At 58.6% G+C, this 57,671-nt stretch carries 49 protein-coding genes and 6 pseudogenes (1 of these 55 running past the window's edge); 15 read left to right on the top strand and 40 right to left on the bottom strand.

Going from position 1 to position 57,671, the window contains the following annotated elements; translation table 11 throughout:
* From L6637_RS28205 to L6637_RS28105, 21 genes are all read right to left on the bottom strand, one after another.
* Positions 1–574, bottom strand: partial view of an acetyl-CoA carboxylase biotin carboxylase subunit gene (locus tag L6637_RS28205; protein WP_128929667.1) — the 5' end (the start) only. Its footprint begins 791 nt before the window's first position; only the first 574 of its 1,365 coding nucleotides appear in the window; its start codon is at positions 572–574; its stop codon lies off the left edge, out of view.
* Positions 574–1,341, bottom strand: coding sequence for a LamB/YcsF family protein (locus L6637_RS28200; protein ID WP_128929668.1), 768 nt, complete (start codon positions 1,339–1,341; stop codon positions 574–576). The genes L6637_RS28205 and L6637_RS28200 overlap by 1 nt, the downstream gene beginning before the upstream one ends.
* A gap of 28 nt (positions 1,342–1,369) precedes the next feature.
* Positions 1,370–1,783, bottom strand: coding sequence for an acetyl-CoA carboxylase biotin carboxyl carrier protein (locus tag L6637_RS28195; RefSeq protein WP_128929669.1), 414 nt, complete (start codon positions 1,781–1,783; stop codon positions 1,370–1,372).
* Positions 1,780–2,784, bottom strand: coding sequence for a 5-oxoprolinase subunit C family protein (locus tag L6637_RS28190; protein ID WP_128929670.1), 1,005 nt, complete (start codon positions 2,782–2,784; stop codon positions 1,780–1,782). Before L6637_RS28190 ends, L6637_RS28195 begins: the two co-directional genes overlap by 4 nt.
* Positions 2,781–3,485 (bottom strand): 5-oxoprolinase subunit B family protein, encoded by a 705-nt coding sequence (locus L6637_RS28185; protein ID WP_128929671.1) that lies wholly within the window; start codon positions 3,483–3,485, stop codon positions 2,781–2,783. Before L6637_RS28185 ends, L6637_RS28190 begins: the two co-directional genes overlap by 4 nt.
* Positions 3,482–3,958 carry an acetyl-CoA carboxylase biotin carboxyl carrier protein gene (locus L6637_RS28180; RefSeq protein WP_164933834.1) on the bottom strand — a complete coding sequence of 159 codons (477 nt, stop codon included), beginning with the start codon at positions 3,956–3,958 and terminating at the stop codon, positions 3,482–3,484. Before L6637_RS28180 ends, L6637_RS28185 begins: the two co-directional genes overlap by 4 nt.
* A gap of 257 nt (positions 3,959–4,215) precedes the next feature.
* Positions 4,216–5,016 carry an ABC transporter permease gene (locus L6637_RS28175; protein WP_128929673.1) on the bottom strand — a complete coding sequence of 267 codons (801 nt, stop codon included), beginning with the start codon at positions 5,014–5,016 and terminating at the stop codon, positions 4,216–4,218.
* 9 nt (positions 5,017–5,025) lie between these two features.
* Complete coding sequence (locus tag L6637_RS28170; RefSeq protein WP_206733165.1) at positions 5,026–5,922, bottom strand: ABC transporter permease; 897 nt, start codon at positions 5,920–5,922, stop codon at positions 5,026–5,028.
* Between the two features lie 26 nt (positions 5,923–5,948).
* On the bottom strand, positions 5,949–6,995 hold the full coding sequence (locus L6637_RS28165) for an extracellular solute-binding protein (RefSeq protein ID WP_164933833.1): 1,047 nt from the start codon (positions 6,993–6,995) through the stop codon (positions 5,949–5,951).
* Positions 6,992–8,149, bottom strand: a complete 1,158-nt coding sequence (locus L6637_RS28160; RefSeq protein WP_128929675.1) for an ABC transporter ATP-binding protein — start codon at positions 8,147–8,149, stop codon at positions 6,992–6,994. The genes L6637_RS28165 and L6637_RS28160 overlap by 4 nt, the downstream gene beginning before the upstream one ends.
* Entirely contained in the window at positions 8,142–8,903 is a 762-nt protein-coding gene (locus L6637_RS28155) for a maleate cis-trans isomerase family protein (RefSeq protein ID WP_128929676.1), read from the bottom strand. Before L6637_RS28155 ends, L6637_RS28160 begins: the two co-directional genes overlap by 8 nt.
* 317 nt (positions 8,904–9,220) lie before the next feature.
* Positions 9,221–10,456 carry a pyridoxal phosphate-dependent aminotransferase gene (locus L6637_RS28150; protein ID WP_128929677.1) on the bottom strand — a complete coding sequence of 412 codons (1,236 nt, stop codon included), beginning with the start codon at positions 10,454–10,456 and terminating at the stop codon, positions 9,221–9,223.
* A gap of 245 nt (positions 10,457–10,701) precedes the next feature.
* Positions 10,702–11,205, bottom strand: coding sequence for a hypothetical protein (locus L6637_RS42440; RefSeq protein ID WP_283814997.1), 504 nt, complete (start codon positions 11,203–11,205; stop codon positions 10,702–10,704).
* 292 nt (positions 11,206–11,497) lie between these two features.
* Positions 11,498–12,364 (bottom strand): urea carboxylase-associated family protein, encoded by an 867-nt coding sequence (locus L6637_RS28140; RefSeq protein WP_128929678.1) that lies wholly within the window; start codon positions 12,362–12,364, stop codon positions 11,498–11,500.
* Positions 12,365–12,408: 44 nt separating this feature from the next.
* On the bottom strand, positions 12,409–13,188 hold the full coding sequence (gene ehuA, locus L6637_RS28135; RefSeq protein ID WP_188637407.1) for an ectoine/hydroxyectoine ABC transporter ATP-binding protein EhuA: 780 nt from the start codon (positions 13,186–13,188) through the stop codon (positions 12,409–12,411).
* On the bottom strand, positions 13,188–13,847 hold the full coding sequence (gene ehuD, locus L6637_RS28130; RefSeq protein WP_128955088.1) for an ectoine/hydroxyectoine ABC transporter permease subunit EhuD: 660 nt from the start codon (positions 13,845–13,847) through the stop codon (positions 13,188–13,190). Before ehuD ends, ehuA begins: the two co-directional genes overlap by 1 nt.
* A complete protein-coding gene (locus L6637_RS28125) occupies positions 13,844–14,527 on the bottom strand; it encodes an amino acid ABC transporter permease (RefSeq protein ID WP_128929681.1) in 684 nt (227 codons plus the stop codon). Before L6637_RS28125 ends, ehuD begins: the two co-directional genes overlap by 4 nt.
* A gap of 28 nt (positions 14,528–14,555) precedes the next feature.
* Complete coding sequence (gene ehuB, locus L6637_RS28120; RefSeq protein WP_164933832.1) at positions 14,556–15,401, bottom strand: ectoine/hydroxyectoine ABC transporter substrate-binding protein EhuB; 846 nt, start codon at positions 15,399–15,401, stop codon at positions 14,556–14,558.
* 277 nt (positions 15,402–15,678) lie between these two features.
* On the bottom strand, positions 15,679–16,602 hold the full coding sequence (locus L6637_RS28115; RefSeq protein ID WP_128929683.1) for a LysR family transcriptional regulator: 924 nt from the start codon (positions 16,600–16,602) through the stop codon (positions 15,679–15,681).
* Positions 16,603–16,685: 83 nt separating this feature from the next.
* The gene (locus L6637_RS28110; protein WP_206733164.1) at positions 16,686–17,591 is read right to left on the bottom strand and encodes a TrmB family transcriptional regulator; all 906 of its coding nucleotides are present in this window, start codon (positions 17,589–17,591) and stop codon (positions 16,686–16,688) included.
* A gap of 782 nt (positions 17,592–18,373) precedes the next feature.
* Positions 18,374–19,258, bottom strand: a complete 885-nt coding sequence (locus L6637_RS28105; protein WP_232995588.1) for a LysR family transcriptional regulator — start codon at positions 19,256–19,258, stop codon at positions 18,374–18,376.
* 92 nt (positions 19,259–19,350) lie between these two features.
* On the opposite strand from L6637_RS28105, the gene L6637_RS28100 reads away from it, so the two are divergent.
* From L6637_RS28100 to L6637_RS28090, 3 genes are all read left to right on the top strand, one after another.
* Positions 19,351–20,409, top strand: coding sequence for a YeiH family protein (locus L6637_RS28100; RefSeq protein ID WP_128929685.1), 1,059 nt, complete (start codon positions 19,351–19,353; stop codon positions 20,407–20,409).
* 185 nt (positions 20,410–20,594) lie between these two features.
* On the top strand, positions 20,595–21,836 hold the full coding sequence (locus L6637_RS28095) for a CaiB/BaiF CoA transferase family protein (RefSeq protein WP_128929686.1): 1,242 nt from the start codon (positions 20,595–20,597) through the stop codon (positions 21,834–21,836).
* A gap of 24 nt (positions 21,837–21,860) precedes the next feature.
* Complete coding sequence (locus L6637_RS28090) at positions 21,861–22,730, top strand: HpcH/HpaI aldolase/citrate lyase family protein (protein ID WP_128929687.1); 870 nt, start codon at positions 21,861–21,863, stop codon at positions 22,728–22,730.
* A 54-nt stretch (positions 22,731–22,784) separates the two neighbouring features.
* Here L6637_RS28090 and L6637_RS28085 read toward each other — a convergent pair whose 3' ends face one another.
* The 5 genes from L6637_RS28085 to tcuA form a co-directional block, all read right to left on the bottom strand.
* Entirely contained in the window at positions 22,785–23,618 is an 834-nt protein-coding gene (locus L6637_RS28085; protein ID WP_128929688.1) for an ABC transporter ATP-binding protein, read from the bottom strand.
* Entirely contained in the window at positions 23,608–24,375 is a 768-nt protein-coding gene (locus L6637_RS28080) for an ABC transporter permease (protein ID WP_128929689.1), read from the bottom strand. Before L6637_RS28080 ends, L6637_RS28085 begins: the two co-directional genes overlap by 11 nt.
* A gap of 71 nt (positions 24,376–24,446) precedes the next feature.
* Positions 24,447–25,316 carry an ABC transporter permease gene (locus tag L6637_RS28075; RefSeq protein WP_128955089.1) on the bottom strand — a complete coding sequence of 290 codons (870 nt, stop codon included), beginning with the start codon at positions 25,314–25,316 and terminating at the stop codon, positions 24,447–24,449.
* A gap of 10 nt (positions 25,317–25,326) precedes the next feature.
* A complete protein-coding gene (locus L6637_RS28070) occupies positions 25,327–26,322 on the bottom strand; it encodes an ABC transporter substrate-binding protein (RefSeq protein ID WP_206733163.1) in 996 nt (331 codons plus the stop codon).
* A 54-nt stretch (positions 26,323–26,376) separates the two neighbouring features.
* A complete protein-coding gene (tcuA, locus tag L6637_RS28065) occupies positions 26,377–27,885 on the bottom strand; it encodes an FAD-dependent tricarballylate dehydrogenase TcuA (protein WP_128929691.1) in 1,509 nt (502 codons plus the stop codon).
* Positions 27,886–28,015: 130 nt separating this feature from the next.
* Between tcuA and L6637_RS28060 the strand changes: the two genes are divergently transcribed.
* The 5 genes and pseudogenes from L6637_RS28060 to L6637_RS28040 all read left to right on the top strand — a co-directional run.
* The gene (locus L6637_RS28060; protein ID WP_128929692.1) at positions 28,016–28,765 is read left to right on the top strand and encodes an electron transfer flavoprotein subunit beta/FixA family protein; all 750 of its coding nucleotides are present in this window, start codon (positions 28,016–28,018) and stop codon (positions 28,763–28,765) included.
* A complete protein-coding gene (locus L6637_RS28055; protein ID WP_128955090.1) occupies positions 28,765–29,703 on the top strand; it encodes an electron transfer flavoprotein subunit alpha/FixB family protein in 939 nt (312 codons plus the stop codon). Before L6637_RS28060 ends, L6637_RS28055 begins: the two co-directional genes overlap by 1 nt.
* Positions 29,704–29,999: 296 nt before the next feature.
* Positions 30,000–30,860 (top strand): tyrosine-type recombinase/integrase, encoded by an 861-nt coding sequence (locus tag L6637_RS28050; RefSeq protein ID WP_128929693.1) that lies wholly within the window; start codon positions 30,000–30,002, stop codon positions 30,858–30,860.
* A 9-nt stretch (positions 30,861–30,869) separates the two neighbouring features.
* On the top strand, positions 30,870–32,048 hold the full coding sequence (locus L6637_RS28045) for an IS91 family transposase (RefSeq protein ID WP_128955091.1): 1,179 nt from the start codon (positions 30,870–30,872) through the stop codon (positions 32,046–32,048).
* Between the two features lie 374 nt (positions 32,049–32,422).
* Positions 32,423–33,435, top strand: a pseudogene (locus L6637_RS28040) (IS701 family transposase); the annotation flags it as partial.
* Between the two features lie 50 nt (positions 33,436–33,485).
* Here L6637_RS28040 and L6637_RS28035 read toward each other — a convergent pair.
* Entirely contained in the window at positions 33,486–33,722 is a 237-nt protein-coding gene (locus tag L6637_RS28035) for a response regulator transcription factor (RefSeq protein WP_128929695.1), read from the bottom strand.
* A 2,008-nt stretch (positions 33,723–35,730) separates the two neighbouring features.
* Here L6637_RS28035 and L6637_RS28025 point away from each other — a divergent pair.
* A pseudogene (locus L6637_RS28025) lies at positions 35,731–36,845 on the top strand (IS630 family transposase).
* A gap of 411 nt (positions 36,846–37,256) precedes the next feature.
* Here the strand turns inward: L6637_RS28025 and L6637_RS28020 are convergent.
* The 4 genes from L6637_RS28020 to L6637_RS28005 form a co-directional block, all read right to left on the bottom strand.
* Entirely contained in the window at positions 37,257–38,051 is a 795-nt protein-coding gene (locus tag L6637_RS28020; protein ID WP_206733162.1) for a phosphosulfolactate synthase, read from the bottom strand.
* The gene (locus L6637_RS28015) at positions 38,051–39,328 is read right to left on the bottom strand and encodes a 2-methylaconitate cis-trans isomerase PrpF family protein (RefSeq protein ID WP_206733161.1); all 1,278 of its coding nucleotides are present in this window, start codon (positions 39,326–39,328) and stop codon (positions 38,051–38,053) included. Before L6637_RS28015 ends, L6637_RS28020 begins: the two co-directional genes overlap by 1 nt.
* Positions 39,273–40,685, bottom strand: a complete 1,413-nt coding sequence (locus tag L6637_RS28010; protein WP_128929697.1) for an MmgE/PrpD family protein — start codon at positions 40,683–40,685, stop codon at positions 39,273–39,275. The genes L6637_RS28015 and L6637_RS28010 overlap by 56 nt, the downstream gene beginning before the upstream one ends.
* A 574-nt stretch (positions 40,686–41,259) precedes the next feature.
* Positions 41,260–41,436 (bottom strand): hypothetical protein, encoded by a 177-nt coding sequence (locus L6637_RS28005; protein WP_164933831.1) that lies wholly within the window; start codon positions 41,434–41,436, stop codon positions 41,260–41,262.
* A 355-nt stretch (positions 41,437–41,791) separates the two neighbouring features.
* Here L6637_RS28005 and L6637_RS28000 point away from each other — a divergent pair, with 355 nt between their 5' ends.
* The 6 genes and pseudogenes from L6637_RS28000 to L6637_RS27975 all read left to right on the top strand — a co-directional run bounded on the left by L6637_RS28000 (position 41,792) and on the right by L6637_RS27975 (position 51,038).
* On the top strand, positions 41,792–42,718 hold the full coding sequence (locus L6637_RS28000) for a Bug family tripartite tricarboxylate transporter substrate binding protein (RefSeq protein ID WP_164933830.1): 927 nt from the start codon (positions 41,792–41,794) through the stop codon (positions 42,716–42,718).
* Positions 42,719–42,814: 96 nt separating this feature from the next.
* Positions 42,815–43,708, top strand: a complete 894-nt coding sequence (locus L6637_RS27995; protein ID WP_128929699.1) for an IclR family transcriptional regulator domain-containing protein — start codon at positions 42,815–42,817, stop codon at positions 43,706–43,708.
* Between the two features lie 25 nt (positions 43,709–43,733).
* Positions 43,734–47,489 (top strand): hydantoinase B/oxoprolinase family protein, encoded by a 3,756-nt coding sequence (locus tag L6637_RS27990; protein WP_128958244.1) that lies wholly within the window; start codon positions 43,734–43,736, stop codon positions 47,487–47,489.
* Between the two features lie 16 nt (positions 47,490–47,505).
* Positions 47,506–48,207: an RraA family protein gene (locus L6637_RS27985; protein WP_128929700.1), complete on the top strand. Its 702-nt coding sequence runs from the start codon at positions 47,506–47,508 to the stop codon at positions 48,205–48,207.
* A 46-nt stretch (positions 48,208–48,253) separates the two neighbouring features.
* Positions 48,254–49,455: pseudogene (locus L6637_RS27980) on the top strand (pyridoxal phosphate-dependent aminotransferase).
* A 236-nt stretch (positions 49,456–49,691) separates the two neighbouring features.
* A complete protein-coding gene (locus tag L6637_RS27975) occupies positions 49,692–51,038 on the top strand; it encodes an IS5 family transposase (protein WP_128929701.1) in 1,347 nt (448 codons plus the stop codon).
* A gap of 174 nt (positions 51,039–51,212) precedes the next feature.
* On the opposite strand, the gene L6637_RS27970 is transcribed toward L6637_RS27975, so the two are convergent.
* The 9 genes and pseudogenes from L6637_RS27970 to L6637_RS27940 all read right to left on the bottom strand — a co-directional run.
* Entirely contained in the window at positions 51,213–52,622 is a 1,410-nt protein-coding gene (locus tag L6637_RS27970; RefSeq protein ID WP_128929702.1) for a DUF2130 domain-containing protein, read from the bottom strand.
* A 595-nt stretch (positions 52,623–53,217) separates the two neighbouring features.
* Positions 53,218–53,397 carry an IS66 family insertion sequence element accessory protein TnpB gene (gene tnpB, locus L6637_RS42825; RefSeq protein WP_128929704.1) on the bottom strand — a complete coding sequence of 60 codons (180 nt, stop codon included), beginning with the start codon at positions 53,395–53,397 and terminating at the stop codon, positions 53,218–53,220.
* Entirely contained in the window at positions 53,375–53,563 is a 189-nt protein-coding gene (locus L6637_RS27965) for a hypothetical protein (protein ID WP_232995589.1), read from the bottom strand. The genes tnpB and L6637_RS27965 overlap by 23 nt, the downstream gene beginning before the upstream one ends.
* Positions 53,564–53,628: 65 nt before the next feature.
* Positions 53,629–53,727 (bottom strand): annotated as a pseudogene (locus tag L6637_RS27960) (hypothetical protein); the annotation flags it as partial.
* Positions 53,706–53,974: pseudogene (locus L6637_RS43030) on the bottom strand (IS110 family transposase); the annotation flags it as partial. The pseudogenes L6637_RS27960 and L6637_RS43030, both read right to left, overlap by 22 nt.
* An 873-nt stretch (positions 53,975–54,847) precedes the next feature.
* A complete protein-coding gene (locus L6637_RS27955; protein WP_128929705.1) occupies positions 54,848–55,288 on the bottom strand; it encodes a VirK family protein in 441 nt (146 codons plus the stop codon).
* Between the two features lie 197 nt (positions 55,289–55,485).
* Positions 55,486–56,481: an IS4 family transposase gene (locus L6637_RS27950; protein WP_237866325.1), complete on the bottom strand. Its 996-nt coding sequence runs from the start codon at positions 56,479–56,481 to the stop codon at positions 55,486–55,488.
* Positions 56,457–56,972: an IS4/Tn5 family transposase DNA-binding protein gene (locus L6637_RS27945; RefSeq protein ID WP_232995591.1), complete on the bottom strand. Its 516-nt coding sequence runs from the start codon at positions 56,970–56,972 to the stop codon at positions 56,457–56,459. Before L6637_RS27945 ends, L6637_RS27950 begins: the two co-directional genes overlap by 25 nt.
* Positions 56,973–57,162: 190 nt before the next feature.
* Positions 57,163–57,589, bottom strand: a pseudogene (locus L6637_RS27940) (IS66 family transposase); the annotation flags it as partial.
* Positions 57,590–57,671 lie beyond the last annotated feature (82 nt).

Genomic DNA, 57,671 nt, shown 5'->3' with positions numbered 1-57,671 from the left:
GCCTCGCCTCCTCCCGCGTGGCTCCGATCGCTTGGTGGAGACTTGCGCTGTCTCGTACGATCCGCATGCCGCGACCGCCGCCGCCGCCCGCCGCCTTAATGATAAGAGGGTACCCAACCTCGGTCGCACACGCTTGGCAGAGCTGCGGATCATCGGGAAGCGCGCCATGACTTCCCGCAACGCAAGGCACGCCGAGCTCGCGCATTTTCGCCTTCGCGGCGATCTTATCCCCCATTAGCCGGACAACATCGGAGGTCGGACCAATGAAGATGAGCCCAGCGCCTTCGACCGCTTCCGCGAAGTCTCCGTTCTCCGACAAGAACCCGTATCCGGGGTGAATTGCGTCGGCACCAACGGCGGCTGCTGCGAGCATCACCGCCCCAATATCCAGATAGCTCGTATCTGCCGCCGCGCCGCCGATGCAGACCGCTCGATCGGCAAGAGCAAGGTAAGCCGCCCCTCGATCTGCCTCGGAGCAGACAGCGATTGTTCGCAGCCCCAGCGTCCGACACGCGCGAATGATCCGGAGCGCTATCTCGCCTCGATTAGCGATCAATATGGACCGCACCGACATTACGCCGCAAGCTCCGTTAGCGGAACGATACGTCCTCCGCCGTCTTCGACCACCGTCCTTACGGCTCTCGCGATTTCCACAGCGCCCGGAGTATCGCTATGGACCAGGACACATTTTGCGTCGACCTTGATCCGCTTTCCCGACACGGACGTGATAGTCCCGTCATCGAGGAACTGGCTCATTCTCCTCGCAACCTCGGTCAGATCGGTGATAAGTGCGCCCGGATGTCGCCGATTAACCAAGCGAGCCTCGTCGTCGTATGCCCGGTCAGCAAAGATCTTGCCTACCACCCGCAATCCGAGCGACTTCGCGAATGTGCCTGCGTGACTCTTGACCGAAGCCGCGATGATCAGATCCCTGTCGAACGCCGCGAACACTTCGAGAATCTTCTCGATATATTCCTTGTTTTCCTGTGCCATCTGGCCCAGGGCGCCATGGGTCCCCGCGTGGGTAACCTTGTAGCCATTGACCTTCGCGATAGCAGAAAGCGCACCCAGTTGATAAAGCGCATGCTTCTGCATGTCACGCGGATCGATCTTCATCGGGATACGCCCGAAACCGAGTATGTCCGGCAGCCCGACATGTGCGCCGAGAGCTACGCCGTTCTCTTTCGCTGCCTCGACCATGCGCGTCATGATGACCGCATCGCCCGCGTGAAAGCCGCAAGCGACGTTCGCTGATGAGACCAGCTTCATCAGCGCCTCGTCGTCTCCCATCCTCCAACGGCCAAGGCCTTCGCCAAGATCAGAATTGAGATCAATCTCCATGGGTGCTCCTTTCGGCAGGACCTTCGTTTCAGCCCGATGCCATTATGCGGTATAGCGTCGTTCCGTATTCGACGTCGCTCTCACTGCGGCAGACCTGCTCGATCACACGACCGGCGACGGGCGCGATCACCGGCCTGAAGATTGGTCCGATAGCGATCACCCCGAGCAAGTCACCTTCTTGAACGTGATCTCCTACGGTCGTCGCCTCTCCCAACGGGTGTCTATTCGAGAACCTACCCACAGCAGGAGCCCGAACGAACGTGGCTGCGTCGGTCCGCTCGACGCCAGCCAGCTCTAGCGCTCTCGTCCCCACCATTTTGCGGTTGTGCCGGCCCAGAGAGAGGCGGATCGAACTCTCTCCGCGTTGCGCCTCCAACTCTTTCACGCCTGCCCGTTTCATTTGGGCGATCAACTCCGCTAATTCCCAAGACTCGATGCTCATGGGAGCTTCGCTCGCGGGGAACACCTACAAAACTTTGCCAACCGTCGGATCTCCTCGATGTAGCTGCGCGTCACCCTCTCGACATCGCGAGCTTCGGCGAAGCTGCACCGAACGAAGTGAAGACACTGGCCTGGCCTTGCTTGCCCAATCCGCCAAAGATCGGGCTCGATGACGACACCAATCTTCGGGTAACCGCCCGCAGAGTTACCGTCCGCCAGTTGTATCACCGGATCACCGGAAGGCGGCACCTGAATGACGCCAGGTACGATCGGGTGCGACCTCATTTCCACGTCATGCGTCCGGCACAGTGTCGCGCCCGTAAGATGATAGCCCATCCGGCTGCTTTTCGTGGAAATCGTCCAAGGTGTGGTCCAAAAGGCGGTTTTGGAGGATTCGTCGAACAGGTCGTACTCCGATGCCGTAATGACGCGGAGGATGACTCCCCCCGGGCTGCTGCCCGCCCACGTCGCCGACGGCAGCTCAGACAAGGCTGGACTGGCGCCATATCCTCCTAAATCCCGCAGAGTGACCGGAGCGGCGTGCCCTACCTCCAATTGGTCTCCGGCCTTAAGCGAGCGCCCTTCAAAGCCGCCGAAGCCATCGCGCAGCTGCGTACTGCGAGATCCGAGTATTACGGGAACTTCGACGCCACCGGCGATCGCCAAATACGTCCGCAAACCGTCCACCGGCTCGGACACCACAAGCTTTTGGCCGCCGCGAGCCGGCGTCACCCACCAAGGAAGTACCGCCACGCCATCGAGCTTTGCACGAGCTGTCGCGCCTGTAAGCACAAAAAGAGTGTCAGAATGAAACTTCACCGCGAACGGATACAATTGCAGTTCGATGGCGGCCGCGTTCTCCTCGTTTCCCAAAAGCGCATTGGCCGCCGCCAAGGCCACGTGATCCATCGCCCCGGATCGTCCAATCCCAAATCCTCGAAAGCCGACACGGCCGTCATCCTGCACGGAGTTGAGCGGCGGAGTCTGAACAACCTCAATCATCTCTCTATGCGCTCCACGCGGAAGCGAATTCGATCACCGACATCGAGAAGATTTGGCGGATTGCGACTTAGATCAAACGGCACCGGCGCCTCCGGTACGTGCCCGATGACGTACCAGCCGGTCGGAAACGTCGGTGGCCCACCGGCGCCGCGAGGATTTCCAAGATTTGATTGCCCGCCCCCGATCGTCACATTTCCCCCAAACGGACGCACCACGGGCACCTTTCTTCGAGGTGTGAAGAGACGTGGGTCTAAACCGAAGAGATAGCCGAATCCCGGCGTCGTGGAGGGCGCGAACACGACATATTCCGGAGTGGAATGCAGCTTTACGACGGTCTCCGGATCGATACCGTGATGAGCAGCCAGTTCACCAAGGTCCATGCCGCGATCGCCTCCATAAACGACACCAACCTCAAGAAGCTTCCCTTGTGGACCGCCCGGTTCAACTTTCCTCCAGCTCTCCAGAAGTCTCGATGCAAGTGCTTCCGGATCGGCCTTCGAAGAGTCGAACAGGACGAGAAGATTATTCATACCGACTTGAGTATCGACAACCACGTCCCATTGACCGACCTGCTTGCTAAGAGTCCAGATACGCTCCTGTGTGGGTAGACACATCGGCCCCTCCGCATCGAACAAGAGCGCCGCACTTCCGCACAAGCTCACCTGCGGGTTTGCAAACTCTATCGGCCTGGAAGGCTTCATGTCGCTTCGCCATCGCTACTGGTATTGCTATTGCACTTCACCTTGAACAATGGCCGTTCGGCCTGCACTTCCACTCCGTTTTCCACCAATATTTGCTCGATTACACCGGCTGTCGGAGCGAGCAGTGGAGTGAAGAGCTTCATCGCTTCGATGATGCCGACCTGCTGACCTGTGGAGATCCGGCTTCCAACTACTACGAAAGGTTCGGCACCCGGCGCGGGCGCGCGATGGAAAATGCCCTGCATTGAAGCGCAGACGAACGACGTCGTTTCGTCGACGGCTTCGTTCGACACGGTCGCATCAACTGGCGGATCGGAAGGCGCCGCCCCATGCATTTCCTGCCTACCCTGTGCGGCCGCAAACATCGTGATCTTTACGCGCAAGTCTCCGTCGGATGCTTCCAGCTCCTCGACCCCTGATCCATGCATCAAGCCAATGAGCTTTGAGATCATCTTGAAGTCTTCGCTTTTCATGGCTCCTTTTCGTCTCCAAGACTCATCTTCTTGCGTCGCAAACGTCGAAGCCATTCAGCCATCGATCCTCGATGGAGCTGCGTGCCAGCCATATGCTGGGCAACACTAAAAACAGTTCGCCAAAACAACGCCAATAACAAAAGTACCTACTTTCATGCATATGATGCATATAGCCCCGGCTGACGGCAGCTTCTTTTTTCCGCCGTCAAGCACCTCCTGTCGGAAGAGACCGGACGCCTTCTACACAGCAGCCGTTGCTATCGCCGGCCTGGCCCTCCCTCGGCCTCAGCAAACGCCTCCAAGCCAACCAACCTCTGCACAGCGATCAGTACAAAGACGGTTGCTCCGATCAACATCGTCGAAATTGCCGATATAATCGGACTTGCGTCCTCCTGTATCGCGGCAAAAATCTTGACTGGCAGAGTTGTGGCGTCGGGTCCGATTAGGAAGAGCGTCACGGTCGACTCGTCGAACGAAATGATAAAACTGAAGATGAGTGCCGTGACAATGCCCGGCCGCATCAGTGGAAGAATAACCTTGAAGAACATCACGACGGGCGTCGCGCCCAGATTCATCGCCGCCTCCTCGACATCCTTCTCAAGGCTCCGCATGTTGTTCAGGATCGGTCGATAAGCGAAGGGTAACGCTAGGATTGTATGGGCCAGCACAATGCCGCTATACGTTCCATTCCAGCCGAGCGATCCGATCACGGTCAGCATCACGACACCCATTGCGGCGTGCGGCAATACCAGCGGCACCAAAATCATGAACTCGAATGATGCGCGGCCCCAAAAATGGCGGCGCGCGGTCACCAATGCGGTTGTCAGCGCTAGGGCAGTGCTCGCCACCGCGACAACAAAAGCAATGACGACGCTGTCGGCCGCCGTTAAAATCCACTCGTCGCTACTGAAGAATTGACTGTACCACTTCAGTGAAGGCTGGCTGAGCGGAACTTCGATGAATCCCGACTCGAAGAATGAGGACAGCACCACGACCACAATCGGTGCGAGCAAAAAGGCGAGCACTAGGACGGCGACTATGCGGCAAGCGACTTTCATCCTACCTCCCTAAGAGGCCGCACTTTTCTTCGCACGAGCCTCGAGTAGCTGCAGAGGCAGCACGACCGCCAGGGCAGCGACGCAAAGAATCATCGCTAGCGCCGCGGCCTTCGGAAAATTGAAGAGTTGAAAGACATCTTGATAAATTTGCGCACCAAGCATCTTGTCACGCATGCTGCCGAGCAACAGAGGAGTGACCACCGATCCCATTGACATCAGAAACACGATGATGCTGCCCGTCACGATCCCAGGAAAGCTCAACGGCAACAGTACCCTGCGGAACGTTTCAAACGGTCCCGCGCCGAGACTGGCTGCCGCCTCCTCCAGTGATTTGTCCAGCCGGATCAGAACTGTCACTATCGCAAGGATCATGAAGGGTGAGAATACATGAACCAGCCCGATCACGATGGCGGTCGGACTGAACAGGATTTCTAATGGACCCGCGATCAGGCCTGATGACATCAACGCCTGGCTAATGACCCCTTTCTTGCCCAGGATCACTATCCAGCCGTACGTTCGCACGACGACGCTTACCAACCAGGGCATCATCAGAATGATGAGAAAGATGTCGCGCCTTCCCGGATATCGCGCGATCCAGTAGGCAGTGGGATAGCTTATCAGGAGCGAAATCGAGGTCGTGAGACCGGCCAACCAAATCGTTCGATAAAGAGTCTCAATGTAATCTTTACGCGCCAAGACTGCCTGGTATTGCGCGAAGCTCAATTCGTTGTTCGACGTGAACGAGCCGACCACGAGTGAGATGACACCGATCGCCAGAAGCATCAACGGTACGCTAGTTGGAACGAGAAGAAGAAATTGGGAGTCGACTTTTACCGGCCGCGCCTTGAACAACATTCCGCTGCCGCTGTGCCGCCGGGTCGTCCTCTCAGTTCCGACATCCGTCATTGACCCGCCGCTTTCCAATTTATTGCTTACTTGACCTGAGAGTAGATTTGTTCGACCAAATTGACCCGCTTCTCCTGGTTCGCGGCAAGCACCGAACAGTCTGGCTGGTAAAGTTTCGAACGCAACGATTGCGGCGAACCAACCTCCTTGAGCTGTTCCTGGCTAAGCGCGGCAGTTTGATTGAGCGGTAGGAAGCCAGACGCATCAAGCATGGCCAATTCTGGTGCTGGCCTTAAAGCATAGTTTATCCAGGCTTTCACGGCGTCCAGATTCTTCGCGCCTTTCGGCACGATCAAGAAATATGACAGCAGCAATCCTCCTTCGGAGGGTATTGTGATATCGACGTTCTTTACACCGGAAGCCCGCATGGTCCAGACGCGGCTCGAATAGTAGGCTCCCGCCGTGACCTCTCCGCGCGACAGCAGGGCATTCATCTGAGCAGTGGAGTTCGTGACAGTCAGAGCATTACGCGCGATCGACGTAAGCAGAGGAATGCCGGGCTGAATGTTGTTTTCGTCGCCCCCTCCGACTTTCGCAAAGAGAACCAAATCATTGGGAGCAGCATAGATCGGCCGGGCGATAGCGACTTTATCCTTGAATTTCGGGTCGGCCAATGCCCGCCAGGACTCGAAGTCTGACGCTTTTGCCTGATCGCTGTTGAATGCGGCCCCGTAATACTGAAAGTAGATGCCGAAAGCGTAAACTTCGCCGTTCTGGTCTATCAGATAGGACGACTTCTCGAAATTAGCCAGTTCGGGGAAGTCTTCCTTCTTAAAGCTTTCCAGCAATCCATCCTTTTGGAGATTTGCGGCGTTGTAGCAGGTGCCCAGTGCGACGTTGAACTGAGGTTTTCTCGCTTGGGCTCTTAACGTCGGCTCCGGATCCGACCAGTCGCGGATCTTGACCACGATACCGGACGACGCGGAGAACGGCTTGCCGACTTTCTCTCGCCACATCTCGCTGTTGCCTCCTCCCCAGGTGCCCATGACAACTTCTCCGTCGGCGGCGCACGCAACCGTCGTCGAAAGGCTGAACAAGCTCAGGGCCATCAATAGACCGGCAGCGTGCTTCACTTCCGCACCTCCTTGTTCGCGAAAACGATGGCGTCCTCCAAATCCCATGCCAACTTGACCTGAGTTCCCGGAAGCAGGCCTTGCTGCTGCACATGCCGGGCCGTCGTATCCACCACCACGACCTTGTCGTCGACCACAACGCTTTGACGGACGGTCGCGCCCATATAGATGTTCGCCACGATCTGGCCGACCATAAGACAACTGTTACCCCACACTTCGCGTCCCACACGTACGTTCTCGGGACGAATCGATATCGCGACTTCTGCGCCGATTTTCATCTCTGGAGTTGCCACTATCAGAGCGTCGGCCGAGACCTCGCTCAGGTGCAGACTCGCACCGTTTTTCTCGAGAGACTGCACGTGGCCGACGAAGATGTTGATATCCCCGAGGAAGCCTCCGACGAATGCATTCTTCGGGTTCTCGTAGACCTCACGCGCGCTGCCCAATTGTTCGAGCTTTCCATGATTGAAAACGGCTATCCGATCCGACAGGATCATCGCCTCTTCCTGATCATGAGTCACGAATACGAATGTTGTGCCGACTTGGTGCTGGATACGCTTCAATTCGATCTGCATCTGGCGGCGCAGCTTGAAGTCCAGTGCACCGAAGGGCTCATCCAGCAGGAGAACGGACGGGCCAGTGACCAGCGCGCGCGCCAGGGCCACGCGTTGACGTTGACCGCCCGATATCTGTTGTATCCGACGTCGTCCGAGCTCGCTCAGATCCACCAACGCGAGCGCCTCGCGTACTCTTGCTACGATTTCGTCGCGTTTGACCTTTTTCACCGCCAGCCCGAAGGCGATGTTCTCCTCGACAGTAAGGTGCGGAAATAGCGCCAAACCTTGGAAGACCAAGCCGACGGGACGCCGATAAGGCGCAACGCCCGTCATCACATGGCCGCCGATCTTGATTGATCCCGCGTCCGGCTGCTCGAACCCCGCGATCATGCGCAAGGTCGTTGATTTACCGCAGCCTGACGGTCCCAAAAATGTCAAAAATTCGCCCTGCTTGACCGTCAATGACAAGTTGTCGACGATCGAGTTATCTCCAAATCGTTTCGACACTTCGATGATTTCGAGCGCGGCCACTCTATCCGCGTCGGAATCGATCGAGCATGCTGGCGGTTCGACGATCCTGACGGCGCGGTTAGGCATTGCTCAACTCGAATACCGGTGCTTCTTGTGGCCGCCGCTCCTTGAACAGGCGGCCTACCCCCGTTGAGGTGACATCGATCTTCATCCTTCGGAGTGCCGCCCAAAGAGAGGCTTGGTTCGAGGTGACAACCGGCAGGTTCAATTCCCTTTCCAATCGGTCGATTTGATCCATCACCAGCAAATTGGTGCAACTGACAAACACGGCGTCACACCTTGAAATGACCTCACGGCTTGAGAGCACCTTGGAGGCAACGTCCGCCGACGAGATGGTCAGGATCTGTCGTCCATCTGCGCAAAAGAAGGAATCGACGGCCTCCACGCCGAAGCCATAGTGCTGCAGAAAGAGGGCCTCTTCCTTGTTGATTAGATCCGGATAGGGAGTGAGCATGAATACTCTGGTCGCCCGAACGGCCTTCAAGGCTTCGATGACGGCTGTTGAAGTGGTGACAGCGGGAATTCCGGTCAACATCGTGATGCGGTCGGCTAGCTTGGCTTCGTTGCCTAGCCCCTCTAGGAAGCTGGCACTCGTACATCCGTAAACTATCACCTCCGGATTCGCCTGTGCGAGATCCGAGGCCGCTCGATCCAACGAGTTGGCCATAGCGAGCTGCGCTTCCTTCGCTATAGCGGTGCCGGGTTTGGTGAGCCTGTTGTGATTGAGCTTGACATTGGGAGGAACGTAGGACGGTAGCTCGGTTTCCATAGCCACATTTATCGGCGGCGCGAGGATACCTATCCGTCGAATGGCGGCCATTACTTCCTCCCTTGTCGATCGCTTTGAGGCTAGCCATTTGGTAGTATTATTTCAAGCTACCAAATACCTCGACTTTCGTGGAGGCGGTTTTGCAAGACCAGCTCAGCGGCCAGCTCGATGAGTTGATCTTGGCGGTTCGCCCGTTTGGCCGCGATACAGAACGCTGGTTAGAGAGCTCATGCGGCCCTGGAGCAATGATGACATCATGTCGCAGATCTCCATTTCGCATCACGGACCCGATGAACCGCAAAACGATATGAGCTGCTCGAATGTGGTCCGACATCGCTCCACACGTATTGTCAGGGCAGCGAGCTGCATCAACTCAGTCGACTGCATGCCCGGGCTATGCGGACACAGGCCTCCTTTAAGGTTTCGTCCGCAGTAGCATATGAGATTCTGAAGTGGGGCGATAAGCCATAGGCCGCTCCGTGCACCACCGCCACCCCTTCGGCATCGAGGAGATACTTGCAAAAGTCCTTGTCATCGGCAAGGACGGTTCCGTCCGGGGTCCGCTTTCCGATCAGGTCGCGGCAGGAGGGGAAGACGTAAAAGGCGCCGGACGGCTTGTCGCAAGCCAACCCGGGCACGGACGCGAGTCCTTCCAGAACCAGATTGCGCCGTCGTTGATATTTCTCTGCTCGCTCTCGAAGCCCCTCTTGCGGCCCGTTCAAAGCCTCGACGGCCGCAGCTTGGCTGATGGACGATGGATTGGCCGTGGCCTGAGATTGCAATTTCGCCATTTGGGATATCAACTTCGCCGGACCCGCGGCATAACCGATGCGCCAACCCGTCATACAATAGGCCTTCGAGACGCCATTGACGACCAGGGTTCGCTCCGCGACGGACTGATCGATCGCCGCCGGCGTACAATATTCGAGCCCGTCATAGACAAGATGCTCGTATATGTCGTCGCTAAGGAGCCAGACGTGCGGATTTCTTCGCAATACATCGATGATTGGCTCCAGCTCCCTGCGCGTGTATACGGCCCCCGTGGGATTAGAAGGCGAGTTCAAGAGGAGCCACCGAGTCCTCGACGTGATCGCACGTTCCAAATCGATCGGATCGAGCTTGAAGTTCCTCGCCGCCGGGCAAGCGACGATTTTGGGTACCCCACCGAAGAACGACACCATTTCCGGGTACGACACCCAGTACGGAGCCGGGATGATGACCTCGTCTCCGTGATCCAACGTCGCCGCCAACGCATTGAATAAGATTTGTTTGGCGCCGTTGGCGACCGAAATTTGACTGACCTTGTAGGAGAGGCCGTTCTCACGCGCGAATTTCTTCGCAATTGTCTCTTTCAGGACTGCCGTACCATCCGTGTTGGTATACTTCGTCTCGCCCCTCTTCATGGCGGCGAGCGCAGCCTGCACGACATTATCGGGTGTGTCGAAGTCGGGTTCACCCTGGGTCAGATTGAGAATTGTTCGCCCCTGAGCCTGCAATTCCCGCACTCGCTGGGCCGCAGCACCACTCTGCGACGGTTGAATTCGATTCACGCGTGCGGCAAACTCGGAGCGGTTGGACGCAGACGCGGCGTCGAAGACTGTCATTGGTAGTTCCTCTCGTCGTTGTCATCTGCCGGATGTGCAGCAGGCCATTCGCGAGCCGATTTCGATTTCAAACCTATCGGCGCAGGAGCGGCCCCCTCATCGATATCGTCCGGATGCACAGGTAATCGCGTCCGTAAAACGGTCCGCACACGCTGGATCAGATTTGCCGGTCTCTCGATCTCGTATGTGCAGAACACCGTTCGCAATCTCGAAATACGATCCATGCAACGTGAGCTGCTTGCGACCTACGCGATCGCACACCACGGAAAACTCATTAGATTGAGCAAGGACTGATCGATCGCAGCCAGCTCCAAGTCGGTGTGATCGTCGTCCAGGCCGCCGCAACACGGCCAGCTCTGTGCGCCACCGGGACCAGACGTTGCATCCATGGAGTCGTGAAGCTTTCTGGTGAGGCCGATACCTTGCCTTTGGCATAAGCGGGGACGCCCCACACCGGGCGTGACCGAGCACAACCAGAGCAGCCCCGGCGGCGTGGAATTCTCCCTCGACACCGAAGGGCGGTACGCGCTGCAACGTTTCTGATGACGAAGATTTCCTCGGGTCTCGCATTGAATATCAATTCGGGTGAAACGCGGCTGTCGCAACATCCGATCACCAGGGCTTCCGGTGACTGCCCCGCGCGCGGCCAATGAATCGAACCTTTGTCGTTCCTGAGGAAAGCGGTCCAACATGAAAGCGGCGTAGCCCTGCATCAATTGTGCGGGAAAGCTCGACACGTCACTGGACATTCCGGATCCTACCACCGATGAGCAATTGCTGTCGGCCTGGCCACAGCGGACAGGATTGACCGATCGCTTATGGGGCCAAATTATCAATCACGCCTCGCCACGACGCCAATTACTAAAGCGCCTGCAACCATGCATGACGAGAATAATCTCGAAATTCGCTGTCGCGGTTGCACTTCAAACCCAAACGCGGCGTCAACTTGGCACGGCTGACGCCATTCCGGTCGGCGCCTAGCTGCCGACGGTATTTCCGAGCGCCTTGATGTTAATCGGCTCTTACAATGCGCTCCGCAAATCAGCTCATCCCGTGCTTGCCTTTGTAGGGCGAGGGTTCAGGCGACTTCCAACCATTCAGCGCGCCCTTCGCGGGACGAAGGATTTCCACCTTCAGGGGATAGCACTTGGGGGTCTGCCCTGGGACCCGCGGCCCACAGTCGCCGCCGGGACAGGCGGATAGCGCACCAAGGAGATTGATCTCCGCGAAGAATTCGATGAAGTCGCCTGGACGAACCGGGCTTGCCTTTTTGATATACTCGTGACTTTCGACATCGAAGCCTGTGCACATAAAGACGTTCATGACGTCGTGCACGTAGCCCTCGGCTTCCTTCGCCGAAATCTTTCTGAAGGCAGATAGGGCTCGAACGAGATTGGAATGGCAACAGTGATCGTAATCTTCACCGGTTATCATTCTTCTCGTGTAAGGGTCGCAGCGTGTTCCGATCACATCGTGAATTCCACAACCATCGGAATCCCACCCATACCATCCCAGACTGTCGTAAGTGATAGTCGCCATCGGCCTCAGGTATGGCATGCTGCTCCACAGGCGATCACCAGTAGAAATGTGCGTCGCATGAATCGCCCGCGTCTTACCGCTGTAGAAGTGTTCAGAAAGATTGTCGCTATTCCAAAGATTAAAATCACCAACCTGCGATCCCTCCACGCTCACGATCCGAAAGAGGTGCCCGGCAGGCACTTCGAACGCGCCGCCATCCCGAGCAGGGATCGTCAACTCCGACACTTTCTCAGCACCGGACCCAACGTTCTGGTAGAATTCCATATCGAGCGCCGGAATTTGTCCGACGGCGTAGACCGTTTCTTTGCGCGCCGACCGGCGAGTCTGAGCATTCTCCGGCTCGGGCATCGAAATGGATCTGGAAGTCATTTGAGTGTCTCCTAAGAGGAATTCGACTGCTGAGACTAAGATCGTCAGGCGTCCAGGACCGACTTTAGAAACGCCTGGGTTCTCGCGCTTTTCGGTTGAGAAAAGAACTGGTACGGCTCTCCTTCCTCGACAATTCGGCCGTGATCGAAGAAGCAAACCCTGTCGGCGATCTCTCGCGCGAAGGACATCTGATGCGTTACCATGATAACCGTCAGTTCCTTTTGGTGAGTCAGCTCCCGAATGACCGCTAGCACCTCGCCAACGAGTTCAGGATCGAGCGCCGAGGTCACCTCGTCGAATAGGAGTATTTTCGGTCTCATCGCCATTGCTCTCGCGATCGCAACCCTTTGTTGCTGACCGCCTGACATCCTCGCAGGGTAGTAGTCGCACCGATCTTCCAGTCCCACCCTTCGAAGCAGCTCCTTTCCGAGGCTCACGGCTTTCTCCTTCGGCATCTTGAGGACGCGAATCGGTCCCTCGGTCACGTTTTCAAGCGCCGTAAGGTGAGGAAAAAGATTAAAGCTCTGAAAGACCATGCCGACATCGCTCCGAATCGTACGTGTTTGCCGGGCCGATGCTTGGCGTGCTGCGCCGGTCGAATCGCACGACCACAACTCACGGCCGCAGATAGAGACACTGCCTCTGTCGATTCCCTCCAATGTCATGAGAACCCTGAGGAGAGTTGATTTTCCCGATCCACTCGGACCGATGACCACAAGCTTTTCACCCTGTCCGACTTCGAGATTTAGGTCATTTAGGACCGTGGACGCCCCAAAACGTTTTGTAACGTTCCTTAGCTGTACTGAGAACGGTCCGGCCGACATTACCGCCATCCCTTCTGGGACAGTCGCTCGAGCCTGTTGATGAGAAACGCGCCGGCAATGCTGAGGACGAGAAACATTATCCCAACCATCGTTATGGGTTCAAAGTACTGAAACCGCCTGGCTCCTTCCGCCTGAGCAACGGCCATGAGTTCCCAAACGGATATGGATGCGAGCAGCGGCGTGTCCTTCAGCATGTAGACGAAGTAACTTCCGGCATTTGGAATGATGAATGGGATCATCTGTGGAACAATGATCCGCCGATATGTGTCGAACGTTGAGAGATTTATGGATGTTGATGCCTCCCATTGCCCGGCCGGAACACCGATCATTGCGGCACGGTAGACCTCGGCCATATACGCACTGTAGTGCAAGCCGAGAGCAATGACGCCGGTCACCAGCGGGCTGATCACGACGCCTGCCGAAGGCCCCACGAAGTACAGAAAATAGATCAGGACCAGGAGCGGCACCCCTCTTGCGAATTCGACGTAGCCGCGAACTAAGATTTTGGTCAGACGGTGCTTAGCGCTGTACAGCGCAAAGAGAAGGAGGCCGCCAAGCAGGGAGGCGATAAAACCGAGGACGGCGGCGAGCAATGTGGTTTGCGCCGCGACCACGAGTTGCGGAAGCAACTCCCAGGCATATTGGAAATCGACCTTCATGCCGACCAGCCCCTGGTTGCGCCGTGCGTTGGCTTACCCTGCCATAACCCGAGACGTCGCTCTGCGTACGCGATTGCCGCTCCTATCAATTGCGCCGCAGCCACATAGAAGATCATGACAACGAGATAGATCGGCACGGTCTGAAAGGTTCTGATATTGAGAGAGTAGGCTTCAAAAGTCAGTTCCGGAACGGTCGCCAAGGCGGCAACCGAGGTGGCTTTCAATACCAGGATGCTGAGGTTACCGAGAGGTGGTATCATCGACAGCATTGCTTGAGGAAGAATGATCCGGCGCATCATCATTGATGGCACCATATTGATCGCCAAGGCGGCGTCATACTGGCCCCGCGGGATAGCGCCGATCGCCGTCCTGACGACCTCAGCTCCATAAGCCCCGAAGCACATGCCTATGGCGAGTGTGGCCGCCCAAAAGGCGGAAATCGCAACCCCGAAGAACGGCAAAACAAAGTAGAGCCAGAACAGGACGACCACCAGAGATATGCCCCTGAAGATCTCGACATAGAGCAAACTGATGGTTCGGATCCACCAGCTCTTGGATGTCCTGGCGATACCGAAAACGAGCGCGCAAGCGAACATCAATACTGTCGAGAGCGCGTAAAGGGCCATCGTCGTTACCGCACCAGAAAGGAGCAGCCATCTACCCTCGTAGAGCGCCGACATCTGTCACCGTCCGCTTCGGGCACGAGTCCTACTGCTTACAAAGAGTATCGAGCTTGACGTCGGCCGCCGGCACTTCGTTCTGCGTCATGCCGTACTTTTTCAGGATCTCAACATATTCCGAAGAATGCACGATCTTGAGCATCTCGGCATTAAATGCGTCCCGAAGCTCCGAATCCTCCTTACGGAAGGCAAATGCGCCGTAGTCTTGCTTCGGCTTGCCATCTATGAGCAGGCCCGTGTATGGTTCGGCGACTTCCAGGGTCGGATCGTTCTTTGCGTTCCAGCGTGCAGTTACCGATATAAGCAATGCCCCGTCGATCCTGCCCGCTTTCAGGCTCGCGACATTGGAGGGGATGTCCGGAAAACGCGTGATTTGGCTATCCTTCACGCCGGCCTTGACTGCATTCTGTGTCGGCTGGCCACTTATGTTGCCACCAACCTTGATGTCCTCGTGTTTGACGATGTCGTCAAGACTATGGATTTGCTTGGGATTGCCTTTGCGAACGAGAAGACCTTCCTGAACGGTGAAGTTGGGCTCGGTGAAGAGAACCTGAAGGCAGCGCGCGGGAAGGATATAGAGTCCGGTCGCGATAAAATCGAAACGTTTGGCTTGAAGTCCCGGGATGAGCGATCCGAACGCAACCACCGTTCCTTCGATCCGCTCTACTCCAAGGCGGTTGAATGCGAGCTTTGCGAGATCGTAGTCTGACCCGGCCAATGATCCATCGGCCTGCTTGAACGCGAAGGGCGGCTCGTTGCTGAAGCCGAGGGTAAGGCCGCTCTTCTTTGCGTCGTCCAGCCTGGCACCGGCAAAACTCGATGACGAGAAAGTCAGGAAAGCGAGTGCTAGAAAAATATGCAAAGTTCGTAGCATGTGTTTCCTCATCTGTCTCGAATGCGTCGCCATTGACACACCGGCATCTCTTTTGGCTTCTGCTCAGTTTGGATTGAGCCAGACTCGCATCCTACATATCTGAAGGGTTATTCGGAACCGCAGCAATTCAATTAGCGTAATGGATGCATTACTTGCTGTAATATCGAGGACGCGCGACTTGCCGGATCCTCCCGATTCCTCAGGAAAACGTGGTCAAGTTGGCTGTGCGTACCGCCGCGACCCGCGCGTCTACAGCACTGCACGGAAGAAGTGCAATTTATCGAATTGTTTGCCCTTGCACGAATTCGAACCGCCCCATCAAATTCTCCAGAGTGCTCCTCACGATTTCGGAAAACCGGACCGCCTGCGCCGTCTTCTTCGAATGGCGCGGATAGACGAAAGCATAGTTGAGCCTTGCCGACGTCTTGCAAGGGCGAACCACGACATCTCGCTCTGCTAGCAGCGCTGCGCTGAATGGATCCGATATCGACACACCCATTCCGGCTCCCACCATTTGGCACGCGATGAACGCCGACGACACTTCAACCCAAATGTTCGCGGCAAGGCCAGCTTGTACGTACATTCCATCAACGATCTGCCGCAACAACGTCGTCCGGTCCAGCGCAATAAAACGGTCCTCGATCAGATCACTGGGGAGAATCGTCTTATTCGCCGCAAGTGGATGATCGGGATGAAGCACCGCAACGGGAACCAATTCGGCGAAGGAATGCGACGTCAACATTTCAAATTGAGTCGGGAGCATTACTATCCCAACGTCGAACCTAAGTCCCGAAGCCCAACGTTCGACTTCGCGTCTTTCCCTGACTTCCAAAGAAATCGAAACACTCGGAAACTCCTTCGAAAATTGGGCCAGTGCCGGCACGAGTAGACTTCGGGCGAGTTGTGGCATTGCCACGATCCGAAGGCGACCGCCTCGATTGGCGCGGATTTCTTTGCCGATGCGGGTAAGATCGTCGATATCCAGCAGGATACGCTCGCATTCCCGCGAGAAGGCTTCTCCTTGAGGAGTCGGAACCAGGCGCCCACCAAGCCGGTTGAAGAGCTTGAATCCCAGCTCCGCTTCAAGGGCAGACAGCGAACGGCTTACCGCTGGTTGGGTCAAATGAAGTCGAGTTGCGGCCCCGGTGACCGAACCGGTCACGATTACACTATGCAGCGCGCGCAACTTTTGAAGGTTCAAAGCCAACTCCCCCTTAAGATTGCTGCTCCTTGCAGGCGCGCGAAACACGCCGGCGAAGCGTGCCAATCGCCGCGACAGACGCGTTAGATCTTTTCTTCTTTCAGCTTGGATTTTTTCTCAACTCGACTCGCGGTAAGCCCTAGAAGGCTTTCCAGCGCCGCAACTTGCGGTGCGGGAAGATACTTCCTTCGAAGCTCGATAATAGCGGGGCCGAACGTCTTCTGGATCGGTTGCCCGAACATTTCGAATATTTCCGCGAAGTAGATCTCGTGCCGCAATAGGGAGTCAGCAAGATTAACTATCGGCTTATTTCGCGTGTAGGAGCCGCCTTGCGCACGAATCTCCGCCACCAGAGCTTCTTCGAAATCCACTGTAAGGGTTACAAGATGCGGTGCGATTCCCACGGGAATGCCGTTTCCCTCGTGGAGATAAGTTCGCGACTTCGCACCGAATTGAAACTTCTCGACTTGAGTCCCGAAAAGGATGATGAGAATCGCAACCCCGCGGTCTGCAGCACGTCGAAGCGCGTCGCGGTGCGGCAGCAGTATTTTCTCTTCTGTTTTTACCCAAATGTGTGATTTCGCTCCGTCGATCATAGCCTCCATCTTGGCGGCGATCGCGTCCTCGCCGTTAATGGTCCATACGTAGCCACCGTCGTTGGACTGTGAAACAGCCGGAATCGTTCGGATCAACTTTGCGCAGCGCTTGCTCGTCGCTGTCGCAATTCGCTCAAACAGAACCTTGGGCGCTACCGCCACATACCGCAGTGGAGTTTCGGAGATCGGTTGAGCCGCCTCCTTCTTTGCCAGACTCTCGAGGACAGAATATGCGTTCGCCTTGGGTAAGCCTGCAAGTTTGGCTACTTCGTAGGCAGTCGCCTGCGAAAGCTCATAGAGCGCGAGGTAGGCACGCGCTTCGTACTCGCTAAAACCCAGAGCGAGCAAGTCTGGCATCAACTCACTTAGATTAGCTTGCTTATCGCCGCTCACCCGATTTTTCCTGATTTGAGCCAAGCAGCGCCCCCACCCGTCGACAAGAAGTGCTTTGCCTCAGTTGATCAATTCGCCTTCGAAGCTTGATTGTCACGCCCTAGCTGACCATTCCGACGTAGCTCCTTGCCGCTCGACGCCGTCGGCGCTCAATTTTGATAGAAGCGCAAGTCTTTGATATCCAGCGGGCAAAGCGAAACTAACATGGGTAGCAGCCTTTATGACTATGGCTTTCGTGTCAAGTGCATGACTTGATCGCGATGGCGCGTTCGACCAGATCGCGACCAGCCGATCGCAAAGCCAGCCAAAGCGAGCGCTCGAGATGAGATGGCCACAATCATCGACCTAATCAGGCCCACCCGACTCGCCAGATTTTCCGGAGAGCGGACTGGGGGCACAGTCTCAGCCTCCAAGCAACAGAGGACCCTGCCCAAAATATCCTGTCGGGGCGCCCCCTCGGAGAACATATTCCCATTACGGCCGCTCAAAACGAGACCTCGCTACCATTGCATCCAACGGCCAACCACCAATAATTTGCGCGTCGGCACAAGAACCGCGATGGGATGTCCTGACTACGGACCCCTCGGACGTTGATCGGATTGCAGTGCAGCAGACATCTGGCGAACTGTCTCGCTATCTATGGTGGATCGGATAAGTTGCTCTCTGGATGTTGCTGACGCAAACTGGGTTTATCTCGCGCCGCTCGCCTTTTTTGATCCGCCGTCACGTCCAGCAAAGCCTTCCGAATGACGAGACGATCCCGCGACTCCATCATATTGATGTCATGGGGCGACACCTATGATTCGCTCAAAGGCAATCGCGGCAGGAATTTTGGTTCGTCCCCGTACTTCCACGTGCCAAAGCGTGCGCGATATCTGCAGATCCTTCATTTTTATCGCCTTGAGCCGGCCAAGCTTGATCTGATCGCCAATGGTTGATGTTGAGACGATCGAGACACCAAGACCGCATGCGACAACTTGCTTGATCGCTTCCGTGCTGCCGATTTCGAGGGTTTTGCGCGGCCGCACGCCATGGTTCAACAGCGCCTGCGCGACGATCTCCCGTGAGCCGGAGCCTGGTTCCCGAACGATCAGGATTTCATCTTCGAGGGCCGCCGCATACACGTGATTTTCCGATAATGCGAAGGCGTGAGTCGGACCTGCTATCAGGCTCATCATGTCCGTCCGCCAGGCCGTACTGACGAGATCATCGTCTTCGACCGGTCCTTCCACGAGGGCGATCTCTATTTCATGCGCGCGCATCATTCCGGCAATATCCCGCGTGTTGGCGCTTACCAGATGCACATCGATGCTCGGATACCTGCGCCGGAAGCTGCCTATGTACTCAGCGATCATGTAGGTCGCGATCGTGGTGCTTGCCCCGATGTGAAGCGATCCGCTCGCGAGGTTGCGCAGCGACGACAGTTCCTCTTCGGCGGCCCGCTCGGCAGCGAACAGATTTTCTGCGTGCCTGAGAAGTGCCCGCCCCTCGCGGGTCGTACGTACTCCTTTCGATGTACGATCCAGCAAGCGACAGCCCACTTGCAGTTCGAAATCGCGTACTCCTTTCGAGACCGCGGGCTGGCTAACGCGCAAGATGTCCGCTGCTCGCGAAAAGCTTCCAGCCTCAGCGACGGTGGTAAAGAAGCGGAGGAAATGCAAATTCATTGGCATAACGCCTGCTTATCGGCCTAGATCAAAATTCTACTGTTATGAGCCCTTGGTTCTCGGGCATAGCCTTGTCGGCTGGCGAGGGACTCATGGCTCCATGCAAAGATCTTCCCAAATCGAGCAAGGTAGACGCGCCTGCCGGTCGTTTGGTTGCATTGCTTCCCGGCATCCTCTTATGCGTGCTCCTGACGCTGCTGTCGATTGGAATCCAGGAGGCCGAGGAGCACATCTTCCAACATCCCTATGTTGAAGCCTTGGTCATCGCCATCCTGCTCGGGATGATGATCCGCAGCGTCTCAACTACTTCCGAGCGCTGGAAGGTCGGAATCGCCTTCAGCGCGAAACAACTTCTCGAAGTGGCCGTGATGCTGCTCGGGGCCTCGATCAGCTTTGGGGCAATCCTGCCTTCCGGATTATTTCTGATTGCCGCGATCGTCGGAACGGTTGCGGTCACGCTTGCCGTGAGTTTCGGCCTCAGCCGCATGCTCGGCCTACCCACTAAGCTTTCGCTCCTGATCGCCTCCGGAAATTCCATTTGCGGCAATTCCGCGATCGCCGCGGTCGCCCCCGTTATAGGGGCAGATGGCGATGATATCGCGTCATCGATTTCCTTCACCGCGGTCCTTGGCGTGCTGATGGTGCTCGGGCTTCCACTGCTCATTCCACTCTTGGAGCTCTCGGCTACTCAGTACGGGATTCTCGCCGGCCTCACCGTGTACGCCGTTCCCCAGGTGCTTGCCGCGACCGTTCCGGCAGGAATCGTCAGCACTCAAATTGGCACCGTGGTGAAGCTCGTTCGGGTCCTCATGCTAGGGCCGTTGGTGGTCGGCTTGTCGCTTGTCGCACCACGCCTGCGTGGCGAAGTCGCGCCCGGCAAGCGCATTAACCTCATCAAATTGGTACCTTGGTTCATCATCGGCTTCTTGGTACTGGCCGGCCTTCGTTCGTTGCAGATCATACCCAGCAGCGTTGCCGCCCCCGTTGCGAAGCTCGCCAGCGTGCTAACCGTAGTCTCCATGTCCGCACTCGGGCTGGGTGTCGATATCCGGGTGCTTTCGAAGGCCGGCGGGAAAGTCACGATTGCGGTGACCTTGTCTCTGATACTTCTGCTCGCGATGAGCCTCGGCCTGGTTCAACTCTTCAAGTGAGGGCACTCTCTGCTTAACTTCGGGTTGCCAGCTGCGGTGAACATCGGGTTCACCGAAAGGATGTTGCAGGATGTGGTCGTATCACTTAATACTACCCCATACAAGTCAGCTTGTTGAGGATCGATGGGGACCTCCGCGGGTACTGTACAGGCACTACTTCCGCCTTGCATCGTTAAGTCGGCGCAATGAAGGCCGTACCTAAGCAGTTCGAGCCAGAGGCTGCTGGCGCGCTTAACGGCGTCCGTGTCGTGGACCTTTCGCGTCTGGTCGCCGGGAATATGCTCACCCTGCAGCTCGCCGACTTCGGAGCCGAAGTCATCAAGATTGAGGACATCGTCTCGGGCGACCCTCTGCGCGCTTGGCGGGTCAACGATGTCAGCATCCATTGGAAGACCTACGCCCGGAACAAGAAGAGTGTCGCGCTAGACCTTCGCGACGAGAGAGGTCGGACGATCCTATCGGATCTGCTCGCGACGGCGGACGTGCTGGTCGAGAACTTCAGACCCGGAGGTCTGGAAAAGCTGGGTTTGTTGCCCGAGGTCCTTCGAGCACAGAATGCAGGACTGATCATCGTGAGAATCTCGGGATGGGGGCAGACCGGTCCCTATCGGGACAGGCCCGGCTTCGGCACTCTGGTCGAAGGCATGTCAGGCTTCGCTTCCCGCAACGGATTCCCTGATCGACCTCCGCTGCTGCCACCCGCCACGCTCGCCGATATGGTCGCGGGCATTTACGGATTTGGGGCAACCATGGTTGCGCTCAGGCATCGAGAAGTGAGCGGGGGTAACGGCCAGGTTATCGACTTGCCCTTGTTAGATCCGCTTTTTTCCCTCCTCGGTCCCGAAGCCGGAATCTATCAACTAACACAGCAGGTACGCCCGCGGACCGGCAGTCGATCGCTTACCGGAGCGCCGCGCAACACATTCCGTACCAGCGACTCTCGCTGGATCGCAATCTCCGCCTCGATGCAAGTTGTGGCCGAGAGGTTGTTCCGGACTATCGGTCGCCCTGACATGATCGTGGATCCCCGATTTTTGACGAACTCTGATCGCATCAAAAACGCCGATGCTTGCGAGGAGCCTATCGCGGAATTCATTGCCGCGCGGACGCTTGAAGATAACATGAGTATATTCGAGCGGGCAGACGTAACTGCTGCACCAATCTACGACATCGATCAATTCTTGGATGACCCCCATGTTCAAGCTCGCGAAATCGTCGTTGGGTTACCGGACTCCGAACTCGGAACGGTTTTAATGCACAACGTGGTCCCGAGGCTCGAAACTACGCCCGGAAGGATTCGGATGCCCGCTCCGGATCTCGGTCAACACACGTTTGCGATTCTGCGCTCCCTCGGCATCACGCAGGCCCGGTTGGAAGAACTGCGCGAGGCTGGCGTCATCGTGCAGGCTAAGCCATCATCCCAATGACCCGTAGGCGACCGGAAGACACCAGTGTACCGATCTCTGCTTTATGTCCCCGCCTCATCTGAGCGCTTCATTGCAAAGTCGGCGCTTTGTGGCGCCGATGCCATAATCCTGGATCTTGAAGACAGCGTCGCGCCCGCACAGAAGGAGGGGGCACGCAATAGGCTTGCGTCGTCGATAAAACGATGCGCTGCCGCAGGAGCTGACATTTGGGTGCGTATTAATCGACCTCTGTCGGCTGCCGTCCGAGATATCGAGGCTTCGGTGCTCGGTGGTGCCAAGGGCATTCTGATTACAAAAGTCGAGGGCGCCGAGCACGTGCGGTTGCTTCTAGAGGTTGCTGAGCGAACCGAACGGGATCATGACCGTCGCGAGCCACTCCAAGCGATCGCAGTCATCGAGTCCGTCAAGATTTTGGCCAAAGCGGACGACATCGCACGCGCCCACGAGCGGGTGATAGGCCTGATGGGCGGTAGTGAGGACTTAGCGCTATCGATGGGAGCTAATCCCACTCATGAGGCACTTAAGATACCCAAGATGCTGGTTCACATGGCCGCTGCCGGAGCCGGAAAATACTCGTTCGGATTGTTCGGCTCCGTTGCGGACTACAAGGATGTCCGACTAATGCGCGAGCTAGCGGAGGAGGCATTCGGTCACGGAGTTACGGGTGCGACCTGTGTCCATCCTTCAGTGGTACCGATCCTAAACAATGCCTTTGCACCGTCCGACGCTGATGTCGCAAGGGCGCAATTGATCATCGAGACCGCCCGTCAGCAAACCGAACGTGGCGTCGGCGCCTATTCGCTGGAAGGCAGGATGGTCGACGAGCCCGTCGTCGAACGTGCCCGGCAACTCTTGGAGCGGGCGCGGCGCCACCGGCGTGCCGACGCAAGCTGATCAGAGCGTTAGAGTGTCGGCCTGCGGTAATCTGGGCTATTGATTCACAGCGCTCTATGAGCGGCCAGCAAACGTCTGGCGTTCGCGCTTCATCGCCTTGTCGACTTCCGCCGACAGAAGAGCCGTAACCTCGTCTTCGTATCGCCGGACCTGCGGGTCCCTTAAGTCCCGAGGGTGGGGTAGCTTGATCGCCACGTCCGCAATTATTCGCGAGGGCCGTGAGCTCAGAATAAGCACTCGATCGGCAAGCTGAACGGCCTCTGATACACTATGAGTTATCATCACGATAGTTCGATTGGCCTCGACCCAGAGGTTTTGTAGATCCTGGATCATGTAGTTCTTTGTTTGCACGTCGAGTGCGCCGAACGGCTCATCGAGTAGCAGCACCTCCGGATCGTAACTAAGTGCCCGAGCGATGGCGACGCGCTGTTTCATGCCGCCCGACAGAGACGATGGATAGGCATTCTCGAACCCCGAAAGGCCTGTCAGACGAAGCCACTTCCTCGCCCGCTCCTCAGCTTCCTGCCGTGGCACACCTTTGATGTCCAGGCCCAGCGTCGCATTACGCAACACCGTAAGCCAGGGGAACAGCACGAACTCCTGAAAGACCACGCCACGGTCGGGTCCTGGCCCCACCACGAGTTCGTTGTTGATTAGCAGTTCCCCCTGGCTTGCCTTCTCGAATCCAGCGATCAGGTACAGAAACGTCGACTTGCCGCAACCGCTTGGACCGATGATAGCCACGAATTCCCGTTCGTTGATCGTGCAAGAAATGTCCTCCATCGCCAGCACGTTTCCGAAATACTTCTGGACATTCTTGGCGACAATCTTGGGCTTGGTACCGGCACCGTCGCGCAGCGGGAGTATTTTTGCCGTTTCAACGCTCATTGAGTACTCCCCATTTCTCGATGGTAGCAGCTTCGATCTTGCCAACCAGAACGTTCTCAAGAAGATAGCCGAGCGCCGCAATCATCATCACGCCACCATAGATGACGCCAATGTTCATGTATTCGGAGGCGTCATAGATCATGAAACCCAGGCCATAGCTGCTGGCGGCCAGCATCTCGGCGGCGATCAGAGCGCGCCAGGCGTAACCTGTACCGAGCCGTGTGCCGGTGATCAGGCAAGGAAAAATGCCGGGAATAATGACGCGCCAAAATACCTGCCGTCGGCTCGCGCCCATCGACCAAGCCACCCAAAGCATTTTGACGTTCAGCATTTCGATGCCGCTCGCGACGATGTATATCATTTCGAAAACCGCTGCGAGAAATACGACTAGGATGGTCGTGCGGTTATCGATACCCATGACCAACAGCAGGACGGGGGTCCATGCTAGCGTCGGCACAGGCATCAAGATGCTAATGATTGGCTGAAACACCAGCCGCGCCCGCTGACTCATGCCAAGTCCAACCCCGAGCAGGGTACCTATGATTACCGCAAGTGATAATCCCGAGAGCAAGCGCAGCATGCTGTCTGCCACGTGCCACAGAATTGCATATGGCGGGTTTCCGTTTGGGCCGGATTGCACCCAAAGCTTGTTGAGGATCGCGGACGGCGCCGGAAACAAGAAGCCGTTTATCAACCCTAACCGCGAGCACACCTCCCAAGCCACCAGCGGCACCAGGATCAGCGCGATACGAGCCATCGGTATCGCGAGACCGGACGAGGCTGGGGACCGAGTATATCGCTGCAGACGGATGCCGGATGTGTCCACGCTCATCGATGGCTACCCACTTTTCCGTTACCGTGCCAGCGGTGAATGGTAAGTGCTTCGAGCGAGCCAAACACGCCACGTTCGATAAGGAGACCGATCAGGGCCAGGCATACGATGCCGACGAACATCGTGGATACGTCCATATAGGAACGCGCCGCGAATATCATGAATCCGAGGCCATGGGTCAACGCAGCTAGCATTTCGGCCGCGACCAGCGTGCGCCACGAATGCGCCATTCCAAGCTTCAGCCCCGAGATCAGCGCCGGCAGCGCACCGGGTAACAGCACACGCCGAAAGATATCAAACCGGCTTGCGCCCATGCTGCGCACGACCCACAAGGAGTGTCGGCCGATTGCGCGCACGCCCTGGATAGTACTGTACAGAATCGGAAAGAAGGCACCGAGGAAACAGACAGCAATGATCGTGATATCGCCTTGACCGAAAATGACCAGGAAGATCGGAGCCCAGGCAACTGCCGGTAGCGGCAGTAACAGGCTCAGGAGTGGGGAAGCAATCAGATAGGCCGTCCTGTTGAGGCCCAGGAAGAGGCCCATTGGGATGGCCAGCACGCATGCCAGAGCGAACGAACTCAGCGCACGCCACAAACTAACGACAATATGCGTCAGCAATATGCTCTTGGCGGGATCGGCTGGATCAAGCAGCACCCACGCGCGCCGCGCGATATTTGATGGCGAAGGCAGGATCGTCGCATTGATCCAGCCGAGACGTACCGTTGTCTCCCATATTAACAGGAAGACGATGATTGGCAGCGCGAACAAGAATGCCGATGCCGCCCCGCGGTACAAGATGCTACGCAGCCTCTGCTCGTCGGCAACACCCGCGAACGGCGCCGACGGCGTCGCGTTAGACATGATGGAGCCCTTAGTTGGTAGATGACGCGAGTTTCGCCGCTTCCTCATAGAATTGATTGCGCACGAGGCTCTTGAAGTCCGGAATGTTGGGAATCTTTCCGGCCGCCTTCATAGACTCGGCAACCGGCATGAGCTCGTCGGTCATCGCGTCGGTCAGCTTTGGATCGACGTTGATCCGCGTCAAGGCAAGCTCCAGCGCCTTTGGATCGATGTCCACGCCCTGCTTGCTGATATCGGCTGCAACCTTGCTGGCGGCATCGTCCGGTTGCGTCTTCATGTACGTGCCGGCATCGATCAACGTGGCAAGATATCGCGCCACGGCCTCGGGATGCTCATCAGCAAACTTGCGGCGCACCAGCACAAGGTTCGGCGATTCACTTACGCCCTTCATCGACTGAATACGCTTTACCACGCCCATCGTCTCGCCAATCGCAACATGCGGCTCCCATGCCACTGCAGCGTCGACAACACCTTGCTGCACGGCGGCTCGCAGGTCCTCAACCTTCATATTGACGATCTGGAAGTCGCCTTCCTTCATCCCGTTCTTGTCTAAAAAGACACGGAAAGTGCTGAAAGAGCCGGATCCGGCAACCGCGCCGATCTTCCTTCCTTTGAGTTCAGCCACCGCTTTGACAGATGAATGGTTCGCGACAATTACGCCGTAGCGATCGCCCCCATACTGATCGGCGGCAATAATGTAGAACAGATTGGGCTGCATCGCAGCCATAGTGATTAGTCGACCTGAGCCTCCGTTGCCGATATCGATTTGCCCGGCGACAAACGCCTTGAGTATTTCGCTTCCAGAGCTATAGCTCCCGATGTCAACCTTAAGGTTGTACTTTGCGCCCCAATCCTTGGTGCGATAAACGTCGTCGGTTGGAACGGCTTGCAGACCTATCTTTATTGTCAGCGCATCTTTGGACGTGGCGTGCGCTGGAATCAGCATCACGCAGGATGCCACAACAAATGCTACACGACGCAACTTGTTTTGGATTGAGCGAGCCATTTTTGTGCCTCCCTGTCGGCAGTTTATGATGCAGTTTGTTCTGCAACTTATTGATCAGGCCGCTGAACGGCTCTTGCTTGCAGCGACTGCCGCAGCAGCGCTCTCACCTGCGATCTTCCCGAATACAGCGCCTGAAGTGAGCCCCGTGCCACCTGGATAGTTATGATAGAACAGCCCCCCGACCAGCTCTCCAGCTGCGAACAAGCCGGGAATCGGAAGGCCGGCTGTATCCTGCACCTGACCGCTCTGGTCAATCTTGAGTCCACCGAATGTGAAGGTGACACCGCACGTGACGGCATAAGCCTCGAATGGTCCTGTATCAATCGTGTTGGCCCAATGGGACTTGCGCGGCGAACTCTCCGCGGAGCGGCCATCTTTCGCATTCGGGTTGAAGGGAACGTCCTGCCGCACCGATGCGTTAAATTCAGCGACGGTCTTGAGAAAGGCGTTGCGATCAACGCCTTCGAGTTGGTCGGCGAGACCCTCCAGGGTATCCGACGTAATCTTGGTGATTTGCCGGATCCTGTATTCGTCGCGCAAAAGGTGATGCACCTTAGCATCGAATACCTGCCAAGCGAACTGGCCGGGTTGCGCTAGGATTTCGCGACCATACTTGGCATAGGTATAATTGCGAAAATCGGCTCCCTCATCAAGGAAGCGTTGGCCTCGGGAATTGACCATGATGCCGAATGGGTAGCTGTGCTTCTGGTAGGCATCCCCTACTGCGAGATCGCCGAACGCCGGAGCATTTTGGTCCCAGCCGACGGCATGTGCTCCGGACCAATGTCCACATGGCATTGCACCAATCGCAAGCGCCATTTGGATTCCAGCGCCGGTATTGAAGCGTGTGCCACGAACTTTCGCCAGGTCCCAGTTTGGTCCGAGATACCGCGCGCGCATTTCCGTATTAGACTCGAAGCCTCCGCACGCCAGGATGACAGCATTTGAATGCAGATCGCGCTCCTTGCCTTGATGCCGGACGCGAACTCCAACGACCCCGCTATTGTCATTGATCAAACTGACCGCGGCAGTTTCGTAAAGAAACTGGATACCCTTCCCTTCCGCGGACTCTAGCAGCATGTCCACGAGACCGGGACCACCACCCCACACTTCCACACTGAGCCCACCCCAGAATTGGAACCGTCCGTTCACTTTGTAGGCTTGCCGCCCATGACTAGTTTGAAACCTAACGCCTTGCTCTCGCATCCACCGAAGCGTCGGCAAGCTGCGCTTGACTAAAATCTCGCATAAGTCAGGATCGGTCCTGAATTGCGTCACGCGAAACATGTCATCGAAAAATTGGTCCTCGGTGTAAGTGCCGAAATCAGTATTGGCTAACGTATCGGGATTGATGTCCGGCACTACGCTTAGCACGTCCTCCACACCATTGAAGACGTATCGCATGGCGCCCGCCGTATAGGTCGAGTTCCCTCCCCGCTCGTCCCGAGGCGCCGCCTCAAGCATGAGGACAGTCGCGCCATTATTGCTGGCGGATATGGCCGCACAAGCGGCAGCATTTCCTGCCCCTACCACGATGACGTCAGCGTCGAATTCACGAGGCATAATACGAGTTCTTTCCTGGCGGGGTCTTGGGCTCGCAGATTCCGCCTTCCCTGCTTCCTGGAATATGGTAGTAGCATGAGATACTATCCTTCAACAGATGTCAACTGCTGCAATTGTTGAGGAAACCCTGATGAAGGTCTTAGTGCCGGTAAAGCGGGTGGTCGATTACAATGTCAAGGTCCGCGTCAAGGGCGATGGATCGGGCGTTGAACTCGCCAACGTCAAGATGTCGATGAACCCCTTCGACGAAATCGCGGTTGAGGAAGCGCTGCGCCTGAAGGAAGCCGGCAAGGCGGCCGAAGTCGTGGTGGTCTCCATTGGACCGGCGCAGGCGTCGGAGACGATCCGCACCGGTCTTGCCATGGGCGCCGATCGCGGCATCCTGGTGAAGGCCGAAGGCACCGTCGAGCCGCTCGCCGTCGCCAAGATCCTCAAGAAGGTTGCAGAAGAAGAGCAGCCCGGCCTGATCATTCTCGGCAAGCAGGCGATCGACGACGACAGCAATCAGACCGGCCAGATGCTGGCTGCGCTGCTGGGCTGGTCGCAGGCGACGTTTGCCTCGAAGCTCGAGGTCGAAGGCTCCGACTTCAAGGTCACCCGTGAAGTCGACGGCGGCCTGCAGACCGTCAAGCTCAAGGGACCGGCGATCGTCACCACCGATCTGCGTCTCAACGAGCCGCGCTATGCCTCGCTGCCCAACATCATGAAGGCCAAGAAGAAGCCGATCGCGGAGAAGACCGTTGCCGATTACGGTGTCGACGTCACTGCGCGCCTCGAAGTTTTGAAGACGGCTGAGCCCGCGGGCCGCAAGGCCGGCGTCAAGGTGAAGGACGTCGCCGAGCTGGTGTCGAAGCTCAAGAACGAAGCCGGGGTGCTCTGATGACTGCGTTGTTGATTGCTGAACACGAACAGGAGGTCCTCAAGGACTCCACCAACAAGGCGCTGACCGCGGCGTCCCAGCTCGGCGGCGACGTCCACGTGCTGGTCGCTGGCGGCGGGCAGGGCACCAAGGCTGCGGCCGAGGTCGCCGCGAAGCTCGCTGGTGTTGCCAAGGTGCTGGTCGCCGAAGGCGAGGCCTACGCGCACGATCTGGCCGAGCCGCTGGCCGCGCTGATCGTTTCGCTGGCCCCGTCCTACGATGCGATCGTCGCGCCCGCGACCTCGCGCTTCAAGAACGTGATGCCGCGCGTCGCGGCGCTGCTCGACGTCATGCAGGTCTCGGAGATCACCAAGGTGGTCGCGCCCGACACCTATGAGCGTCCGATCTATGCCGGCAACGCCATCCAGACGGTGAAGTCGAAGGACGCCAAGAAGGTCATCACGGTCCGCACCTCGACCTTTGCGGCGGCAGCTGCCGGTGGCAACGCGCCGGTCGAAAGCGTCGCTGCCGCGGCCGATCCCGGCCTGTCGACCTTTGTCGGTGAGGAAGTTGCCAAGAGCGACCGTCCCGAGCTGACCTCGGCCAAGATCATCGTCTCTGGTGGCCGGGCCATGCAGAGCCGCGAGAACTTCGCCAAATACATCGAGCCGCTCGCCGACAAGCTGGGCGCCGGCGTCGGTGCCTCGCGTGCGGCGGTGGACGCCGGCTATGCGCCGAACGACTGGCAGGTCGGCCAGACCGGCAAGGTCGTGGCCCCCGAGCTCTATGTCGCCGTCGGCATTTCCGGTGCGATCCAGCATCTGGCCGGCATGAAGGACTCCAAGGTGATCGTCGCGATCAACAAGGACGAGGACGCGCCGATCTTCCAGGTGGCCGATTACGGCCTGGTCGCCGACCTCTACCAGGCGGTTCCGGAGCTGACCGACGCGCTCTCATAACCCCGCTCCACAAGCTTGGTGAGGCGACCGAGAAACGCCTGCAAGTTAAAGTCTGCTGGTGTCTCAGAACAGCCAAACGCCATCCGCGACCACCTCAAAGGCCTCTCGCTCCTGCGCAGGCCACTGTTATATCGACGGCGCCTAGCACTACTTTGGCAGATTGTTGATTTTGCCGCGTTTTATAGGATTGAACGAAGCCGCTGGCGCGGCATGTAGGGAGGCATAGCAAGGATTGCCTCCTGTCTGAGAGGATTGCGGGTTTTCGAAGCCCAACCCTTCAGACAGGAGGTTTTCCGATGGCTGAGATCAGCCCACTTCGCCGCCGCATGATCGAGGACATGACGGTCCGCAATCTGTCACCGGCGACGCAGCAATCCTACCTCAACGCCGTAGCGAAGTTGAGCCGGTATTTCGGTCGCTCTCCCGACCGCCTTGACCTGGAGGATATCCGTGCCTTCCAGGTTCATCTGGTGGCGACGGGGATGTCCTGGCCGGCGCTGAACCAGATCGTGTGCGCGCTGCGGTTCTTCTACGGTGTGACGCTTGGTCATGACACCGTTCCGGAGCGCATCGCCTATGCGCGCCAACCGCGCAAACTTCCGGTCGTGCTGAGCGCCGACGAGGTCGTGCGCTTCCTGGAAGCAGTCCCGAGCCTGAAGAGCCGTACCGCGCTGACCACGGTCTATGCCGCCGGACTACGCGTATCGGAACTGGTCCTCTTGAAGGTTGTCGACATCGACAGCCAACGGATGCTGATCCGGGTCGAGCACGGGAAGGGCGGCAAGGACCGTTACGTTATGCTCTCGCCGCAGCTTTTGAGGATTCTGCGGACGTATTGGCGGCTCACTCGGCCAAAGCGATGGTTGTTTCCCGGCCGCGACGACGAGCGTCCGCTCGTCCCGAACGTGCTGCACGCCGCCTGCCGTTCAGCTTGTGCGGCGGCCGGCTTGAGCAAGTCGGTGACGGTGCACACGTTGCGGCACACATTCGCGACCCATCTCCTGGAGAGCGGGGCCGACGTGCGCATCATCCAGGTGCTGCTCGGCCATGCCAGCCTGGCCAGCACGGCGCGCTATACCCAGGTCGCCACCAAGACCATCAGCAATACGCCAAGTCCGCTGGACCGGCTCCACCTGGAGGTCGTGCCGCCCGGCTGAGCGGGCGCCATGGCTCCGGTTCTGGAAGTGGCGGATATCTTCCGCCGCCACGGCGAAGTGTTTCGACAAGCCCGTGCCGAGCATCTGGGCCGCGTCGAGCGGCGCGTCATGGGCGCGATCACGGCATGCCGGACGGCTGTGCTCGGCGGCCACGTCGAGCAGTGCGATGACTGCGGCGCCACACGCATTGCCTACAACTCCTGCCGCAATCGGCATTGCCCGAAGTGCCAGGGCGCGGCGCGCGCGCAATGGCTCGCCGAACGGCAAGCTGAACTCCTTCCCGTACCGTATTTCCACGTCGTCTTCACCATGCCGGCCCTCGCCGGAGGGATCGCCTTCCAGAACAAGGCCGTCGTCTATGCCATCCTGTTCCGCTGCGCAGCCGAAACGCTCACCACCATCGCAGCCGACCCCAAGCATCTCGGCGCTCAGCTCGGCGTGACTGCCGTCCTCCATACCTGGGGCCAGACCCTGCAACACCATCCGCATATCCACTGCGTCGTGCCGGGCGGTGGACCCTCGCTCGACGGCACACGCTGGGTCGCTTGCCGGCCCGGCTTCTTCCTGCCAGTGCGCGTCCTCTCCCGGCTGTTCCGCCGCCTGTTTCTGCAAGAGCTGCAAGCTGCCTACGCGGCTGGCCAGCTGAGCTTCTTTGGCGCTCTCGCCCATCTCACCGATCCCGCTGCATTCGCCGCGCGCCTTAATCAACTTCGACGGACCGACTGGGTCGTCTATGCCAAGCCACCATTTGGCGGGCCCGAACAGGTGCTGGCTTATCTCGGCCGCTATACGCACCGCGTCGCCATCGCCAACAGTCGGCTGATCTCGCTTGCCGACGGCAAGGTGAGCTTTCCCTGGAAGGACTATCGGCAGAATCGTAAAGCCAAAGTGATGACGCTTGATGCCGATGAGTTCATTCGGCGCTTTCTGCTACACACCCTGCCGGACGGCTTCCATCGCATCCGCCACTATGGCTTCCTCGCCAATGGCGGACGCAACGATAAAATCGCTCTCTGCCGTCAACTCCTTGCTGTCCGCAACGCGCCGACTGATCAAGAAGCCGGCGACGATCCCCTCACCACATGTCAGATCCCCGTCTGCCCGCATTGCGGCGGCACCATGCGCCGCGTCGATGTCGTCCCGCGAGCCCGTGCCCACGACCATCCGTTTCGTTGTGATACGTCATGACCAGCGCCTGCACCATCCACCTCTTCTGTGATCACCTTCGCGGTGGCAACGTCCGAAGTCGCCGTGGCCGCACTCGTCTCCGAACACCCGGCCAATCGTTCGGCCACGCATCCCAGCGCAGCAAATCGCTCGCTGGATCGCGCCCTTGGCCCGATCAATCCGGCCGCTCACATCCGATGAACGTCTCGCCGACGCCCGGCGACCACAGGCGCGCCTTCCCCGCAGCCGCACCCGCTGCACTATTCCCATAGCGCCCACAACTCCGCAGCTTCGTTCAATCCGGCTTCTATGAGGTCGCACCCACGACCGAGCGCGCGGCTCGCGCCTGCCACGCGACCTCACAGAACCCTCAAGATTCCCGAATCAATTTTTCAATGATTCATGGGTGGTCGGCTCTTGGAGGGCTGACCATGCCAGGATGGGAAGACGAACTCGAACGCTGGTTGATGCCGTTCTTGGACCGGCTGGGTCATAAGACCCGGCAGCGGATGTGTCCTCTGTATGTTGCGGGATTGATCGGTCCCGGCGATCGTAAGAGCGTTCAGCCGATGGCGGAACGCCTTGCCACCAGCACCTACGACCAGTTGCACCATTTCATTGCGGACGGTGTCTGGGACGCGACGCCGCTGGGGACAGAGTTGCTCAACCAGGCGGATCGACTTGTCGGCGGCAGGGCTGCGGTGCTGGTTATTGATGACACCTCACTTCCCAAGAAGGGTGAGCGCTCGGTCGGTGTTGGGGCTCAATACGCCTCGGCACTCGGTAAAACGGCAAATTGCCAGACACTGGTGTCTTTGACGCTTGCGAGCGGCGAAGTGCCCGTGATGGTCGCGTTACGTCTCTTTCTGCCTGACAGTTGGACAAGCGACGTATCTCGTTTGAAGCGCGCTCGCGTGCCAGTCGAACATCGAACGCCACGGTCCAAGCCGGAGATTGCTTTGGCCGAGATTGACCGCGCGATAGCAGCCAACGTGCGCTTTGGATATGTGCTGGCGGTGCAGGATACGGTCTCAGCGTACCGTTTCGACTAGGGCTAACAGAGCGCGGGCTGGTCTGGGCTGTCGGAATCCCTCGGCACCTGAAAGTGTACCCGGTCGATGTGAAGCTCATTTGGCCGATTACCAAAGCCCGCGGGAAACCACGAAAGCACCACGTGCCTGATATCTTGTCGATTGGCGCAGAACAAATGCTGGCCAGCGCCAAATGGAAAGCCGTGAGCTGGCGCAGCGGGACCAAAGGTCGGCTGACAGCCCGCTTTGCTGCTCTCCGTGTCCGCACCGCCGACGGCCCTCCTCAGCGGATTTGGGATAAGGGTCAGCAGCATCTCCCGGGCGACGAAGCTTGGCTCATTGGCGAGCAACGTGCCTCAGGGGATCGGAGGAGGTTCACATTCCCGGGACTTGAGGACGTCGCAAAAGCTCGACGTCGCGCTAGTCCTTATCCTCGTCGCGTTTCCTGCGACGGATCTGGGATCAGCTTGAGGCGTATCGCCTTGATGATACCCTGGACGCGGGTCCTCGTAGCAAGCTTTCGCAGGGCGTTCTTATGATAATTGACCGTATTCTCGCTGATCTTCAGTTCCCTCCCAATTGCCCAAGACGATCTCCCTTCTGCCGCGAACTGCAGGCATTGTTTTTCGCGCTCGGATAGCTTTATTGACGTATCGTGGCTCATGTTTGAGGCGCTCCGTATCAAGATCAGATCGCAATGCCGAGACAGCAAGCCCCATGCCAATGGGGGGTTGAGAAAATCAGGCGGGAGGAAATGATTGAGAAAGGGCGGACGATCGATTTGCGTCCCCTTAGCGGTCGAAGCATTACGACATAGGTCGGAAGCTCAACGTCCCCTTTGCAGCATCGGCTACAATGATCGATATCGATCAAGAAGAGCGCGGCCTAGAACGGGACCGTTTTGCTCTCTTCTTCTGCGGCGACAGCGCGGTGTGTAACTGAACAGTGTCCGCTGCGTTCACGAGGATATGAAAGCTCCCTACCACGATACGTGCTGGAAGATGCGTCGCACCATCATGAGCAAGTCGCGAACTCGGATCGTCTCGAGGCTGACCAGAGCTAAGACTGCTGAGTCGATTAGGATTACCGGTTGCCGAATGGATGCGCCTTTTTGACTTTCTGCCACCCAGATCCACCATCCTGTCATCCGCCGCGATCGGCTCGCGGCGGAAATACGCCATGCTTGGGTCATAGGGCATATGGTGCAGCTGCATAAGGCCGGATGCTTATAGTAGGGGTAGACGTTCGCGCCCGTGGTCCACAGCACGATCCTGGCGTCGACCCGGTCCGCAAGCTCACAAACCTGCCAAAGCGCGATTGCGCCGCCTCCTGGTCCGGCTTAAGTTGCGGAAGCCGTGGAAATACCAGGAAGATTTGCTCTATTGGCTTGGCCCTGGACTTGCAATTCAGAGAAGTAGCAGGATTCTCCACCGTCTTGAGCTCGAGGTTGATGAAGGTGTCGGTTCGACGTTCGGCGAGCTCCCGTCGTGAAGTTCGACCTCGACAGCAGCGCCGCTTAGTTGGTGTAGGAAGGTCAGTGGGTTTCCTTCATCGCGTTGGCATAGACGCCGCTGAATGTCCTCCGGCGTTATGGCATGAAAGGCGCGACGTTCTCCTCACGAACTCCGAATCCGAGTAGTCGTGGATTGCCTAAAATCGCTGGTGCAGCTTTGAGTCCGGCTCGGACAGGTTGGTGCGGTCCTCGGCAAGCGCAGGTCCTTCCTTTCCGTGTAACCGGACAGGCAGACGTCGGCGATCAGTGCGGTCAGGATCTGTAAGGGTGCTTGCGCAGCCAGCGAAGCGACAGGAGCGTTGAGCAAGCGGGCGATCCTGCTTCTGGCTCTGCTCGCATCATTATCAATGCGGAAGGGGGTTGCCGAAACCTCGAAGGTGTCTAGTGCATGCGCCCTATTGCATTGTCGTATATCCTGGCAAAGAAACCGAACCGCTTCGGCCATGGGAGGGCCGCGGGCTATCGGCCAAAGTGCGGTACCGCTGACCTCGCCCTGTCCCTTGACGGCAGCGTGAGTAAGCGCCAGCACAATGCATATGCTCCCATCGGCATTCCCATTGTTAAAACGGAAAGCAACTTCGGTTGGTCATGTGAAGCGTACGATACAATTTTTGCTGAGCTAACTCAGAGCGCAGCTGGCTTCTAAGAGCGTCTTGCGCCATTCGTCGCAGATCAAAGCATGATCGAGATCTCACATGATATCAAACGCTGGTTGCTGGTCCTGGTTTCCAAATTGCTTTACATCTCCCGCCATGTCGACGAGTTCAGAATGTTGCGCTTCAAATCTCGCAGATCAAGCGCGTCTCATTGCGACGAGAAGCCAAAAAGCCGGAAGGTCTAGTGGCTCTGCACAGTGATTTTGACGTGTTGCGCGTCCGGCGGTCAGATTAGCTCCGGCAGGCTCTTGGGATCAACGAGGACCTCGATGCTGCGGGGTATCCTTGGCTGCCGTCTGATTAGGCCAGCTCGTTCCAGAGTCAGCACCATCTGGTGAACCGAAGGCGGGCTGACGCGAAAATACTCTTGCATGTCGGTTTCCGCCGGGGCCCTGCGGTGCAGCCGCGTATAGAGGTGGATGAAGGCAAGGTATTGCCCCTGTTTGGGCGTGAAGGTTTTTGCCGAAGGACTCACGCCGGCCATCCGATTCAGTTGTACGTGCGTGCCTCGATCAAGGAAACTCAGCCAAGTCGAGCGCACCGAACTCAAGACCCTGCTCAGCGGCGGCAAGCATGCGTCCCGCAAGCTCAAGCGAGCGCAGATTTTGCTGGCTGCCGATGCCGGGGTCGGCGACGAGGAGATCGCCAGAAGTGTCGGCGTGGGCGGCTCGACCGTGTACCGGACTAAGCGACGCTTCGTGGAACGCAATCTGGAGCGGGCGCTGAGCGAAGAGCCGCGTCCCGGGGCGGAGCGCAAACTCACGGGCAAGGAAGAAGCCTTGCTGGTGGCCACCGCCTGTGCCGGTCCGCCGGAGGGCCGTGCCCGCTGGACGCTCAAGCTGCTGGCAGGTGCGCTGGTCAAGCTCACCGAGCACAAGAGCCTGTCGCACGAGACGGTTCGGCGGCGCCTGGTCGAAAATGACCTCAAACCCTGGCGCAAGGACATGTGGTGCATTCCGCAGATCGATGGCGAATACGTCGCCCGCATGGAGGACGTGCTGGATCTTTACGCCAAGCCGTCCAATCCCGAGCGGCCGGTGGTGTGCTTCGATGAAAGCCCGGTGCAGCTCATCGGCGAGGCGCGCTAGCCAATCCCGGCCGAGCCCGGGCGGCTCAAACGTTACGATTACGAGTATCGTCGCAACGGTACGGTCAGTCTCTTCGTCCTGCTTGACGTGCATCGTCCCTGGCGCAAGGTCAAAGTCACCGAGCGGCGCGCGGCAGAAGACTACGCCCAATGCATGCGCGAGCTCGTCGACATCCATTATCCGACGCCGAGACCATCCGGGTCGTCCAGGACAATCTATCGACTCATTCTGCCGGCGCCCTCTATCAGGCGTTCCCGCCTGCCGAAGCCCGACGGATCTTGCGGCGGCTCGAGTTCCACTACACCCCCAAACGCGCAAGCTGGCTCAACATGGTCGAGATCGAGATCGGCGTCTTGCGGGGACAGTGCCTCGATCGCAGGATCGATGACCCCAAGCGGCTGCGCCGCGAAATCGCCATTTGGGAACGCCAGAGGAATGCCGCACGCTCCCGCATCAAATGGATGTTCACGACAGACAGGGCCCGCGCCAAAATGGGCCGCGCCTATCCCGACACTTCCAAAGAGTCATAATAATTGTGCAGAGACACTAGTACGGCCAGCACACTATCTGGCAAACGGGGACGAACTCGCAAAAGTTCCGCAGCTGACCGCCACCCATTGCGCGCGCAGTCAAACCGGCTGGCCGCCGCAGATTCCGAGTGCGTACGTCAGATCGTGGACGGCATGCTGCGAGAGGCCAAACCCGACAATAACACGATCTACAGCCTGGCTGGCAAGGAGATAACCACAGCGCGATCTGCCGAGCTGGCGACTAAGCCTAACGCATTCAAGCGTGGAGCACGGAATGGCGGCGACGATAGAGCACGTCGCCACCTTCATGCGCCGAGGACTCGGCCCTACGTTGCAAACAACGTCAATTTCCTGCGCGCCGCATTTGCCGTCGCTGAACTTTGTTCGCAGTGATGCTGTGACTTAAGCGTATCACTCGGCGAGAATGGAATAATTGACAGCGCGACCTATCCCGCGACGCAAACCCTCCAGTCTCAGGGCCTGCCCGGGCGCGATATTGGCAAGATTGACATCCGGGCCGAAATCCTGCAGCAGGCCGACATGTTGTTTTGGGTAGCGGTACGGATCAGCCTCAATCAAAATTCGTTCGAACCAAGGCGCGGCCGCCAGCGCCTTGAGCAGATCGGGCGCGCTTTTTGCAGCCATGTCTATCTCGGACTGCTCCACGATAATATGGTCGACGCCTCGATTGGTTAACGAAGTGACGAGACCTTCAAGTTCTTCCATCCGCATCGGCTGCTCGGGGTTCTTACGCCCAAATTCGTAGATAACCGAAAGCCCAAGGCGCTGAAAGCGCTCGATGAACGAAAGACGCTCGTTGTCGTTCAGCGTGATGTAATTTTCCGAAATCTCCAGAGAAGTGAAGCCGATCGAACACAGATGACTACTGAAGCGATCGATTTCGTTGCGCTGATAAGCATATTCGAACAGAATGCCGCCTGAATAGCAGTTCACTCCCGAGTCGCGGTACAGTTTGACGATCCGCTGCACGACCGGTTTTGGCAAAAGCAGTGCGTTCATCGCATAGATCTTGGCGAAGTCGATATACTCGGCCGCGCAATCAAGCAGATCGGCCACGCCTCGCTCTCCCGTCCAACCGAAGCCGTCCGGACCGTAGTCGATAACCGCTGTCATCCCTCGCTTGCGGGGTTTCCCCTGGCGCGCGGGGGGAACAAAGCCATCGTCGTGCGATTGCATCTCACTCATCAAGCTATCTTTCTGGCCAGAGCAGCGGCCAGCTCCTCAAACTTCCGTCGGCGAATATACACGGCCCCATCCATAATGATCCGTGCCGTACGCTCGATTTGCGCGCTCTCGATGATCGGGCCACTTGCTCCCTGAGCGATACTCGAGGCTACTCGCAGCACGCCGCTCGGATGGCCAAGTCGGACGTTCTGCAACGGCTTGCCGATGGCTGCCGCAACTACCGAGTTCGGGACCGAGCAGGCCACTGCGGTACACACCGCACCGGTGACGGCGAGCGCCTTGTGGGGGCGCTGCATGGCGAGCTGCCGAACGCAGATATCGATGTCCGATGCCGCGACCTCATGGCCACCAATAGCCGAATAGGACCTCGGCGGCGAGACCATTATTACACGCGGAATGTTTGGGCTTTTGGTGCGGGCCTCGGCTTGATCTGTCACCAGACCGAGTTTAACAGCCGCCCATCCCCTAACCTGCTCCAAGCGGGACATTAGCATTTCGTTGATGCGTAGCGCGTCCGGCGACTCGGTGCCGACTGCCCCGACATCGACCGCGTTGACAAAAACGAATGGTGTGGCCGCGTCGATCAGTGACACTTCAATGGTCTTGCCATCGATCGATATAGCTTCGCGAGCGCGCCCCGTGGGCAATAGCTTGCCTGATACGGCGCCGGCACAATTGCCGAAATCTAAACGGATCGGCGCCCCCGTATCGGGCACACCGGCGATTGCGCAGTCGCCGTCTGACAGCGGCTCACCATCGCGAACCGGAATGCGGGATACCACGACCTGCCGAGTATTGGTGTTATATATCCGCACAATCGTTTCTGGCTCGACCGCATCGATCAAACCGCGACGGATAGCGAACGGCCCGACCGCGGCAAGCATGTTACCGCAGTTGCCACCTGTCGAAACCGAAGGATTATCAATGCCGACTTGGTAGAATGTATACTCGATCTCGGCATCCGGGCGCGACGACAACTTCACGACGGCGGCCTTGCTGGTCAGTGGATCTGCGCCACCGATACCATCGATCTGGCGGTCGTCCGGCGATCCATACGCCGCGAGCAGGACGGCAGCCCGTTGGACTTCATCCTGCGGCAGATCGTCGTCCAGGAACACGCCCCCCCGACTGGATCCCCCGCGCATAAATGTGCAGCGGATCGGGATTTGATCTCCGCCGCCCGCATTCATTGCGGACGGCATGACCGGATCGACGTTTGCGTTATGCTGCTCGAAGCGACGGCCCATTATCCACCACGGCAGCTTGAGGAACGACATCGGCCTTGGGTTGCTTTTCGAGCGACATCATGAGGTCGCTGATTCGACGTGCTTGCTTCTCTTCGATCACCATAGTCGTCATCGCCAAGAACTTCGCTTCCAGCTCGTCGGAGGTGAGAGGATTGGACGGTTCACCCTTCGGCTCGAGGGAGCTGCGAGTCACGACTTTGCCGTTCTTCAGCGCGATGTCGATCTGAGCCTGACGTCCGCCCAGTCCATAGGCCGCCTCCTTCTGCAACTCGATCTTCCCCATGCCCTCGTGGACAGCCGCCTGCTTGTAGCCGTCCCAATATTCCTTCAGGCCATTCTTTCCGGAGGCCAACGCCAGCGCGATGCTAAATTGCGTGCTGCCCATCGCCGCATTGAGGTTGGTAACTTTTGGCTTTGACGCCTGACGAATCGCAAGCTCGCTCATATGAACGGTAACACGATCGACATTGTCGAGACGCACGCCGTCGAGCGCGAACGCATCCTGCGCGAGGTCGATCGGGCCGTGGGCATATCGGCACGCCGCATGTGGCTTGAATCCGACTTCCATGATCGCGAAATGCTTGCCGAGGTTGTCTTGCAAGTCGTCGAGGCGGACACTGTCCGTGAAGGCATTCAAGAAGCCCTCGCGCGACTCTAGCACTTTCTTAGGACCGCTGAAGCCGCGGCTCGCCATGATCGCCGCGAGAACGCCGTTAAAGGCGGACTTACCGGGGCTAAAGGGTTTTGCCATGCAAGGATCGTCGAGATATGACTGAATGCCCGCCGACTGCATGCAAGCCAATCCGATGGCCCAGGCGATCTGTTCAGCATTGCAGCCCAGAAGCTTCGCGCACATAGCAGCAGCACCGATGGCTGAAACGGTTCCAGTCGTGTGATAACCGCGCTGGCGGTGACCGGGATTGATCGCTTTCGCGATTCGGATTGCCACGTCATAGCCTGCAACAACCGCCGTGAGGACGTCTTTACCTGAAGCGCCCGACAGTTCCGAAATTGCAAAGGCTGCCGGAACGAGAACGGAACCGGCCTTTATCAATCCAGAGCCATGCGCGTCGTCCAGCTCGATTCCGTGCCCCATCATCGCATTAACGAGCGCAGCATTGGGCGTCGGCACTTTCATGCCATGGCCAATGATGGTGCTCTGCGGCGTGCCGGCCCACTCTTTGACAAGCTCGATGACTTTATTTGCTGGCTCGCTGATAGCGGATGCAGCAATTTCATTACCAACGCCATCGCGCAGGATCAGCTTCGCCTTGTTGCTGACGTCAGCGGGAATTTCCTCGAACTTGAGCAAAGCAACGTGCTCAGCGAAACGCATCGTTAGGCCGATGAGGGCCTCAGATTGCTGGGGGGTCGACACAGAGGTCATCGAAAGGCTCCACAAAGATGATGGTAGTAGTGCATAATACTATCATTTGGCGATGTGTCAACGCTATCGGGTCTGAGCTCATGATGCGATCTCGCCCGCGGATTTCAGACGTGGCTCTGCTACAACTACTCATCTTGGCCTTTTAAGCTATCGGAACTGAACTTCCCGATGACGAAGCCATTGAAGGAGACGTCGCAAATCTAAGAAAAAGAGCGTGCGAGCGCCTTCAGGCAAGCATCGGCGGATATCGAAAGCTCCGCTGGGGCCGCTCTTTGATGCGTCGTTGCTGTGATTTTTCTGTGCGCATCCAGAAGACCCCAGATAGCGCAGGTAACGCTCGTCAGGGAGCGACGATGGCTTGCTGAGAGGCCTTCAATTCCACAGCAGCTGGTCGGCGACTCTGTTGGCTGGACGCACAAGTAGCCGCGCAGGACGTCCGAGAGCCACGCTTTGGGATCATCATCGGTCATCTTGCAGGTTCGATGATCGTGTAGACGCCCTCTAGCACGGTGATTACCGGCGTCTGAGCCGGCGAAGGTCGAGTTTCATCTGCCGGCCGACACCCTCGCGCTGTTCAGCAGCGTTGTTGGTGAGGGAAGCGGGTGAACGCGGCCCACCGGTTCAGCAGCAAGTTGATCGCTTTCGCGATGTCGGCGCGGTGCGCCGTTCGCCGGCGAATCCCTCGATCACCCCCGCGGTCGCCAGCGCAGTCGACGAACAGCTTGTCGCCGGCCGCACGCGACTGGCGCATCGCAAACCTCTCCGTCAGCATCCCGGAATTGTAGCGAGATCGTGTCGGCATCTGAGCGACCGGCGAAGAAGCTGCGCTATCGCCGCTCCTACCAACAGCGCGGAGGTCGGCATGCGCGCGAGGACTGTGCGTAATCTCGATACTTCGCTCAGCCTCTTCATCCTGGAAATGGATTCCGAGATTCTATTCTCGGGCGACGTCGGCATACCAGGGCGGGCACGGGACGACGTTTTTAGAGTTTGACGATCTCGTGCAATCTGTGCTCCACTACGTACAAATGTACGCTGAACGTACGAGCGGAGACAGCATGATTACGCGACGGTTATTCCACGTCGGCGTTATTGGGACGGCCGTCATGGCCAATGCGCCTTTTGCCCGGTCTGCCAGTTATCCGACCAGAACGATAAGGTTGGTCTGCCCATTCCCTGCCGGCGGCGTTGTCGACGTGCTGTCTCGGTCGCTAGGACAAACCCTTTCGACCGAGCTTGGCCAGACGGTGATCGTGGATAACCGCGCGGGAGCTGGGGGCATGATTGGCTCTTTAGAGGTCGCGCGCGCTAACCCTGATGGCCACACCTTGCTCTTCAATTCGTCGAGCCTTGTACAGGCGCCGGCCGTTGCCGCCCAGAAACTCTATGATGCGGTGGACGATTTCACGACGATCGGCTCGCTCGGCCGGACCGTGATGCCACTCGTGGTCCCCGCCCTGTCTCCCGCCAACACGATGGAAGAATTTGTCGCCTACGCTCGCGGCAAAAGACTTGCATACGGCACTTTTGGCGCCGGCACCACGAGCCATGCTTTTCAGCAGCTATTTTCCGACTATAACAAGCTCGAGATGGTTCATGTGCCCTACAAGGGCGAAGCGCCGATGCTCAACGATCTGTTGAGTAACCAAGTGGCCTGCGCAATGGGCACGATGAGCACGATAGCGCCTCAAATCGAGGCCCGTACGGTCAAAGCTTTGGCGATGCTATCGCCCGATGAAGTCGACGGCTTTGCAAACATTCCGACATTTAAGAACCTGGGCTATCCTGCCGAATTCGATTGGCGAGGCGGCTTCATTGGCCTGTTTGGTCCGGCAAAGCTTCCCGCGGAGATAACGGATATCCTCGAGAAGACTTTTACCAAGATCGTTTCAACCAGCGCGATGCAAAATATCATGAAGCAGAATTTCGTCGTCGGCAAGCCAAGCGTTGGTCGTGATGCCGCCTCCGAGGTCGCCGCGACGCAAGAAGCATGGACAAGTCTTGTCTCGCGGCTTGGCCTGGTTATTAACTGAAACTCAACAACCCGCCAGGAGTGAACTCCGTAATCTCGTAGAACGCCACGAGCGCAAAATGGACTTTGGCTGGTTGTCAGACGTCAGCTTCGACCCATGCAGGCACCTGCCGAATCACTGCACGCCGCAGATCGTCGTAGCCGACGCGGCAGAGACCCGGGGCTTCCGTCCAGCCGCGGAGAATGCAATATGACGAAGTTGCGAGCCGAAGACACCGAAAGACGTCAGGCAGCGGGCCGCGGGCCCGATTTCCTCGAAGTGCTATCGCGCAGCCTGAGCGTCATCGAGACACTTGGCAATCATCGCGAGCCTCCGACTATCAGCGATCTGGCAAGGGCGACGGATCTTCCCAAGCCGAGCGTCCGCAGGATCCTGCACACCCTGACCACGCTTGGCTATGCAGAGACTTCGGGTCGTACTTTCAGGCTGACGCCAAAGGTCGTCCGTTTTGCGACGTCCTACCTTGCGAGCGGCGGTCACGCCCAGGTGCTGCAGCCTGCCTGTGAAGAGCTCTCGCGGATCACAGGACAATCCTGTCTGGTCGGCGTCCTCGACGGCGCAGAGGTGCTCGTCGTCGCCTACACGATGCCCGAACAACTGATGTCGCGATCGCTAGGGGTGGGCACGCGGTTTCCCGCCTACTGCACCGCGGCCGGTCGCGTGCTGCTGGGCCAGAAGACCGAAAACGAGCTCACCTCCTACTTGGCGAAACTGAAGCCGGTCGCACAGACAGAGGCGACGCAGACCGATAAAGCAGTCATCAAGTCCGAGATCATGGCCGCGCGCAAACGCGGCTACAGCGTGATGGAAGACGAGTTCGTCATGGGATGGCGCACAGTTGCGTTCCCTTTGTATCGGCACGACGGCTCGATCTTCGGAACGCTTAATCTCAACTGCAAAAAATCGCCTACGCTGACCAATGACGAATTCGACCGCTTCGTCGGATTGTGCGGACGGAAAGCGGAATCATTGAAGTCGCTTCTCATATGAGCACCGGATCTGTCGGAGACATTCCTTGACCAAGAAGATCGAAACCCGCCTTGCCATTGACATCGGCGGCACGTTCACCGACGTGGTGCTCGATGGCCCCTTCGGCAGGGTCACCCGCAAGGTCCTCACTACGGTTGCGCAGCCCGAGGTCGGGTTGATGAACGGCGCGAAGCAGCTTCTCGCGACGGTCAACCTCGACTTCTCGAAAGTCGACGTCTTCATCCATGGCACGACGCTTGCGACGAACGCGGTGCTCGAACGTAAAGGCGCGAAGACGGCACTAATCGCGACCGCTGGCTTCCGCGACGTGTTGGAAGTCGGCAGTGAGGGGCGTTACGACCAGTACGATCTGCAACTAACCAAGCCTCTGCCGCTGATACCCAGAGAGCGCCGCTACACCGTGGCCGAGCGCATCGACGCAAAGGGCGACGTCAAGCTCGAACTGGATCTCGCGGAGCTCGCCGAAATCGTCAACAAACTCAGGAAAAGCCTTGTCGAGAGCGTGGCGATCGCTTTCCTGCATTCATATGCGAATTCGGAGCATGAACGGAAGGCCGCGCGCTTCCTCGCCGGGCAGATGCCCGACCTGTCGATCACAATGTCGTCCGACGTCTGCCCGGAAATCCGGGAGTACGAACGCACGTCAACAGCGGCCGCCAACGCCTACGTGAAGCCGCTCATCAACGGCTATCTTGAAAGGATGGAGGCGGCGCTCACGGCAGCGGGCTTCACCGGTCGGCTTTTCCTAGTGACGTCCGGAGGCGGTCTGACTTCCATCGAGACCGCCAAACGCTATCCGATCCGGCTGGTCGAGTCCGGCCCCGCGGGCGGAGCGATCTACGCCGCACAGCGCGCCCGCAGGCTTGGGGACAAGCGGGTCGTCTCTTTCGATATGGGCGGTACGACCGCAAAGGTCTGCCTAATTCAGGACGGCGAGCCGGTCACCGCCAACTCGTTCGAGGTCGACCGGACGCACCGCTTTATGAAGGGCAGCGGGCTGCCGCTGCGGATCCCAGCCGTCGAGCTCGTCGAGATCGGAGCGGGCGGCGGATCCATCGCAGGCGTCGACCGGCTCCGCAGGGTCACCGTCGGTCCGCAGAGCGCGGGCTCGCAGCCGGGGCCGGCCTGTTACCCGGGTGGTGGGTCCGGGGCGACAGTGACCGACGCCGACCTCGCGCTAGGGCTCTTGGATCCCGGCGCGTTCGCGGGCGGACGAGTTCAACTCGATCCGCAGGCAGCCTCCCGTGCGCTCGACGCCGCCGTTGGCAAGAAGCTCGGCCTTTCGAGCAAAACGGCGGCCTTCGCCATCACCGAGACCGTGTGCGAAAGCATGGCGAGCGCGGTCCGCGTGCACGCAGCCGAACGCGGCGAGCCCATCGCCGACTATACGATGATCGCATTCGGCGGTGCGGCCCCACTGCACGCCGCTTGGGTTGCCGAGAAGGTCGGCATCCGCAAGGTGGTCGTGCCGCGCAACGCGGGCGTCGGCTCGGCGGTCGGATTCCTAGAGGCGCCGATCTCCTTTGAACTGATCCGGAGCAAGCACGTCAATCTCGCTTCCGTCGATCCAGCCGAGATCGGCGCTTTTCTCGACGCCTTGGCGGCCGACACCATCGCCCTGGTGAAGACCGAGGGCGCAGAGCTCGTCGAGCGTTGCGTGGCGCACATGCGCTACGTGGGCCAGGGTCATGAAATCTCGGTTGTCCTGCCGGACCGGTCCAAGCCTCTGACGGGCACCGTGCTGCGCGAATGGTTTGAGGATCTCTACGGACGCCTCTTCACCCGGTTCATTCCGGGCGCTGCCATCGAGGTCCTGAGCTGGTCGGTGACTGTCTCGACGACGCGCAAATCCGTCGAACCGACAGCTCTCATTTGGAACATCGGCGAGCCATCGGATGCAGGCGTGCGCGAGGTCTTTGATGGCACGGCCTCGAAGTCCATCGTTGTCCCCGCCTACAATCGTTCGCAGATGGCAAATGGATTGACCATCCGCGGCCCGGCACTCATCGTGGAGGACGAGACCACGACCTTCATCACATCACGCTTCTCCGCCTCCATCGACGGGGACGGCAGCATCGTCATGCAGCGGATCGCCGCCTCGGAACAGGCGGTCGAAACCCGAAATCTAAATTCCGCGATCCACCATCAAGTCCTCTGGAATCGTCTGCTGGCCCTCGTTGAGGAGCAGGCGCAGATTCTGATCCGCACCGCCTTCAGTCCACTAGTCCGCGCCTGCGGCGACGTCTCGGTCGGCGTATTCGACCTTTACGGCCGGATGTTGGCGCAGGCCGTGACCGGCACGCCGGGCCACGTGAACACGATGGCAGAGTCCGTGAAACACTTTCTGGGTCGCTTTCCGACCACAACGATGAAGCCGGGCGACGCCTATATCACCAACGACCCGTGGCTCGGAACCGGCCACCTCAACGACTTCGTCGTTGTCACGCCTTGCTTCCACAAAGACAAGTGTGTCGCTCTGTTCGCCTGCACCAGCCATCTCATGGACATTGGCGGGCTGGGCGCGGGGACTGAAGCTCCGGACGTATTTGCGGAAGGTCTCTACATTCCGTTGATCAAGCTAATCGACGCCGGCACGGTCAACGAGACGCTCATGGCGGTGATCGAAGCTAACACGCGGCTTCCGGTCGACACCATCGGGGATACCTACTCGCTCGCGGCGTGCAACGATGTCGGCGTCAGGCGGCTTCAAGAGACAATGACAGAGTTTCGCCTCGATGATCTTTCGGAGCTCGCCGACTTCATTCTCGAGCGCTCCCGCCAAGCGGTGCTTAAGGAGATCGTGTCGCTTCCGAAGGGAACTTGGAGAAACGAGATGATCGTCGACGGCTACAACGAGCCGCTGACGCTCCGGGCCGCACTGACGATTAACGAGGACGGCATCGTTGTCGACTTTGCCGGCAGCGCCCCCGCGGTGATTAAGGGCATCAACGTTCCCTTGACTTACGCGACCGCCTACACGTCCTTCGCCATCAGTTGCGCCATCGCTGACGACATTCCCAACAATGCCGGATCTCTGTCCCTGTTGAAGGTCCTCGCGCCGGAGGGTTGCATCGTCAACGCCAGGAAGCCCTCGCCCGTCGGAGCGCGGCACGTGATCGGCCAGATGCTGCCGGATCTGGTGTTTGGCTGCCTCTTGCAAATCCTGCCGGAGCGCATCCCCGCCGAGGGCAGTTCGTGCATGTGGAATATCGCACTGCGCGGGACCTTCACAGTCGGAGAGCGCAAGGGGCGCAACTACTCGTTGACGGTTACCACCAGCGGCGGTATGGGAGCCCGCTTCACAAAGGACGGCTTGTCGGCGACAGCGTTCCCAACGGGCATCCAGTGCATGCCAATCGAGATCGCGGAAACGCAGATCCCCTTCGTGTTCTGGCGCAAGGAGCTCCGCATAGACAGCGGCGGTCCGGGGCGCACGCGCGGTGGTCTCGGCCAAATCATCGAGGTCGAGAACGCCGACGGCACCGCGTTCCGGCTCAGCGCCGCCTTCGAGCGCGTCAAGAATCCGGCGCGAGGACGCCTGGGCGGCGAGAACGGCGGGGCGGGCTATGTCGGCCTCGCGTCCGGACGGCCGATCGCCGGCAAGGGGCTTCAGACGATCGAGGCGGGCGACCGGCTGGTGATCCATACGCCCGGCGGTGGTGGTCTCGGCAACCCGAAGGAACGACCGGCGGCGTTGATCGAGAGGGACGTCTTCGAAGGACGTCTGTCGCAGGAAGCGGCCGCTCGTCTTTACGGCCACCGCGACCGCGAAGCTTCATGATCGAAAGAGAGCGGCGATGACGAATATTTCGACTGAGGCCCTGCTAACCCTCGAAAAGACGGCCGTCGCGACCGTCTCGACTGTCCTTCGGCAGAAGGGCTTCGCCCGTGTCTCGCTGCGCGGACCGCGGGCGCTGGTGGAAGGGCAGAAGCGCATCGCGGGGCCGGCCTACACGATGCGTTTTGTGCCGGCGCGCGAAGATATCACGACGACCATGGCCGTAGCCGGCCCCACGTCGCCGCGCACGGTCATGGAGAAGATTCCCGCCGGCGCCGTGGTGGTCGTGGATGCGATGGGGCTGCGGTCGGCCGGCGTGTTCGGCGACATCATCTGCGCTCGGATGCAGACGCGAGGCATCGCAGGTCTTGTCACCGACGGAGCGATACGCGACCTCGTCGGCATGAAGAAACTCAATTGGCCGATCTGGGCGGACGGCACCACCGCGCCGCCCTCGCCGTCCGAGTTCTTCTGTGCCGACACGCAGGTCGCGGTGGCGTGCGGCGGCGTTACGATATTTCCCGGCGACATCGTGGTTGCGGACGACGACGGTGCCGTCGTCGTGCCGGCCGCGATCGCAGAAGCCGTTGCGGTCGAAGCCTTCGAGAAAGATCGCTTCGAGGAGTGGGTCTACGATCAGGTGAAGGCGGGAGCATTGCTCGACGGTCTATATCCACCGAACGATGCGACCAAGGAACGCTACGCGAAAGAGAGGCGCTGATTCTATCGTCAGCGCCCTAATCAAAGGATTTTTCCAGGAAAGCAAGATGTCATTCGTGTCCGACGCGCTCGAGCGCATTCAACCCTCCGCCACTATCTTCGTCACGCGCAAGGCGCGCGAACTGAAGAAATCCGGCTGTGATGTCGTCTTCCTCTCCGTCGGGGAGCCCGACTTCGATACGCCGGACAACATCAAGGAGGCCGCCAAGGCGGCGATCGATAGGGGCGAGACCAAGTACCCAGGTACGCCCGGCGTGCCGGCGCTGCGGGAGGCAGTTGCCGCGAAGTTCAAACGGGAGAACGGGATCGACTACAAGCCGAGCGAAACCATCGTCGGGACGGGTGGCAAAAACGTGATCTTCAACGCGCTCCTTGCGACGCTCAACAAGGGCGACGAGGTCATCATTCCCGCGCCGTATTGGGTCAGCTATCCGGATCTCGTCCTGTTTGCTGGCGGCAGGCCAGTTTTGTGCCAACTTGTCTGTCTGACGGTTTCAAGGTGACCGCGGCGGCGCTCGAGGCGGCCATTACACCGCGCACGAAATGGCTGATTCTGAACTCGCCGTCGAACCCGACCGGTGCCGCCTACAGCGGCGATGAATTGAAGGCTCTTTCCGAGGTGCTGGTCCGGCATCCGCACGTATGGACGCTGTCGGACGACATCTATGAACATCTCACCTACGGCAATTTTGTCTTTACCACCATGGCGCAGGTCGAGCCGGCTCTCCGCGACCGAGTCCTCACGGTCAATGGCGTCTCGAAATCCTACGCGATGACCGGTTGGCGCATCGGTTACGCGGGTGGGCCCGAGAGGCTGATCAAGGAGCTCGAAAAGCTGCAGAGCCAGCAGACGTCGGGTGCCTGCTCGATCGCGCAATGGGCGGCTGTCGAAGCGCTAAACGGCCCGCAGGATTACATTGCCAAGAGTCGTTCTGTCTTCAAGGAGAGGCGCGATCTCGTCGTGTCGTTGTTGAACGAGGCGGATCATCTCAAATGCCCGGTTCCCGACGGGGCCTTCTACGTCTACCCGTCCTGTGCAGACGCGATCGGAAGGAGCACCCGCTCCGGTAAGTTCCTCCGGAACGACGAGGATTTTGCCGCGGCACTCCTCGAGGAGGAAGGCGCCGCGGTCGTGCATGGCGCCGCGTTCGGCCAGGGGCCGAATTTCCGATTGTCTTATGCGACCTCGACCGAGGTTCTCCTTGATGCCTGTGCACGCATTCAGCGGTTCTGCTCAGGGCTCAAGTAGGTCGGTTGTTGCGGGCGCCCAGGGTACGCACCTCAAGCCGCTACTCGCGCAGTTCGTCGCAAAAGTTAGTCGTCCGTGAAGAGCGGCTAAACGACTGAGCTGGGATCGCATTATTCGTTGTTGCCTGTTTTGGGATTGCAGGGTTTTGATGCTTCGGGCATCGGAACCCTGCAATTTCGTTTTGAGGATTCCATCGAATCGCCAGTCATGATTCCGTCCTCGCATCGGAGGTGGCGATGCGACCGAAGAAGCCCAAAGCGACGGGATCGGGCGATCTGTTCCGGGCCAGGCTGGACCAGATCATCAACATGAAGCACGAGCTGGTTCAGCTCGCCGGCAAGGTCGACTGGGACTGGATCGACGGCGAGATCGCGCCGCTCTACAGCGAGAACGGTCGGCCGGGCATCGCGACCCGCTTCATGATCGGGCTCTTGCTGCTCAAGCACATTTACGGCCTGTCCGATGAGGGGGTGTGCGAGCGCTGGGTCCACGACCCGTATTTCCAGTACTTCACCGGCGAAGAGTTCTTCCAGCACGCCTTCCCGCACGAGCGCTCGGACCTGAGCCACTGGCGCAAGCGGCTCGGCGACAAGCTGGAGCTGCTGTTGGCCGAGAGCCTGCGGGTGGCGCACGAGGCCGGCGCGTTACGCAGCCAGGACCTCAAGCGGGTCACAGTCGACACCACGGTGCAGCCAAAGGCCATCACCTTCCCGACCGATGCCAAGCTGCTGCACGCGGCAATCAAGGGGCTCAACCGCCTGGCGAGGAAGCACGGGGTCAAGCTGCGGCAGTCCTATCTTCGCATTGCCAAGACCGCGGCGATGATGGCGGGACGCTACGCCCACGCCAAGCAATTCAAGCGGCATCAGCGGCAGTTGCGCATCCTGCGCAGCCGGTTGGGCCGGATCATCCGCGATATCCGCCGCAAGATCGAAGGTCAGGCCGTGCTCGAGAACGCCTTCGCCCTGCCGCTCGGCAGGGCCTCGCAGATCCGCTCGCAGCAGCAGCGCCAGCGCGGCTGGAAGCTGTATTCCTTCCATGCTCCAGAGGTCGAGTGCATCGGCAAGGGCAAGGCCGCCGCACCCTACGAGTTCGGTGTCAAAGCCTCCATCGTCACCAACAACCGCCGTGCTCCAGGCGGCCTGTTCGTGCTGCACGCCAGGGCGCTACCCGATAACCCGTACGACGGTCACACCTTGCGGGACGTCATCGACCGCACCGAGACACTCACCGGCTGTGCGATCGAGCGGGCCTATGTCGACAAGGGATACCGCGGCCATGACGCGCAAAATCCTCGTCGCGTCTTCATTTCCGGCCAGAAGCGCGGCGTCTTCGGTGTCATCAAGCGCGAGTTGCGCCGCCGCTCCGCCATCGAGCCCATCATCGGACACCTGAAGACCGATGGTCACCTCGGCCGATGCTACCTCAAAGGCCGCCCCGGCGATGCGGCTAACGTCATCCTCTCCGCCGTCGGTCACAACTTCCGCCGGGTCCTCGCCTGGCTGAGGGCTCTTTGGTGCCTGATCCTGACCACCTTCATCGCGGCCGCCAGCGACCGCTCATCGCTACAATCGGCTTCTTAACGGACGACAAGTTAAGGACAATGTGATTGCGACCGCGCCGCCGGCCGCCATTGCGGCAATCGTCGCCTTGTTTTTGGTCATATCTTCGGCTAACGGCCCGCCTTCTTCAGTCAGGCCGTGACATCGTGAATTCGAAAACACGATTTTACGCGCAGACTCAATACTTCGACCGCCTCACTCCGCGGCTTCGGCAGGCGCGCTCTTAAGCTCCGCAAATTTCGCAGCCATTGTCGGATTGCCCCGAGTTAGCTTCTTAATCGTCACGTCCTGTGCCTTGTCATTGGCAAGACGCAGGTTGCGATCCGCACCGATCAAGGCATCCTTCGTCTTCTGCAGATGATCGATCGACTTGTCGATCTCCGTAAGAGCCGTCTGAAAGTGCCGGGAAGCAAGATCATAGTTCTTTGAGAATGCGGTTTTGAACGATTCGAGCTGGTTCTCAAACTGGGTTATATCGACATTCTGCGCTTTCACGAGCGCAAGCTCGGTTTTGTACTTCAGCGAATTGACTGCCGCGTTCCTTAGGAGCGTAATCATAGGCAGGAAGAACTGCGGCCGGATGACATACATTTTTGGGTAGCGGTGGAAGACGTCGACGATGCCGGCATTGTAAAGCTCGTTGTCCGGTTCAAGCAATGAGACCAAGATAGCGTACTCGCAGCCCTTCTCGATGCGATCCCGGTCAAGTTCTTTGAGAAAGTCTTCGTTTTTGCTTTTCGTCGCGGTCTTATCGCTCTCGTTCTTCATCTCGAACATGATCGAAATGATTTCAGTGCCTGCCTCGTCCGAGTCGCGGAAAATGTAATCGCCCTTGCTGCCGGTCCGCGCGTCGTTGTCCTTCTCGAAATAAGCGCGCGGAAAAGCCATCGACCGGACCCGGTTAAACTCAGTCTCGCAGTGTTGCTCGAGGGTCTCGCCCACCATCTTGGTCGAGAGGCGGGCCTTCATATCCTTGAGACGCTCGATGGCGTCGTCGCGATCTTTGATCTGGGTTTCGTACTTATCCTTCAACGATTGCTCGGAGAGCTGCTTTTCGAGCTGTACTCGACTGATGCCGCTTTTCAGCTCATCACGCTCTTTTTCGAGGGCACCTACCGCTTCAGTCACGGCGAGCTTCTTCTCAAGCTCAACTGCCTGAACCTTCGCCTTCAGATCCTGGATCTCCCTTTCCTTGGCAGTAGCAATCTTGTGCTGCTCGCTCGCCAGGAGCGCGTCAGCAAGCTCCGAGGCCGCCTTCTTTTCGCGCTCGGACTCAGCTAGCGCGTTCGCGAGTCTATCCCGCTCCTTTTCGACGGCGCTGAGCGCTTCAGCAACCGCGAGCTTCTGGGCAACGCCGCTCCCCTCAAGCTTGGACTTTAATTCCTGGATTTCAGCGTCCTTAGCAGCCGTGGTCTTCTGCAGATCGCTGCTTACCTGGGCCTTGGCCAATTCAACGGCGCTCTGCTTGTCACGCTCGGCCAGCTCCAACCGTTCGTGGAGCTGCTGAGCGAAATCCGCGTCACGGACTTGCTTCAGGATGTCCGCGTAACCGGCTTCATCAACCTTGAAGGCCTTGTCACAGTGGGGACAGATGATCTCGTGCATGGTTCCTGGCCGGATCGTGGCGCTGCTGTTGTCATTGAAAAGGGACGGACCGGCAGAATCGGACCCCAGGAGAACAAAATTAGAACGAGCGAACTTGGAACGTCAAGTCAAGCCCAGCAAGTTCTGGGCGCTTTGCTTGGACTATCCCCCGCTTTCATGAACGCCATAGGTCGGCCCAGATCACGACATTCGCTTTGATGACCACCAGTGCTCATGTCAATCAGAGTGTCCATTCCGAATCGTCCTTGCGGCAGGGCGGTATTGATCCCGACTGTGTTCGCGTCGCTGCTTTGCGCCGCGCTAAAACACGACACGGCCACGCTCCCCTCCGGCCAGCGCATCCAGATCGACCTTCGCCTGGCGGCACGAGCATCGACAATAAGTACGCCTCGATCGCGCGGATCGTCGCGCAGCGCCGCGATGCTCATGCGCTATTTCGAGCATATCGCGGCCGCGCCTGCTACGTTCAAAGTAGCTTTCGAGTCATTCTGCCGCAGTTGTCCCGCCGCCTGCGGGCGCCGTGCTTCTTCCGGACGGACTAACCTCCAATCCAGCCCCTCGAAAAAGGCCGCGAACATCGCCCGCGACATCCGCATCACGCCGTCCGCAATCGTTGGCCTCGGTTCGATCGGAACACGAAGGCCGCGCCGAGGAACGGGTCGAGACGAAGCATCTCCTGCACCTCCGTCGCAAGCCCATCATGGCCGCCGCGGAAGTCGATCGGCCGCGTTGCAAATCCGCACCAGCCGCGATCATCGTGACGCTCGCACCGCACGGATTACCCGGGACAGCTGCTCGGCATCAATGGCCATATCCGTCCGCAGCACGACATCGCCGATCGCGATCTCAAGCTTGATCGCCGGAACCTGACGCTCCTCCAACGCACCTTCCACGACCAGCGGCGCGAATGTCGGCTGCGACGCTTCGCACGGCGGCAACATGTCTCGCTGTCGCAACCCCCTCGCCAATCGTAGATCTGCCAGCGCGTCGCTCCGTGCTTGCGCGCCACCTCGGACACCTGAGCACCGGGCAACAGACTCTCGGCGACGATCCGAGCTCTCTCTGTCGCGCGGCGATCAGGGTGGATGGCGCCACCACCGTGCATTCGTGGCCGAGCGATTGGATCAGACGATAAAGGCCATGGCCCGTCGGGCCGGCCTCGTAACAGAAGTGGATGCGATTAAACCGGCTGGCGAATCCACACTATAATACAATACGGCGCACGTTAACGTCCGAAGCATCGACTTCACCGAAGAAGCGAACCCCTCCCTCCCAGCCTGCCTCCGCAATCGCGACGGCATTTCTCAGTTTGGCGACACGATTCCAACAAATGCTTCCCTATAATCCGCCACGGCGCCTCGGCTCGGACCTAAGCAACCTCGGACACGCAGTGTAGGGCGAACGACCCCACCGGCAGAGACGGACATGCGGTCTTACAATCAATTCCTGCCATGACGATGAGATCAATCTATTCCTTTACCGCTTGGAGCGATGAGGCCGGCTTCGACCAGCAGTTTTCCCCGAGAGAGTTCCATCACCCATGTCGTGAGCCTGACTACCATCTCGGGATATATACTCCTGCGAACGTTTAGCATGGCGCCTTGCGCCGCCTAGTGCAAGGCGCACTGGCCCGGCACTCGCGACGTTCTGACCACAACGTTCTGCGTAAGCGGCCCCCCTAGTGTCGGCACGCCCCCGGGTAACTGTTGCAAACATACTGGCCAAATGGATATGGAGCAAGATCTTCACATCCATTAGGGTCGCCGACGCAAGGACTTGATGGTCCGGCTCCGAGTGCATCGGCGTTGAGATGCTGTCTTGCGACGTAGACGAAAGACGTCGCCGCCAGCGCGAGGGCGAGGACGATCGCCGATATAATCCAAACGTTCTTCATTCCAGCCGTAACTTCCTTAGGTTGACTCGGTGACGCTTAGCCAAATGGTAACAACGCGGAGCTCAACTCGAGCGCAATTGAGCTTTCATTTCTTGGCTGCTCCACACCTCGGCCTTTGTGATGGCGAGGCTCTTCGCGTCTCCGGCTTGCGACCAGTCAGCGGCAGTCGACTCCGAACGGGTAAGTCGAGCTGCAAACCACGTTCTCATCTGCTCCGGTCAGCAAATCTCTTGAGATCGCGCCGATCACGATCTCTGTTGCGCTTCTTTGCTGACGCCCCGGGTGGCCGATGCCGAACGGCAGCTCGGCCCCTCGACGGCGGCTATTGCCCTTACCAAAGGAACTTCGCGCCGTCTGGCAGCTCGCAGACAAATTCACCCTGGATCACGGCTTCGGCCGCGCCAGCAACCAACTTTGAGGCCTTTACCTTGAGCTTGCCTTCGCGGTTAAGGCTGTGGCGGATGTATTCGGTAACAGGGTGTCCTGAGTCGTCCAAGGTTTGATGCACATTGGCGAAGCTGATTCCGTTCTGCGCGCTAACCCTGAAGGCGCTGATAATCAGACCACCTTGCATGGCTGGTCCGGGCTGACCGCCATCAACGGTTGTGCAACGATCGAGATCTAGTATTAGCGTTACTACCTTGCCGGCCCGCAGGGCACTTAGCACGTCTACATATTTTGCAGAAGGCTCGCCGGCCTTCGCTGTCGTGCTTACGCTTGCCACTAAAAGCAAGGAAGACAGTCTCGTTAGACATGTGATATTGAGCCGCATATGCTCTTCTCCAATACAAGACTCACATACGTAGCAGTACCCGTCTCGTCTCGTGCTCGGAGACTTTGGCGGGCACCGAACGTCAGGCGAACGTCGCCGTTGCGATAAACAGCATGCGCTACTACCGTACGCAAGTGGTTGCGAACGCAAACCTAACGTCACAATCTCGTATGTAAGGTACGCATACGACGAAGCTTTCAATTACCCACATTTCCAGCCGCTGCAATTTCGGCACCGAGTTTGATATCTGTGAGTCTCGAGAGACAGCGCCAGATGACAACATTTCCCGGTGGCGGATCGGCTGCCCGGGCCAAGTAGCCCCCTAATCGTGCAAGTTTGGTAAGATAAAATGCAAGGGTTCCAGGCCGACATCGTCGATGGCTGGCGCCGCTGATGAGTTGATCGAGCAATGCGATCTCGGTGTCTGTCAGTGCGAGCTTCGGTGACGCGTTTGGGGCGAGGCGATTGAGCATGGTGAGCCAGAGGACGCGCCAGCTGAGAATGCAGAAGACTGCCATTAGATTGGCAAGTCGCTCCGCGGTCCGGAGTTTTGAGTCTTCCGCCTTACAACCCGATTTCAGGATCTTGTGGAACGCCTCGATTTTCCACCGCATGGCGTACCAGTTGATCTTCTCGATTGCCTCCGAGCGCCTGCGGACGGCTAGGTCCGTGATGAGCTTCCACTCAATCGGTTTACGGCCCTTTGGCGTACCGCGCTCAGTGGCATGGATTATAGTAAGGTCGAGGGCTGGATAATGTTTCTGCTTCCCGATGGGAGGCAAGACCGCGATCCGCTTGAACTTGATTTCCAGCGCGGCCTTCGTCGTCTCGCCCTTGTCGTTGCGCACGTCGATGTAATGCAAGCCTTTGACGCTGGTCTCTTCCATCTCGGTTGCAATCGTATGACCGCCATCGCCTGCCAGCCGATCGACGCAGGCGCGGACAAGGAAGTGAGCGCCAAGCTCTTGCGTCAGGCAATACAATTCGTCGATGTCGCTTTCACGGTCACCGATATGAATGCAACGCTCCGGCTGTCGGAGCCGCTCGATCGATTGCCTGAGATTGTCGAGCCAGCGAACGCTCTCCTTCTTCTCGATCGGAACGCGGGTCGGGTTGATCTTCTTCTTGAGCTGCGCCCTGCCTTTGAACTTTTTTCGTGTCCAGAACTTCACCGCCGCCAATCCCAGCGGCAAGCCTCGACAGTCACAGCGAGACTGGAATGCATCAGCATTCCGCAGACCGTGTGATGGCGCCAACGACCGTCCTTGTTCCGACCGCTGTTGACGCTCTTGGTTAGGCCAATGGCGCTCGTGTTCGCGCGTTGATAGGAGAATTCCGTCGTGTCCTGAATGAGGAGAATTGGGCCTGTACAATCATCGTAACGTGCGCGTGTGGCGGCGAAGTGGCCGCTGAGGATGTCGGCTTCCTCCACGCGCTCGTTGGCGAAGAAGCGGTAGGCCGCCTTCGTGTTCGCCCAGTCCTGACGCGCGAACGGTATGCTCCCGCCCATACCGTCACCAATTTGCTTCAACAGCTCGCCAAATCGTTGACCAAGACGAGCATCCTTGAAAGCTGTCTTGTCGATCTCGCGCTCCGTCCAGTGTTCGACGGCGCTTTCATCACCATCATCCTGGCGACCATCCGGGCCGGCCGACCAACGAGATGTCGTTCCACTTGAACACATCAAGGCACCTCGCCGTCGCGATTCAGGTGCTCGACAATGAATCACAAGCGATTCATCCGATTCAAGATTTTTCGATCAGGGCTACCGCAATCGAATAAAGCATTCGTGGGTAATTGAAAGACGACGAAGGTCGCCTGATTGACGCATGCGCGCGGGGGCCGGGTAGCGCTATGATAGCGCTGCGTGAAGGTTAGGCAGCTTGCTGATCGGTAGGTTCGTCGGCTTGGCGCGGGAGCTTCCATTCCCAGGGCAGCAGTTCGTGCAGACGCGAAGCGGGAAGATCGACGATCCGGGCGAGGACGTCGGCAAGCCCGGCTTTGGGATCGACATCGTTAAGACGACAGGTAGTGATCATCGTCAGCATGATGGCGGCGCGTTCGGCGCCGCGCAGGCTGCCGGCGAAGGTTCAATTGCGCCTTCCCAAGGCGATGCCGCAGCGCTCTTTCGGCGGCATTGTTGCTGAGGCAGATCCTGCCATCGTCGAGGAAGCGCGCAAAGTCGGCCCAGCGCCTGAGCATGTAATTCATAGGCTTCAGGACCTCGGAAGAGCGCGAGAGGGTTTCTCGCTCGCGCAGCAGCCAGGCGTGCATGTCGTCGAGCAGCAGCTTGCTTCGCGGTGTGCGCCGCTTGAACTTCTCCCTTGGCATCACAACGACTGGTTCCTGCAGTTCTCTACAAGAGCCTGTATCCAGATCGCGT

The sequence above is a fragment of the Bradyrhizobium zhengyangense genome, from assembly GCF_022012435.1.
Taxonomy (GTDB): Bacteria; Pseudomonadota; Alphaproteobacteria; order Rhizobiales; family Xanthobacteraceae; genus Bradyrhizobium; species Bradyrhizobium zhengyangense.
This window is presented reverse-complemented; position numbering and strand designations above follow the sequence as displayed.

What these genes read in the sequence shown, in the direction of transcription:
- L6637_RS28195 (WP_128929669.1), bottom strand. Translation starts at nt 1,783, where the DNA reads ATGAGCATCGAGTCTTGGGAATTAGCGGAGTTGATCGCCCAAATGAAA.
- ehuA (WP_188637407.1), bottom strand. Translation starts at nt 13,188, where the DNA reads ATGTCGGCCGGACCGTTCTCAGTACAGCTAAGGAACGTTACAAAACGT.
- L6637_RS28085 (WP_128929688.1), bottom strand. Translation starts at nt 23,618, where the DNA reads ATGAGCGTTGAAACGGCAAAAATACTCCCGCTGCGCGACGGTGCCGGT.
- L6637_RS28060 (WP_128929692.1), top strand. Translation starts at nt 28,016, where the DNA reads ATGAAGGTCTTAGTGCCGGTAAAGCGGGTGGTCGATTACAATGTCAAG.
- L6637_RS28155 (WP_128929676.1), bottom strand. Translation starts at nt 8,903, where the DNA reads ATGGCCGCCATTCGACGGATAGGTATCCTCGCGCCGCCGATAAATGTG.
- L6637_RS28150 (WP_128929677.1), bottom strand. Translation starts at nt 10,456, where the DNA reads ATGACAGTCTTCGACGCCGCGTCTGCGTCCAACCGCTCCGAGTTTGCC.
- L6637_RS42440 (WP_283814997.1), bottom strand. Translation starts at nt 11,205, where the DNA reads ATGTCCAGTGACGTGTCGAGCTTTCCCGCACAATTGATGCAGGGCTAC.
- tcuA (WP_128929691.1), bottom strand. Translation starts at nt 27,885, where the DNA reads ATGCCTCGTGAATTCGACGCTGACGTCATCGTGGTAGGGGCAGGAAAT.
- L6637_RS28035 (WP_128929695.1), bottom strand. Translation starts at nt 33,722, where the DNA reads ATGAGCCACGATACGTCAATAAAGCTATCCGAGCGCGAAAAACAATGC.
- L6637_RS28050 (WP_128929693.1), top strand. Translation starts at nt 30,000, where the DNA reads ATGGCTGAGATCAGCCCACTTCGCCGCCGCATGATCGAGGACATGACG.
- ehuB (WP_164933832.1), bottom strand. Translation starts at nt 15,401, where the DNA reads ATGCTACGAACTTTGCATATTTTTCTAGCACTCGCTTTCCTGACTTTC.
- L6637_RS28075 (WP_128955089.1), bottom strand. Translation starts at nt 25,316, where the DNA reads ATGTCTAACGCGACGCCGTCGGCGCCGTTCGCGGGTGTTGCCGACGAG.
- L6637_RS28100 (WP_128929685.1), top strand. Translation starts at nt 19,351, where the DNA reads ATGGCTCCATGCAAAGATCTTCCCAAATCGAGCAAGGTAGACGCGCCT.
- L6637_RS28045 (WP_128955091.1), top strand. Translation starts at nt 30,870, where the DNA reads ATGGCTCCGGTTCTGGAAGTGGCGGATATCTTCCGCCGCCACGGCGAA.
- L6637_RS28020 (WP_206733162.1), bottom strand. Translation starts at nt 38,051, where the DNA reads ATGAGTGAGATGCAATCGCACGACGATGGCTTTGTTCCCCCCGCGCGC.
- ehuD (WP_128955088.1), bottom strand. Translation starts at nt 13,847, where the DNA reads ATGAAGGTCGATTTCCAATATGCCTGGGAGTTGCTTCCGCAACTCGTG.
- L6637_RS27945 (WP_232995591.1), bottom strand. Translation starts at nt 56,972, where the DNA reads ATGTGTTCAAGTGGAACGACATCTCGTTGGTCGGCCGGCCCGGATGGT.
- L6637_RS28200 (WP_128929668.1), bottom strand. Translation starts at nt 1,341, where the DNA reads ATGGAGATTGATCTCAATTCTGATCTTGGCGAAGGCCTTGGCCGTTGG.
- L6637_RS28010 (WP_128929697.1), bottom strand. Translation starts at nt 40,685, where the DNA reads ATGACCTCTGTGTCGACCCCCCAGCAATCTGAGGCCCTCATCGGCCTA.
- L6637_RS28015 (WP_206733161.1), bottom strand. Translation starts at nt 39,328, where the DNA reads ATGTCGTTCCTCAAGCTGCCGTGGTGGATAATGGGCCGTCGCTTCGAG.
- L6637_RS28180 (WP_164933834.1), bottom strand. Translation starts at nt 3,958, where the DNA reads ATGAAAAGCGAAGACTTCAAGATGATCTCAAAGCTCATTGGCTTGATG.
- L6637_RS27985 (WP_128929700.1), top strand. Translation starts at nt 47,506, where the DNA reads ATGACGAATATTTCGACTGAGGCCCTGCTAACCCTCGAAAAGACGGCC.
- L6637_RS27995 (WP_128929699.1), top strand. Translation starts at nt 42,815, where the DNA reads ATGCAGGCACCTGCCGAATCACTGCACGCCGCAGATCGTCGTAGCCGA.
- L6637_RS28125 (WP_128929681.1), bottom strand. Translation starts at nt 14,527, where the DNA reads ATGTCGGCGCTCTACGAGGGTAGATGGCTGCTCCTTTCTGGTGCGGTA.
- L6637_RS28175 (WP_128929673.1), bottom strand. Translation starts at nt 5,016, where the DNA reads ATGAAAGTCGCTTGCCGCATAGTCGCCGTCCTAGTGCTCGCCTTTTTG.
- L6637_RS28080 (WP_128929689.1), bottom strand. Translation starts at nt 24,375, where the DNA reads ATGGCTCGTATCGCGCTGATCCTGGTGCCGCTGGTGGCTTGGGAGGTG.
- L6637_RS27955 (WP_128929705.1), bottom strand. Translation starts at nt 55,288, where the DNA reads ATGCGGCTCAATATCACATGTCTAACGAGACTGTCTTCCTTGCTTTTA.
- L6637_RS27970 (WP_128929702.1), bottom strand. Translation starts at nt 52,622, where the DNA reads ATGCACGAGATCATCTGTCCCCACTGTGACAAGGCCTTCAAGGTTGAT.
- L6637_RS28140 (WP_128929678.1), bottom strand. Translation starts at nt 12,364, where the DNA reads ATGACTTCCAGATCCATTTCGATGCCCGAGCCGGAGAATGCTCAGACT.
- L6637_RS28005 (WP_164933831.1), bottom strand. Translation starts at nt 41,436, where the DNA reads ATGCGCCAGTCGCGTGCGGCCGGCGACAAGCTGTTCGTCGACTGCGCT.
- L6637_RS28000 (WP_164933830.1), top strand. Translation starts at nt 41,792, where the DNA reads ATGGCCAATGCGCCTTTTGCCCGGTCTGCCAGTTATCCGACCAGAACG.
- L6637_RS28055 (WP_128955090.1), top strand. Translation starts at nt 28,765, where the DNA reads ATGACTGCGTTGTTGATTGCTGAACACGAACAGGAGGTCCTCAAGGAC.
- L6637_RS28095 (WP_128929686.1), top strand. Translation starts at nt 20,595, where the DNA reads ATGAAGGCCGTACCTAAGCAGTTCGAGCCAGAGGCTGCTGGCGCGCTT.
- L6637_RS28105 (WP_232995588.1), bottom strand. Translation starts at nt 19,258, where the DNA reads ATGAATTTGCATTTCCTCCGCTTCTTTACCACCGTCGCTGAGGCTGGA.
- L6637_RS28070 (WP_206733163.1), bottom strand. Translation starts at nt 26,322, where the DNA reads ATGGCTCGCTCAATCCAAAACAAGTTGCGTCGTGTAGCATTTGTTGTG.
- L6637_RS27975 (WP_128929701.1), top strand. Translation starts at nt 49,692, where the DNA reads ATGCGACCGAAGAAGCCCAAAGCGACGGGATCGGGCGATCTGTTCCGG.
- L6637_RS28190 (WP_128929670.1), bottom strand. Translation starts at nt 2,784, where the DNA reads ATGATTGAGGTTGTTCAGACTCCGCCGCTCAACTCCGTGCAGGATGAC.
- L6637_RS28170 (WP_206733165.1), bottom strand. Translation starts at nt 5,922, where the DNA reads ATGACGGATGTCGGAACTGAGAGGACGACCCGGCGGCACAGCGGCAGC.
- L6637_RS28185 (WP_128929671.1), bottom strand. Translation starts at nt 3,485, where the DNA reads ATGAAGCCTTCCAGGCCGATAGAGTTTGCAAACCCGCAGGTGAGCTTG.
- L6637_RS28160 (WP_128929675.1), bottom strand. Translation starts at nt 8,149, where the DNA reads ATGCCTAACCGCGCCGTCAGGATCGTCGAACCGCCAGCATGCTCGATC.
- L6637_RS27965 (WP_232995589.1), bottom strand. Translation starts at nt 53,563, where the DNA reads ATGTTGCCGCCGTGCGAAGCGTCGCAGCCGACATTCGCGCCGCTGGTC.